This is a genomic window from Chromatocurvus halotolerans (genome assembly GCF_004340525.1).
In the GTDB taxonomy this organism is placed as follows: Bacteria; Pseudomonadota; Gammaproteobacteria; order Pseudomonadales; family Halieaceae; genus Chromatocurvus; species Chromatocurvus halotolerans.
Map to the genome: position 1 here is coordinate 173,015 of NZ_SLWX01000001.1, position 57,671 is coordinate 230,685.

Consider the following 57,671-nt stretch of genomic DNA (forward strand, 5'->3'; position numbering starts at 1 on the left):
TGACCATTTGCTCGAGGACTCCGAATACGCCGTCATCGTATCGGACTTCAGCATGCCAGGCATGGACGGCATTGAGTTTCTGGCCGCGGCGCGCGAGGTAGCCCCGCACGCGGTAAGAATCATGCTCACCGGTTTCGCCAGTGACGAAACCGCCATCAGCGCGGTGAATCGCGGGGATATTTTCAAATTCCTGCGCAAGCCCACACGCATTGCCGAATTCTCCTCGGCCATGCGCGCCGCCGTGCAGCGCCATGAACTGGAAGCTGCAGAACGCGACCTCCTCGAAAAAACCCTGCGCGGCAGTATTGAAATGATGACGGAGGCACTGTCGCTGGCGAGTCCGATTATCTTTGGCCGCAGTACCGGGCTGAAAACCGACATGGCTCAGCTCGCACGCCATCTGCGGGTGGGACCCATCTGGGAAATGGAGGCCGCTGCCATGCTCTGCGAACTCGGCCTGCTGACGCAATCGAGCGCGGTCATGGAAAACATCGTCTACCATCAGCCCACGACCACCGTGGAAGACAACCCGTGGCACAGCCAGGCGGGCATTGCCGCCGATCTCGTGCGCAAAGTGCCGAGACTTGAGCGCGTCGCCGACAGCATTCACTTCCAGTACCGGAATTACGATGGCACTGGCTACCCCGATGACACCCCACTCGCCGGCGACGATATCCCGATCGGCGCGCGGATGCTGCATATCCTCAAGGATCTTCGCAGCTCGGTGGATGCGGGGGTTGAGCGGAACCGCGTGATCGCCAGCATGCGCGGGCAGCCAGGGAGGTACGATCCGCAGATCCTCGACGTGCTGGCGGCGACAAACACCCCGCCGCAGGCCCCGGAAATCCGCGCGGTATCCGTGTTCTCGATCGAGACCGGAGACATCCTCGCACAGGATATCGAAAGTCGCGACGGCACTCTTATCATGCGCCAGGGTCAGGAGATCAGCCCCTACCTGGCACAAAAGCTTCATCACTTCGCCGATGCCGACGAAATCGATCTTGAGGTGAGTCTCTACGACAGTCAACAGAGCGGCATCCTGCACACCGTGCCCGCCGTCGCTGATACACCGGCACAAACGGAGAAAAGTGATGGGTAAGTTTGTTCTCTACCTCGCAGGCGCCACCTTTACGGCCTATGGTCTCGCCTGTCTGTCAAGCCCGGACATTGCGGCCGGCGCGGCGAGTCTGTCGATGCAGAATGCCGACGCTGTCGCCGAAATTGGCGCCATGTACGGCGGCTTTCAGACAGGTTTTGGCTTGTTCTGCCTGCTGGCTGCCTGGCAACCGGACTACCGTCGGGCCGGCCTGTGGGCACTGCTCCTTGGTATCGGTCTGCTGGCGGTGGGGCGCAGTTATCACGCGGTAATGACCAACGGCGAGCTTTCGGCCTATACCTACGGTGCGATCGCCTTTGAATCGCTGATTACCCTTCTGGCGGCGCTCGGCCTGCGAGCCCGCAAGGCTGACACCTCGACGTCCTGACGGACCGCCTGGCCTACTAGCAGTCGACAATATTGACCGGCACCTCAAGTACGTTCACCGCAAGACCGCCGCGGGCGGTTTCCTTGTACTTGTCCTGCATGTCGCGGCCAGTGTCGCGCATGGTCTTTATTACCTGATCGAGAGAGACGTAGTGCTCGCCACTGCCGCGCAGCGCCATGCGCGCCGCGCTGATCGCCTTGATCGCGCCCATGGCATTGCGTTCAATGCAGGGCACCTGAACCAGCCCGCCAACGGGGTCGCAGGTCAGACCCAGGTTGTGTTCCATGGCGATTTCCGCGGCGTTTTCCACCTGCTCCGGCGTGCCACCCAGCGCATCCGCGAGCGCGCCCGCGGCCATCGAGCAGGCGGATCCGACTTCTCCCTGGCAGCCGACCTCGGCGCCGGAAATTGACGCATTGATTTTGTACAGGATGCCGATGGCGCCTGCCGTGAGCAGAAAGCGGCAGACGTCCTCCTGTTTGCTGCCGCAGCAGTGGCTCAGGTAGTACTTGAGCACCGCGGGAATGATGCCGGCAGCGCCGTTGGTGGGAGCTGTGACAATCCGGCCACCGGCGGCGTTTTCTTCGTTCACCGCCAGCGCGTACAGCGTCACCCAATCCATCGTGGTCATCGAGTCGTCGCCCAGGGTGTCGGTCTGGCGCAGCAGCTGGCGATGCAGCTGCGCGGCGCGGCGCCTTACCTTGAGGCCACCCGGCATAATGCCCTCGGTGTCACAGCCGCGGCGAATACAGGCGTCCATGACCTCCCACAGCGTGGCGGTGCGGGCGCGGATTTCCGACTCGGTGCGCCATGCTTTTTCATTCTGCAGCATGAGCGCACTGATGGACAGGCCACTCACCTTGCACTGCGCAAGGAGCTCCGCCCCGGTCGTGAAGGGATAGGGCAGCTCGGTGGGGTCATCGACGATATAGCCGGAATCTGCCGCCTCCTCGTCGACCACGAAGCCACCGCCCACCGAATAGTAAAGCCGTTCAAGCAGGACGTCTCCCGAGCTATCGCGAGCAATGAAGCGCATGCCGTTGGCGTGAAAGGGCAGATTCTCCGTGCGATGCATCTGCATATCGTCGCGGTAGCTGAAAGCAATCTGCTTGCGTCCCAGCAATGACAGGCTTCCGTCATCGCGCACCGCCTGAACACGTCCGGCGATGGTTTCCACGTCAACCGTTTCCGGCGCTTCTCCCTCAAGCCCAAGGATGATGGCCTTCGGCGATCCGTGGCCGGCGCCGGTCGCTGCGAGTGAGCCGTAAAGATGGGCCTGCAGGGACGCGCAGGCATCGAGCTGTCCGGCATCTTCCAGCGCAGCCACGAATCGCCGGGCGGCATTCATGGGGCCAACCGTGTGTGAACTGGACGGGCCGATTCCGATCTTGAACAGGTCAAATATACTGATAGACATAGCGCACCTCAGGTATCCAGCGCAGCGTACTCCTTTTCCAGTCGCTTTGCGGCCTTTTTGGACACGCCGCCAAGGACCTCGATCGCATGGCGGACCCGTGCCCGACTCATGTCAGGGCCGAGGATCGCCATGGCGTCGACCACGGAGAAAGAGGCGCTGGATCCGGAAATGGCGATAAACAGCGGTGCGAGGAAGTCCTTCACCTTCAGGTCCATCGCCTTCGCCAGCCCCTGCATGGACTGCCAGACCGCGTCGCGATCCCAGTGCCGCAGCGCCTCGAGATGCCACAGCGCGAACTGCAGCCGCCTGACCTGCTGTTCCCGCTCCGTGCCAAGCGCGTCGAAGGCCTCCCCCCGCAGCGGTAGCGTTCCCGACACCAGGAAGGCGCACAGGGGCGCGAAGTCGCTGAGTACCTCCATGCGCTTCTGCGCGTGGGGCAGCACCTGCTGCAACATCGACGCATTGAAGGCCCAGTCCATCAGGCGCCGCGCCAGTTCGTCCTGATCCAGGTCCTCGCGCAGCCACAGGCCGTTCAGCCAGCGCAACTTTTCAACGTCAAAGATCGGACCACCGAGGGATACTCGCTGGATATCGAAATGCTTCAGCATGTCGGCTAGGGCAAACTTCTCCCGCTCGTCGGGCATGGACCAGCCCATGCGGCCGAGGTAATTGAGCAGCGCCTCGGGCAGAAAGCCCATACGCTCGTAGTACTGAATGCTGGTCGGGTTCTTGCGCTTGGAAAGCTTGGACTTATCGGGATTGCGCAGCAGCGGCAGGTGGCACAGCACCGGCATGTCCCAGCCAAAATAATCGTAGAGCAGCTGGTGCTTGGGTGCGGAGTTGATCCACTCCTCGCCGCGAATCACGTGGGTGATGCCCATGAGATGGTCATCCACCACGTTGGCAAGGTGGTAGGTCGGCATGCCATCGGATTTCAGCAGGATCTGCGCATCCACCATTGACCAGTCCAGGTCGATAGCGCCGCGCAGTAGATCATCAACCCGACAGCTGCCCGCCTCATCGGGTACATGCATGCGGATGACGTAGGGCATGTTCGCAGACTTGCGGCGATCGACCTCCTCTGCAGGCAGCGCCAGGTCGGCCGGCTTCAGCGCCGTGGCCAGGCCCGCCTCGCGCCGGGATTCGCGCAGTGTCTCCAACTCCTCCGGCGTCCGATAGCAGACGAAGGCCCTGCCCGCCTTGACCAGGTCCCAGGCGTACTCGCCGTAAAGCTCCATGCGCTCGCTTTGCCGGTAGGGCCCGTATTCACCGCCAACATCGGGACCCTCATCCCAATCGAGGCCCAGCCAGCGCAGCGAGTCGAGGATCGCCTGCTCGGACTCCGGCGTGCTGCGTGCACGGTCCGTATCCTCAATGCGCAGGATGAACTGGCCGCCGTGCGCCCGCGCGAAACACAGGTTGAACAGGGCGATGTAGGCAGTCCCGACGTGGGGGTCGCCGGTGGGTGAAGGCGCGATGCGCGTACGAACGGTCATGAGTCACCTGTGGCTGAAACGAGGCGGGATTATATAAGGCTGGCGCCCGGGACGCACTCCGGGAGACGGCTGCCCCCCAGTGAAACCCTTGCGTGGGGGCGATGACAGCGCGCAGCGTGCGGGCAAGGGCTACCGGTCTGAACTGCGCGGCGGCAGATCCTCCGGCAGTACTGTCCACTCCGGCGCATCGAACTCGCCGATCAGTTCAATATCCACGAACGGGGTCTGCCCGGCAATGATGGCCTTTACTTCAGTCGGAGGATCCGCTTCCATGGCGTCCCTCGCGGCCCTGGATTCCCACGTGGCGATAGCCAGCAGGACATTCGGGTCATCCAGGCTGCGGTGCAGGCGGGTGCCCAGTGCTCCCGGCGCGCGCTGAATGAACGCGCTGGCGCGCATCCAGGCCTCGGCATACTGTTCGGCCGAGTAACCGGGGCCGATAGTGACCTTGAAAATGTAGTGCATGCGTTAGACTCCCTGCGCCCGCCTCGCCAGTCGGCGATCAACCCCGCTCAGGTAACCTGCGCCCGCTGGCGGTAGCGCTCATTCGCATAGGCCCCCGCTGACAGCACCGTTGACAGGCACTGCAGCGCGATGGCCGCATCGGTAAAGCTGTTGTAAAGCGGCGCAAACCCGAAGCGTACGATATCCGGATCGCGGAAATCCACGATGACACCCGCGGCAATCAGGCACTGGGCAATCGCGTGGGCCTCCGGGTGGCGCAGGGACACCTGGCTGCCACGCCGGGCCTCTTCGGTCGGTGTCAGCACCTCCATCGCGGCAAGCGCCGGGTCGGCCGCCACACCCTCCATAAAAAATCCGGTCAGCGCCAGGGATTTCCGGCGCAGGCTCGCAGGCTCCAGTCCAGTGAACAGGTCGAGGGCCGCATCCAGCGCCTGCATGCCGATCACCCCGGGTGTGCCAGCCTGGTAGGCGCTGATGCCCGGAGCCGCCCGATAATCGGGATCGAAGGCAAACGGCGCCGCGTGTCCGAACCAGCCGCTGAGTGGCTGCGTTACCTGATTGTGGTGCCGCTGCGCGAGGTACAGGAATGCCGGCGCACCGGGTCCGCCATTGAGGAACTTGTAGCCACAGCCAACGGCCATGTCCACACCGCAATCATCGAGGTCTACCGGAAGCGCCCCGGCGCTGTGCGCCAGGTCCCAGAGTACCAGCGCACCGCAGGCATGCGCGGCCGCCGTCAGCTCGCGCATATCGTGGCGCCGGCCGCTGCGAAAGTCGACTTCGGTCATCATCAGCACGGCCACCGTCTCATCCAGCGCATCCGCCAACTCGCCAACGCCAACGGCTCGCATCTCGCAGCGCTCCGCTCCGAGCAGCGAGTGCAGTCCCTGCCCCATGTAGGCATCGGTCGGAAAATCACCGGCACAGGTGAGAACAACCCGTCGCGAGGGGCGCAATCCCAGCGCCGTCGCCAGCAGCTTGAACAGGTTGACGGAGATGCTGTCACAGCAGACTACCTGCCCCGGCGCTGCACCGATCAGCGGCGCTATCTTCTCACCCACGCTGAGCGGCAGGTTCACCCACCCATGCACATTCCAGCTGGTAATCAGATCCCGTCCCCACTGCTGATCCACCACAGCCCGCACGCGCTCGCTCACGCAGCGCGGCAGAGCCCCCAGCGAATTTCCATCCAGATAGACCCGATCCTGCGGCAACGCAAAGGCATCGCGCATGGCGCGCAGCGGATCGTGGCTGTCGAGCCGGGTGGCCTCGTCCCGACGGTTCATGGTGCCAGCACGGCGACTATCGCGCGCAGCAGCGCCCGGCGGGCAAGTGATTTCAGGCACATATCTGGGGGTCCTCTGGCATGGCCGCTATCCTAGCTTCCACAGCGCGCGTTGCCAATGTCAGCTCGCCCGGCGGACCACCCGGCACAGACTGCGGTGATTGGGTAGACTCGACGCCCCGCTGCATGACGCGATGGCAGATCTCGCGGATACCGACCCTGGCAGGTATTGCAATCGCACAGTTTAATGAGAATAATTAGCGTTATCACTTTTTCACAGCAAGAGGTTCGCATGTTGACCACGCACTCCCCTCGACGCCCCGGGACCCGACTGACTGTGCTGTTTGCAGCCGCCGTCACCACGGCAGTCCTGTCCGCTGGCACTGTCGCAGAAACACTGAACATCTACTCGGCGCGCCAGGAAGCCCTGATCAAGCCTCTGCTGGACCGCTTCAGCGACGAAACCGGTGTCGAGGTCAACCTGGTTACCGGAAGCGGGGACGCACTGATTACCCGGCTGACGACGGAGGGCCGCAATTCCCCCGCGGACGTCCTGCTGACCAGCGACGCGGGTCGCCTGTACCGTGCCAGGCAGGCGGGCGTCCTGCAGCCGGTCTCCTCTGATGTGCTGACAGCAGCAATTCCGGCAAATCTGCGCAGCCCGGACAATCTCTGGTACGGACTATCGGTTCGTGCCCGGGTGCTGATCATCGCGCCGGATCGCGTGAATACCGACGAGCTCCAGGATTACGAAGATCTCGCCGACCCGCAGTGGAAAGGTCGAATCTGCGTGCGCTCGTCGGGCAACATCTACAACCAGTCTCTGGTAGCCGGCATGCTCGCACAGCAGGACAGCGCGCAGACCCAGGCCTGGCTGGACGGCTTCGTGCGCAACTTCGCGCGCCCGCCGCAGGGCGGTGACCGCGACCAGATCAAGGCTGTGGCTGCCGGCCAGTGCGATGTTGCGCTGGTCAACAGCTATTACCTCGGTGCGATGCTGCAGTCCGACAATGACGAGGAACGCCAGGCAGCGGAGCAGGTAGAGCTGCTCTGGCCCAATCAATCCAACCGCGGTGCCCACATCAACATCAGCGGAGCCGGGGTCACCCGCGCGAGCGAGCAACCCGACCTGGCACGCCAGCTGATCGAGTTTCTGGTTCGCGAGGACAGCCAGCGCTGGTACGCGGAGACCAATAATGAATACCCGGTGCGCGACGGTGTCCCGCACAGCCGACTGCTGCAGGCATGGGGTGACTTCAAGGCGGATGCTCTTGATGTCAGCGAGCTGGGCCGGCTGAATGCACAGGCAGTGATGGCAATGGACCGTGCGAATTGGAAATAGCCGCAAGCGCTGACCTTACTGTCCACCGGCCGCGCCGCATTTCCCTGTGGCGCGGCGGCATGCTCGCAACCTCGCTGGTCATTGCCCTGCCGGTTCTGGTGATCATCGGCAGTCTGTTCGGCGGGTACAGTCCAGCGTGGGAGCACCTGATAGACACGGTGCTCGGCGACTACGTCGTCAACTCCGTTCTGCTGATGCTGGGTGTCGGTGCCGGTACACTGCTGCTGGGCGTCAGTGCCGCCTGGCTGACTGCCATGTGCGAGTTTCCCGGTCGACGCTTCTTCAGCTGGGCACTGCTGCTGCCGATGGCGATGCCCGCCTACATCATTGCTTACACCTATACCGGAATGCTGGACTACGCGGGACCGGTGCAAAGCCTGCTTCGCGATACCTTCGGCTGGGGCTATGGCGACTACTGGTTTCCTGAAATCCGCTCGCTGGGCGGCGCCGTCTGCATGCTGTCGCTGGTGCTCTACCCCTACACCTACCTGCTTGTCCGCGTCGCCTTCCAGGAACAATCCACGGCGGTACTGGAGGCCAGCCGAAGCCTGGGAAAAACCCTGCCGGCAACGTTTTTCCGGGTCGCCCTGCCGCTCGCACGACCGGCAATTGCAGCGGGTGTCAGCCTGGCGCTCATGGAGACCCTGGCCGACTACGGGACCGTTTCCTACTTCGGCGTCAGCGCCTTCACCACCGGCATATTCCGCACCTGGTATGGCCTCGGCGAACTGCAGACCGCCGCACAGCTCGCCGCATTCCTGATGCTGTTCGTGTTCATGCTCTTTATTCTGGAGCGCCAGTCGCGCCGACGCCTGCGTTTCTACCGCACCGGGACGCGCCAGCCACCGCGTCGGATCGCCCTGTGCGGCTGGCGCGCAGTCACAGCCGTCGGTCTGGCGTCGGCAATTCTCGTTTCCGGTTTCCTGCTGCCCGCCTCCCAGCTGGCCATCTGGGTCCTACAGGATCCCGCGCGCGCGGCTCAGCCAGCCTTCCTCGCGCTCGCGGGCAACAGCTTCCTGCTCGCCGCGATTGCCGCCGCCTGTTGCCTGCTGCTCGCCCTGTTCCTCGGCTACGGCAAGCGCCTTTTCCCCGGCTTTGCCCAGACCACGGCGAACGGCGTGGTCAGCATGGGTTACGCCGTGCCGGGTACGGTGATCGCGGTGGGCGTGCTGATACCCTTTGCCTGGTTCGACAATGTCGTTGACAGCTGGCTTCGTGAGACGTTGGGGGTATCTTCCGGTTTGCTTCTCAGCGGCACCCTCGGCGCGCTGGTGTTCGCCTACGTGGTGCGCTTTCTTTCGGTTTCCCTGCAGACGGTGGAATCCGGCCTCGCGCGCATACGTCCCAGCATCGACGAATCGGCGCGGTCACTGGGTTATCCGCCTCTGTCCCTGCTGCGTCGCATTCATATTCCCATGCTGCGCGGCAGTCTCCTGACCGCCCTGCTGCTGGTCTTTGTCGACGTGCTCAAGGAGCTGCCAACAACCCTGATACTGCGGCCCTTCAATTTCAACACGCTCGCGGTGCGCGCTCACGAACTGGCGTCGGACGAACGACTGGCAGATGCCGCACTACCGGCGCTGGCAATCGTGCTGATCGGTCTGCTGCCTGTTATCCTTCTCACCCGGAATATGGCCAGTGACAACGCCGCTTCATGACCCAGCAGCTCGATGTAAACCGCGTCAGCGTACGCTTCGGTGATTTTACCGCCGTCGATAGCGCCAGCATCACCCTGAACAAAGGCGAGATCGGCTGCCTGCTCGGGCCCTCGGGCTGCGGCAAGACCACGCTGCTGCGTGCCATCGCCGGCTTCCAGACGATCAACGAAGGCCAGATCAGCGTCCGCGGACGCGTCCTGAGCACGCCGGACATGCAGGTCAGTCCGGAACAGCGCCGGGTCGGTATGGTTTTCCAGGACTTTGCGCTGTTCCCGCATCTGAATGTCAGTGCGAATGTCGGTTTCGGTCTGCGCCACCTGCAGCGACGGGAGCGCGAGTCCCGGGTCAGGCGCCTGCTGAAAATGGTGTCCCTGGACGATTACGCCGGGGCCTGGCCGCATGAACTCTCCGGCGGACAGCAGCAGCGCGTGGCACTGGCCCGGGCGCTTGCACCGGGGCCGGAAATTCTGTTGCTGGACGAGCCCTTCTCCAGCCTCGACAGTGAGTTGCGCACCCAGCTGGCGTCGGAGGTCCGCGACCTGCTCAAGGCCGACGGCGTAACGGCCATACTGGTCACGCACGACCAGCACGAGGCCTTCGCCATGGCGGACCAGGTCAGCCTGCTGCACGACGGCCATATCGACCAGACAGACGTGCCTTACAACCTCTACCACAGGCCGGCAAACGCCTTTGTCGCCCAGTTCATTGGCGGCGGCAGTCTGATCGATGTCACGGTGAACGCTGACGGCGAACTGAACGATCGCCTCGGCGTGCTTGACATGAAATCCCGCTCATTCGCGCCCGGGCAACAGCTGCGACTGCTGATCCGCCCGGATGACATCGAATATGACGAGAGCAGCGCTATCCAGCTGCGTGTGGTAGAACGCGCCTTCCGCGGCGCCAACTTCCTGTATGAGCTGCTGCTGCCCGACGGGCAGCACGTGCCCTGCCTGGCCCCGAGCCACATCGCGGCCGACAAGGGCAGCCTGCTGCCCGTGCGTTTCAACCTGCAGCACGTGGTAATTTTCAACGGTGAGCATCAGGTATTTACCTGAACGGGTATACTGGCGCTATGCGGAAAATTGATCGCACATTCACCACTGCCCCGATGATGGACTGGTCCGACCGGCACTGTCGCTACTTCTGGCGACAGCTGACGCGCCGGGCGCCGCTGTACACCGAGATGGTCACGACCGGCGCATTGATCCACGGCGACCGCGAACGCTTCCTGTGCTTCCGCGCCGAGGAGCACCCGGTGGCACTGCAGCTCGGTGGCAGCGACCCCGCCGATCTTGCGCGCTGCGCGCGCTGGGCCCAGGACTTCGGGTACGACGAGGTCAACCTGAACTGCGGATGCCCGTCCGACCGCGTGCAGTCCGGCGCGTTCGGCGCCTGCCTGATGGCACAGCCGGAGCGCGTCGCCGCAGGCGTTGCGGCGATGCGCGACGCCTGCGATCTGCCGGTCACGGTGAAGCATCGCATCGGCATTGATGACATGCAGCACTACGAGGACATGCTGGCTTTTATCGAGCCGGTTGCCAGAGCCGGCTGCGGAACATTCATCGTGCACGCCCGCAAAGCCTGGCTGCAGGGTCTGTCGCCGAAGGAAAATCGCGACATTCCGCCGCTCAATTATGACTGGGTGTACCGGCTTAAGCGCGACTTCCCCGCACTGGAAATCATCATCAACGGCGGTATTCGTGATTTCGAGGCCTGCAGCACTCACCTCGCCCACGTCGACGGCGTCATGCTTGGCCGTGAGGCCTACCAGAACCCCTGGCTGCTGTCCCGGGTGGACTCGTATTTCTACGGCGACAGCGATCCGGTAACGACGCCGCACGCGGTGGTCGACCGCATGCTGCCCTACATCGACAGTGAACTTGCCTCAGGCACCGCGCTCAAACACATCACGCGACATATGATGGGACTTTTTTCCGGTCGTCCCGGCGCCCGACGCTTCCGCCGCCATCTCAGCGAAAACGCACACAGACCCGGCGCGGAAGGCCGGGTACTTCAGGATGCGGTGCAGGCGATGCATGGCGTAGCGGCCTGAGTGCCGCACTTCCTGCCCCTGCGGTACCCATGGGAGACAGAGCATGACATCCAAACTCGACCAGCTGCGGACCATGACGGAAGTGGTTGCCGATACCGGGGACATAGAGGCGATCCGCCGCTTCAAACCGATTGACGCAACCACCAACCCTTCCCTGCTGCTGAAGGCATCTGCCCTGCCCCACTACGCGGAACTGATGCAGCGCGCGCGGGAGTGGGCAGCCGGGCAAGGCGGCGACGAGGCACAGCAGCTGGCCAACTGCTGTGACCGGTTCGCGGTGGACGTGGGCCGGGAGATTCTGGCACTCATACCGGGACGGGTTTCAACGGAGGTAGATGCGCGCCTGTCCTTTGACAGCAACGCCACCCTGGAGCGCGCGCGGCGACTGATCGGACTGTACGAAGCCTCGGGCATTTCCCGCGACCGTGTACTGATTAAGATCGCCTCCACCTGGGAAGGCATACGCGCCGCCGCCGAACTCGAGCGCGAGGGCATCAACTGCAACCTGACGCTGCTTTTCGGTTTCGACCAGGCGGTCGCCTGTGCCGATGCCGGTGCCTATCTGATATCGCCCTTTGTCGGCCGCATACTGGACTGGCACAAGGCCCACTCTGACCTGACCCTGGCGAGCGCCGAGGACGACCCCGGCGTGCAATCGGTGCGCCGGATCTATGCGTACTACAAGCATTACGGCTACAACACCGTGGTCATGGGCGCCAGTTTCCGCAATACCGGCGAGATTGAGGCGCTGGCCGGCTGTGACAGGCTTTCCATCAGCCCGGCGCTGCTTGAGGACATGGCACAGGATGAGGGCCACCTGCCCCGGCGGCTGAGCCCGGAAACCGCAGGCACCGAAGAGCCACGCATTGTGCCGACAGCGTCGAGCTTTCGCCTCGGGCTCAACGCTGACGCCATGGCCACGGAGAAACTCGCCGAGGGTATCCGCAACTTCATTGCCGATCAGCTCAAATTGGAAAAGGTCATCAGCCAGACATGATAAAAGCACTGTCTACACTGTTTGAAATCAACACGCCAGACAACGACGATGCCAGCCCTGAGCATCGCCGTCATCTTGCCGCCGCAGCGCTGCTGATCGAGACCGCCCGGGCCGACTTCACACAGGACGGCGTTGAAGAGGCGTCGATGATGGCAATGCTGCAAAGCAGCCTGGGGCTGTCAGACAATGAAGTCGGGGAATTGCTGCGCCTGGCGAATGAGGAGGTGGATGCGGCGACGTCTCTCTACCAGTTCACTCGCATCGTTAACGATCACTTCACGCCCACCCAGAAAACCCAGCTGGTCGGCGACATGTGGCGGGTCGCTTACGCCGATGGCAATGTCGACAAGTACGAGGAGCACCTGATCCGCCGCGTCGCCGACCTGGTGTATGTCGCTCATGAAGATTACATCAGGGCCAAGCTTTCCGCGGCCAACGCCGCCGACTGATCAGGAGGCCTCGAGCACGGCCATGAGGTCCCGAAAACGCTCGGCATTTTCGTCGCTGACACCCATCAAGGCACGATGGGCCTCTATTACGCGCTCTTTTACCGCGTCCTCGCTGCCCGGAACCAGGGGAATATCCTCAACTTCGACGGAGCTGTCGTTACAGGCGTTTTCGTGCAGTTCGAACAGTCGCTGGAAGCCCATGCTGTGAAGCAGCCGATTGATACCATCGTCGCAACTGTAGATCGCCGGTCGGAATCCGTGCTGGGAATAGACACGCTGGGCAAGGCGCGCAAGCTGCCCGAGGGTGGTGCTGTCGAGCCCCTCGACGTCACACAGGTCTATCCACACGCTGGCGAAGGCGGGGTCGTCGAGCATCTGTGTAATATACTCGTCGATGGAGGTGCACAGCGTCATGCGCACATCCCCGGTGAGACGCAGAACATAGGCACCCCCCTGCGTGGCTGCCATCACCCGGCCCTGCGTCACCTCACAGTCTCTTGCTCAGGAACAGCGCCGCAATATCGTCCGGCGCGGTTTCCACGGAATCCAGACCCAGGCGCGTGACCAGGGTAGCCGGTGACTCATCCTCGCGGCGAAAAACGTCCAGAAAGAATTGCTCCTTCTCTATCAGATTCTTGGGTGGCAGAATTTCCAGAATGCCATCTGAAAACAGCGCCAGCATAAAGGTGTCGGGCAGATCGATTGACTGCTGGCTGAAGTCGGACTCCGGCATCATGCCGACCGCCGTCCCGCCGCCGCTAAGATACTCCGCGCCACGCCCCGACACCAGGACGGGCAGCGGCAGGTGTCCGGCGATGCTGTAGGTCAACCGGTTTGCCACCATGTCGAGCACCGCGACGATCATCGTAGCGAATTTGTCAGCCCCGAGGTCGAGAAGTTCCTTGTTCGCCAACTCCAGCATTTTTACCGGTGACAGCACCGTGGCATCGCTGCGACGCAGAAAGTCGGAACGCTTGCGCGCAAACAGGTTTTTCAGCAGGACCGTCGCGAAGGCGGATGAGCTGCCATGGCCGGAGACATCGGCCATGAAGAACACCACGTAGTCTGTGCCCACCGTAAAGTAATCCGTGAAATCACCGCTCAGGTAGAGCGAGGGAATCACGGTATGACTGAAGACATAATCCCCCAGAACCAGAGGCGTCGCCGGCAGCATTCGCATCTGCACCTGCCGACCGGCCTGCTGGTCCTGCTCCAGCACCCGGACCGTGCTGTTGAGCTCGCGATTGGCGCGCTCCAGCCTGCGACGCGACTGCCTGAGTTCCCGGCTCATCTGGCGCTGCCGTACGCAGCGATCCATCGACTGAAACAGAGCCTCGGGATTCTCCACGGGGCGATGGAAAAAGTCACTGGCGCCCAGCCTGAGAGCGGCCATCATGTTTTCCGCCGAGGCTTCGTCGCTGAACATGATCACGGGGACCACGACGTTCATCTCAGTGAGTGTGCGTGAGGTATCCCCCCAGCTCACGTCCTCCAGGTCAAGATCGCTGAGAATCACGTCAAGTTCGCTGGCTGCACTGAGCGTGGAAGATGCATTGGCGACGTTGTTCGCAGACTCGACCGTAAAACCGGCATTCTCTACCAGCTGCATCAGTCGACCTGCGCGGTCCGGATCGTTGTCGATGACCAGCACCTTGCCGCTGTGTGTCATCCTGGGGCTCTTTGCTGGAAAACGTATGCGGACACTACGCCGCCATTTTCGCGCAGACAAGTCGAAGGGACGGGTTTGGGCAACAATTCACACTTTTCCGCCACACGACCCCGGGTCCTCAGAACTCTTCTGCCCAGTCATCCTCGTAATCCGAAAAATCGTCCTGGACGTCGCCGCCGCTGATGAATGAGCGACGCTGCTGCAGATAGGCATCACGCACGAAAATGTAGCGATCTCCCGAGATCAGCTGGTCCGCCTCGAGCAACTGGGCGCGCAGGCTCACCAGCTCCAGAAAAAACATGCTGTTGCGTAGCGCCACCTGATCGACCTGTGCGGTGGGTGAGGCCAGCGTGTCGAAGACCGTGCCCGTGCCGCTGCGCAGCGTACGCGGACCCAGGAGTGGAACCATGATGTAGGGCCCCTCGGGCACGCCCCAGACGGCCAGGGTCTGGCCGAAATCTGTGCGCTCGCGCTTGATACCCATATCCGAGGCAACGTCAAACAGGCCGAACATGCCAAGCGTGGAATTTACCGCCACACGACTGGCACTGGTGCCCGCCTCCCCCAGACGCCACTGCAGCAGCGAGTTCAGAGTGTTGGTCACGTCCAGCAGATTGGCAAAGAAATTCGAGACACCGGATTTCGCGGGGCGCGGCACCACACGGTCGTAACTCCGGGCTACCGGCTTCAGGACACCCCGGTCAATGACATCATTCATGACGAAAAGGGGCCGATTAATCGCCTCCAGGGGATCATCATTGCGGGCGTCGACGCTGGCGCTGGCACACGCCAGCAACAACGTTGCCATAACAGCTCTCAACAGCATTTTTTCTGTTTCTATCCTCTTCTTTAGCCGCGAAAGAGTAACACGAGACGCCGGCAGGTGCGCATTCCGGCTTGTGACCAGGTAGACGTCTGGGGCGATGATTAATTCCATCCCCTGAGGGCTTCCTCGACAACCTGCCACTGCCGCCGCAGACGCTTCTCCGACACCGGTTGTGATGTCCCCAGGTGCTGTGCAAACAGCGAGACGCGGAATTCCTGCAGCATCAGCCAGTAGCGGGCCGCTTCCACGCTGCACAGAAGCAGGCCTGAATGCCGCTCACGCGCGTCTTCCAGCGGCTCGCGCAGCCCCTCGAGCAGCGCCTGGCACTGTGCATCCTTCTGCGGCTGGGCGGGCATCCGCTCGACGCGGACCTCAACCGCTTTCAGATAGCGGGGGAACTGTGCAAGAGACGCCGGCGCCGTCTCCACGAGAAACCCGGGGCGCAGCAGGTCCGCGAGCTGCTGCTCCACATCGCTCGCCGCTTCCGTCCAGACGCGCGCCTCCCGGGTCAGGCGCGGTCTCAGGGCCGCCAGCGGTCTCAGAGTGTTGATAATGATCTGCTCGACGTCCTGGGCGACACTCACGAGAAGCCGGTTTCCTTCACTCAAGGCGTCGCGGAACCCGCTTTCACTGCGGCAGTCTCCCCCCCAGAGCCCACTGGCATTCAGCACGATGGCAGACAACATCTCATCCACAAGGACATCGCGCTCCAGACCTGCCGCTGCCAGCATCAGCTGATTCTCGTTCCCGCGCAGGAGCTGTTTGCGCAGCTGCTTTACCGGCCGTGACAGGCCGAGCTGCAGCAGGCGCGCCAGCCCCAGCCGGTGTGACAGCCAGGCTTCATCCGCGTAATCGAACAGCTCGATGGATACACTATCGCCGCGGTCGACCAGCGCGGGATAGGCAACGATTTCCATGCCTGACTGTGTGAAATGCCACTGCGCCGGAAGATCGCCAAACTCCCACCGTAGCAGCCCGCTTCTGCGCGGCCCCGCATCGCCGGTGGCACTGACCTCAAGGGCCGTCTGATCCCGAAAACGATCGACAAGCGCCGCGAGATCCCGCCCCTCACCAAGTACCGCACCCTGCTCGTCGACTACCTTGATATTGGCGGAGTAGAAAGGCTCGAGAGCGTCTGCCGACCAGTCCGCCGCCGATACCCTGGCGCCACCGCGACGGCTGAGCGCCTGTGCCAGCGCCTCACGCAGCGGGACATCGGCCGGCGTGAGCACCGGAAGAACGGCATCGACCACGTCTGGCGCAGGCACGAAATGCTTTCGCGTTGCCTTGGGCAATGCCCGCAGCAGTGCAATGCACTTTTCTCTCAGCAGCCCGGGAACCAGCCAGTCGAAACGATGGCGCGGCACGCGGTTCATCAAGGCAACGGGCACCGTTACCGAGACACCGTCGCGCTCGCCACCGGGATCGAACTCGTAACTCAGCGGATAGGACACACCCTCCCAGTCGATATGATCGGGAAACAGCTCCCCTACCGCGGCACCGGGATCATTTGCCAGCAGCAGATCGCGGGGGGCCTTCAGCTGAGAGTCGACATCGGGGATTCGCTTCACCCAGCGCGCCAGCGCTGCCGCAGTGAAGATGTCCGGCGGAACCCGCTCATCGTAGAAACGGTAGAGGGCCTCTTCATCCACCAGAATATCGCGCCGTCGTGTGCGCGCCTCGAGGTCGGCGATCTCCTCCATCAACGCCAGGTTGTGACGCAGGAACTCCGGCGGCGAACGCCAGCGCCCCGATACCAGTCCTTCGCGCAGCATCAGCTCCCGCGAGACAGCGGGATCAATCGGGCCATAATGCACGGGCTTGCCGTCGCTGATGGTGAGCCCGAAGAGAGTGACCCGCTCCGTCGCGACAGCACGGCCCTGGGCTTTCTGCCAGCGCGGTTCGTAATGATGCCGCTTGAGCAGACGCGGGTTGATATGCAGCAGCCAGGACGGCTCGATAGCGGCGGCCGTGCGCGCATATACCTTGCTGGTCTCGACGATTTCCGCCGCCACCAGCCAGGGGGCGGGTTTGACGTGCAGCACCGAGCCCGGGAATACCTGCACTTTGCGATTCCGGGCAGCGAGATACTCGCGACCCTCGTCGCGCTGGGCGATGTTCGCCAACAGACCCGCGAGCAGGGCCTTGTGTACGCCGGCATAGTCAACGGCGCCATTTGCGGCACGGCTGGTGCGGGTCACGGCGTCCACGCCGTCAGTGCCGGGCTTGTCAGCGGCGTCGCCGGCATCGGTCGACACGGACGCCAGCGGGGGCACCGCAATCCCCTGTTGACGACAGGCAATGCTGAGCTGGCGGTGAATGTCCCGCCATTCGCGCATGCGCATGAATGACAGAAACTCACGCTGGCAGAGCTTGCGCAGCTGGTTCTGGCTGAGGCGCTGACGCTGCTCCTCGTAGTAGCGCCACAGATTCAGCCAGGCGAGAAAATCCGAGCGTGGATGCCGGAAGCGCGCGTGCGCCTGATCGGCCTGCTGCTGCTTGTCTGCAGGTCGCTCCCGCGGATCCTGCACCGCCAGTGCGCTGGCAATCACCAGCACCTCGGCGACGACGCCATCGCTCTGCGCAGCAAGAATCATGCGCCCCAGAAGCGGGTCCACCGGCAGTCGGGCGAGCTGCTTGCCAAGCGCGGTCAGTCGATGGCCCCGGTCCACCGCGCCCAGTTCGTTGAGCAGCCGATATCCCTCGCGCACCATCCGCGGATCGGGCGGCTCGATGAACGGGAAGTCCTGAACCTCACCCAGGCGCAGGTAGAGCATCTGCAGAATGACGGCAGCCAGGTTGGTGCGCAGGATTTCCGGATCGGTATAGGCCGGCCGCTGCAGATAGTCCTGCTCGCTGTACAGACGCAGGCACACGCCCGCGGCCACCCGGCCACAGCGACCCTGGCGCTGATCCGCGCTGGCGCGGGACACAGGCTCCACGGGCAGACGCTGGATGCGTGAGCGCGCGCTGTAGCGACTGATACGCGCGTCCCCGGGGTCGATGACGTAGCGGATACCCGGGACCGTGAGTGAGGTCTCGGCGACGTTTGTCGCCAGAACCACGCGCAGGCCGGCCTGTTTGCCGGGATTGAACACCCGCGCCTGCTCGGCCTGGCTCAGCCTCGCGTAAAGGGGCAGTGTCTCCAGGCCCGGTTCGCCGCGCAGCGCCCGGGCCAGCTCGCGGATTTCCCGCTCTCCTGGAAGAAAAACGAGAATGTCACCACGCGTGCCATAATAGCCATCGCGTATCAGACGCAGCTGTTCGAGGATATCTTCCTGCTGGTCGCGCTCATTGAGCTGGTCGGCGGGCCGCTCGATATAGTGCGTCTCTACAGGGTAGGAGCGCCCGGGCACCTGAATGATCGGCGCGCCCTCGAAATGCTCGGCGAAGCGCTCGACGTCAATGGTTGCCGAGGTAATGATCAGCTTGAGGTCGGGTCGGCGGGGCAGCAGCTGGCGCAGATAGCCGAGAATGAAATCGATATTCAGGCTGCGCTCATGGGCTTCATCGATAATCAGCGTGTCGTACTGGGAGAGCTGGCGGTCGCGCTGCAGCTCCGCCAGCAATATGCCGTCCGTCATCAGCTTGACCGCCGTCGAGTCGCCGATGGTGTCCTGGAAACGCACCTGGTAGCCGACCAGCGCACCCGGAGGCGTACCCAGCTCCTCGCCGATCCGCTGTGCCACATTGCGCGCGGCGAGTCGGCGCGGCTGGGTGTGACCGATGCGCCTGACGCGGCCGCGCCCGAGCTCGAGGCAGATTTTCGGCAGCTGCGTCGTCTTGCCCGAACCGGTCTCCCCTGCCACCACAACCACCTGGTTTGCGGCGATCGCGCGGGCAATCTCTCCCCGCAGCTGCGCAACCGGCAGCTCCTCGGGATACGTGACCGGCGGAACGTCGCGTGGGGCTTTTTCAGCTTCTTGCATGGGGTGTCAAGCGCCTGTCCGGGTGGCCCGCGCCGCCCGGGCTGAGGGTCTAGCGCGTCGCGGTATTGTCGCGAGGAATAAACTGGTCGGGATTGAGGTACATCAGCTGCAGCATGACAGCCGGCTGGCCGTCACTGGCATCCGCACCAAGCACCATCACGTTGGTCCTGCCATCTTCAATCGTGGGCGCTGTAACCCCGAAAATCATGACATTCCTGTCATGCTCCGCATGGAAGACCTTGACCTTTTTCTTCTCCTTGAGAACCTCGACAAGATTGGCAATCAGGGTCGTCAGGCTGGCGCGAAAACTGCCATAATTCAGTCGGCCCTGGAACTCCGAGTTATCGAGACGAACATCAAAACGCACCTGCGACTTGTCTTCCATCTCGATTCGGGTCAACGCGACGCGCGCCCCCTCATTGAGCTGCCGATACAGGTTTTTGGCGTCGGTGCGGCTGGCTTCCAGGAAGGCCCTGCTCAGCAGATTCACCGACAGCGTCAGAAACTTGTCCTGTGGGATGGATCGGGTATAGGTCGCTTCCATCGCTGCCTCTCTCCGGGTTCGAGGCGGCAGTCTAAACGCTGGCTGATGCGAAAACCAGCGGCCTTGCTCCCTGTTAACAGAGGAATTGTGTGATCAATCGGGACAACAGACTCTGGGCACCCTGTGAAGAGGCCGACATCGAGTGGACCGCCGCGGGCGCTCCTCGCTCGCGCATGTATGGCGACATATACTACTCGACCGAGGATGGACTGGCGGAGAGCCGCTACGTTTTTCTCGAGGGTAACCGGATAGCCGAGCGCCTGGATCTGCAGCGAAGTGCGGTGTTCCGGGTCGGTGAACTGGGCTTCGGCAGCGGACTGAACTTTCTGCTGACATGGCTGCTGTTTCGCGAGCGCGCCGCAGGCACCGGGATGCGGCTGCATTACTGGAGCTGCGAACGCCATCCACTGGGTTGCAGTGATCTGCGCAAGGCATTGGCAGCCTGGCCGGAACTTGCGGACCTGGCAACGCAGCTGATGGCACTTTACCCCCTGCCTGTTCCGGGACAGCACCGCTGCCTTTTCGATGGCGGCCGGGTCACGCTCGATCTGTGCTGGGAAGATGCCGGGGACGCGCTGGCCGATCTCGCCGGGAGCGGCCTCGGGGCTATGGACGCGTGGTACCTCGACGGCTTCGCGCCCTCGGGCAATGCCCGCATGTGGGACGCCGAGCTGTGGCAGTCGCTGAGTTGCGCGAGCCGCCCGGGCGCCACGGTATCCACCTTTACCGCCGCCGGTGACGTTCGCCGCGGCCTTGAAGCCGCCGGCTTCGCCATGCACAAGCGGCGCGGATTCGGCCGCAAGCGCGAAAGTCTGCAGGGTACGCTGGTCTCAGCAGTGACACCGATAGCAGATACTGTGACCCCCTGGGACAGGTACGGTCCGCGAGTGCCCGACACATCGTCGGTCATCGTGATCGGCGGCGGGCTCGCGGGCTGCATGACCGCCGCAGCCTTTGCCCGGCGCGATATTCCGGTCACCCTGATGGAGCGCGACACACTCGCCTGTCGCGGCTCCGGCAATCCCCAGGGCGTTATCTACACACGCCTGTCTCATCGCCATTCCGCACTCACAGATCTTTCTGTTCTCAGCTATCTTTACGCCCTGCGTCTGTACGCCGGCATGTTCGATGAGGGGTCGCTGCGTCAGGGGCACGATGGTGACCTGTGCGGCTGCTTCCAGATGGAGACCGAACGGGGACAATTCACCCGCATCCAGGCGGCGTTGCGTGAAGTGCCCGGGCTGGCCGGGATCATCAGTGCTGAAAGCGCGGCCGAACGCTGCGGCTTCTCCCCAGCCCGCGGCGGACTCTGGCTGCCCGCCTCGGGATGGCTTGATCCCCGCGCGGTCTGCGCTGCGGCAATTCAGCACGAACGCATCTCGCTGGTTGACGCCTGTGGCGGTATCTCCCTCGAACGCAGGGACGGACACTGGGTCGCCTCATCGGCGCACGGCAACAGCCACCGCGCTGCCATTGTCGTCATCGCCGCAGGTGTCCAGAGCAATGCCTTCCCGCAGCTGGACTGGCTTCCCCTGCGCTCAGTGCGCGGGCAGACAAGCACCCTGCCCGCCTCATGTCTACCGGAAACACCCCGGGCTGCCTTCTGCCACTCAGGCTACCTCGCTCCGGCCCGCAGTGGCGAACACTGCCTGGGCGCGACCTTTGATCCCGGCGACCCCGACGTGAGCCTGCGCCGGGATGATCATCGCTACAACCTCAACCGGCTTGCCGAGGCCGTACCAGACTGGGAGCAGGCACTGGGTGCTGTCGATATTGCCGCACTGGAGGGTCGCGCGGAGCTGCGCTGCGCGTCGCCGGATTATCTGCCCATGGTCGGAGCCGTACCGGACCCGAAGGACTGGGTTCAGCGTTACGCGGCCCTCGCGGAGAATGCGCGCCGCGTGATTCCGCAAACCGGGAACTATCACCCCGGGCTCTTCGTGAATACCGCGCACGGATCCCGTGGCCTCACCACAACGCCCCTGGCGGCCGAACTGATCGCCAGTCAGGCCTGCCGGGAGCCAGCCCCGGTCAACCGCCAGCTGTCGCGCGCCCTGGCGCCGGGACGGTTTATCATTCGCGATATTATCAGGCAGGGTCGGCAGTCATGAGACGCATTCTTGCAATCCTGGTTTTTCTCGCCATGCCGGTTCTGGCCGTCGATGAAATCGGTTTCTGCGTTCTGGAACAGCGCGAGCACCCCCGGGAGAACTTTGTCCAGGGGCTGGAAATTGTCGATGGCGTTCTGCTGGTCGGCACCGGCAATTATGGTAAGTCCCGACTGCGGCGCTATGACTTTGACAGCATGGTCCTGATCGATGAGCAGGCGCTTCACCCGCGCCTGTTCGGCGAGGGCGTGACCCAGCTCGACGACCGTATCTACCAGCTCACCTGGCGCTCCCGGCTCGGCCTGGTGTATCGCGCGGGTGATCTCCGGCTTCTCGGACGCTTCAGCCTGGCAGGAGAGGGCTGGGGCCTCACGAACAACGGCGAGCAGCTGATTTACAGCGACGGAACGGCTACCCTGCGGTTTCTCGATGCGCAAACCCTCGACGTCAAGAAAAGCGTGACCGTAACGCGACATGGCAGACCGCAAACCCGTCTCAATGAACTGGAGTGGATAAACGGTCGTATCTGGGCCAATGTCTGGCAGACCGACGACGTCGTCATCATCGACCCGGACTCTGGCACAGTGGAGAGCCGCCTAGACCTTGCGGGGCTGCTGCCGGCCAGCGCCCGACGACCTGACACGGATGTTCTCAACGGCATCGCCTACGACAAGGACAACGACGCGCTCTGGGTAACCGGCAAGCACTGGCCCTTTCTCTACCGCATCGGGACGGTAGCATCGGGCAGCGCCCGGGGCTGCGATGACGCCCGGAAGGGCGCAACTGTGCGCGAGTCGCGTTAGAATGCACTTTTCACTGCTGACAGGACTGCCATGACTATCGCCCACACGCCCCCCCCCGCCGTTCACGCCAGCTTCCGGCAACTGCAGGATGTGGCGATTGATGCCCTGAACCTGCGCGTGCAGCACTTCGAGCACCGCGAAACCGGTGCGCAGCACTATCACCTTGCCAGCGACCATAACGAGAACGTCTTTCTTGTCGCACTGCGCACGGTGCCGGAAGATTCCACCGGGGTCGCGCACATTCTCGAGCACACCGCGCTTTGCGGCAGCCAGCGCTACCCCGTCCGCGATCCATTTTTCATGATGCTGCGGCGTTCCCTGAACACCTTCATGAACGCCTTTACCAGCGCCGACTGGACGGCCTATCCCTTTGCCAGCCAGAATCGCAAGGACTTCGATAACCTTCTGGATGTCTACCTCGACGCTGTGTTCTTTTCCACACTGGACCCGCTGGATTTTGCCCAGGAGGGTCACCGCGTTGAGTTTGCCGAGCCGGGCAATGCCGAGAGCGAGCTGGTGTTCAAGGGCGTGGTGTACAACGAGATGAAAGGCGCGATGAGTTCGGTCAGCGCCACCCTCTGGCAAACTCTGTGCGAACATCTTTTTCCCACCAGCACCTACCACTACAACTCCGGCGGCGACCCGGCGCGCATACCCGACCTCAGCTATGAGCAGCTGAAAGCCTTCTACCGCAGTCACTATCATCCCTCGAACGCCATCTTCATGACCTTCGGCGATATCCCTGCCATTGAGCACCAGGCGGTATTCGAGGACCGGGCGCTGCAGCATTTTACTCGCAGCGACGCACGCATAGCGGTAAGCCCGGAGCAGCGACTGAGCGCACCGCAGCGCATTCACAGCAGCTACGCCTTCGATGAGGACAGTTCCTGCGCCGGGAAAACCCACATTGTAGTGGGCTGGATGCTTGGCGAAAGCACCGACCTGGAGCAGCTGCTGGAAGCCCAGCTGTTGACCTCCGTGCTCCTCGAAAACAGTGCCTCACCGCTGCAGCACGCCCTGGAAACCACCACACTCGGCGCTGCTCCCTCACCGCTTTGCGGCCTGGAAGACTCCATGCGGGAAATGGTCTTCTCCTGTGGTATCGAGGGTAGCGAAGCCGACAGGGCCGAGGCACTGGAGACGCTGGTTCTCGACGTGATTGGCCGGGTGGCCCGTGACGGTGTTTCCGAAGCGCATCTGCAGGCCGTGCTGCACCAGCTGGAGCTGCATCAGCGTGAAGTGGGTGGGGACGGCTTCCCCTATGGGCTCAGCCTGATTCTGCAGGCACTCGGCTGCGCTACCCACCATGCCGACCCGATTCCGGTGCTCGACCTTGAGCCCGTGATTCTGTCGCTGCGCGAGAAGATCAGCGATCCAGGCTATATCCGCGGACTCGCCCAGCGCCTTCTTCTCGACAATCCCCACCGGATAACCCTGGTGATGTCGCCCGATCCGGCCCTCTCGGCGCAGCGGGCTGCCAGCGAGCGCCAGCGCCTGGCCGCCATCAAGGCCGGGCTCGATGAAGATGGCAGGCAGGCCATTGTGGAGCGTGCGGCCGCACTGCAGGCACGTCAGCAGGACAGCGTAGATGCCAGCCTGTTGCCGAAGGTCACACTCGCCGACGTACCCGCTGAGCTGCCGCGGATCACCTACCGCGAACACAGCCATGACGAATTCGACATTACCACTTACGAACAGGGAACCAACGGCCTGGTCTATCAGCAGCTGGTGGCGCCGTTGCCGGCACTGGATGACGCAGAACTGCAGCTTCTCGGCCACTACACCGGTATGGCGACAGAGCTCGGGATCGGCGGCGACAGCTACCTGGACACCCAGCACCGTCAGTCGGCCTGTGTCGGCAGTATCCGCCTGTCAGCGACCCTGCGCGGCAGCGTTGACAATGAGCAGGACATAGCGGCAAACCTGGTCCTGTCGAGCAAGGCGCTTCGGCGCCAGACCGGCGATCAGCTGTCGCTCATGCGTGATACGCGCGAGACGTTGGCCTTTGACGAGCTGCCTCGCCTGCGTGAACTGGTCTCGCAGCAGCGTGCAAGACGCGAACAGTCCATCACCGGCAATGGTCACAGTCTGGCGATGGCTGCCGCCTGCGCTGGCATGAGCCCACTGGCGCGACAGCAGCACCGCGCCTCGGGCCTCGAAGGCATCCGTGAACTGCGCGCACTGGATGAGCGCCTGCGCAATGACAGCGAGCTTGAGGTCTTCGCCGGGCAACTGTCTGCGCTGCACGCGAAGCTGAACAGAAACCGACCGGAGCTGCTGAGTATCGGTGAACCGGGCTCGTCCGACGACATGGTTGCGGAGGCTCGCAAGTTGCTCAGCGGTATCGGACAGGAAGGTCCGGAAACGACGCTGGCGATGTCTGCCCTGCGCGATCGGCGTGGCGAGTGCTGGATCACCAATACCCAGGTCAACTTCTGCGCGAAAGCCTACCCGACCGTGCCCGTTGGACATCCCGATGCCGCGGCGCTGACCGTCCTCGGCGCCTTCCTTCGCAACGGTTTCCTGCATCGCGCCATACGTGAGCAGGGCGGGGCCTACGGCGGTGGCGCCAGCCAGGATTCCATTGTTGCGGCCTTCCGATTCTTTTCCTACCGGGATCCGCGCCTGGCGGAGACCCTCACGGACTTCGACGAGTCGGTGGTCTGGCTGCGCAAGGAGCAGCATGACGCCTCAGCGGTCGAGGAGGCGATTCTCGGTGTGATTTCCGGCCTGGACAAACCGGCCTCGCCAGCAGGCGAGGCCAAGCAGGACTTTCACAACCGGCGTTTTGGTCGGGATCACGCGCAGCGGATGCTGTTCCGCCAGCGTGTTCTCGCTGTCACGCTGGAGGATCTGCGTCGGGTGGCGGAGTCCTACCTGGCACCGGAGCGCGCAAGCATTGCCGTGATCACCGGCGCTGCGCAACGCGATGCCAGTGCCGCGCTGCGCCAGGAGCTGGACCTGACGCTCTGCGAGCTGTAACGCCGCTGCAGCCGGAAACTGCGCGGCGCGCTGACTGTGCCGATTGCGGAGTTTCGGGACACATTCGTCTGACGCCGCTTACCGGCCCAGATGCGGGCGCTGAATCAGTGGTTGCGCGCGATCGACAGCGAACCAGTCGCTTAGGACCGCAGCCTCTCCAGCGGGCATTACCAGAAGCAGTCGCCCAGCCGTGCTGCCGTTGAGCGAAAATACCCGCGCAAAGTCGGCAGCGGAGAACAGCCGGTTACCCCAGGATGGATCGGCGACCTGAATATTGCCGTGCCTGTCGACACCCCGAATCAGCGTGAAATGCGGCTCTCCCTCGGGCTCGATATACGCAATGGCGGGAACGCTCAGGCGCGAAAGCGCCTCGGGACGAATGCTCACCCCCTGTGCGCGCAACCCGTACTGGCGCGCCAAGGCCGCGAGCAGCGCCAGAGAAACGCCCCGCTCCTGGAGTCGCTGTCGCCGCGCACGCTCGGCCGGCGCACTATCACCCGCAGGGCGGGTAGCCGTGAGCACATCGGCATCCGGAAGTCCCAATCTCGCAAGCAGATCCGACTCACTGGCAGGTTGATCGAAATAATGCGTCAGCAGTGTCGCCAGCGCGGCCAGACCACAGCTGAAATCCCTCTCCTGTCGCACCACACCCGCATCGCGCAACGCCTTCCAGTCGCGGAACCCGTCGATTGTATTGGCTGTGGCGCTGTGCCCCTCCAGAAAGTTAAGAGCTATCAGCCCGCCGGCCAGCAAGCTCACCGCCCGCAGCGATGGCCGCCGGGGCATTGCCAGTCGGACAGCGCAGCAGGACGTGCTCAGCGGCACCATTTCAGTCAGCCTGCGTACTGGCGCTGACGTCACCGGGCGCGCTCTCCATCTCCTCCAGGGCCCGCTGCCGCGCGAACCACCCTGTCAGCACAACGCCGATAACGAAGAGACTGGCAATCACGCTCACCATGGCGCCGGCAGAATTGCTCTGAGCGGCGTAAACCAGAACCAGCACGGCAAACAAGGCCAGCGTGTACAGGCCCATCCACCGGTACCAGTAGCGGTCCCTTCGCCTGTTGAAGGTGGTCTCCCACTCCCTCTTCTGCAGCTCAGGATGTTTCATGCGCGCTTCTCTCGTTTGCAGAGCCTCGTTTCCAGAGCCTCATTTTCTGAGCCTCGTGTTAAGAGCTTCGTTTGCGACGGCATATCAGGTGTCTTGCTGTGGCCCTTCCATCTCGCAGGGTCTGGCAAACGAAGCGCCCGTCACCTCAAGCGTAGAAGTTCCACCGCCATGAGGCAACGGGCATTATCGTTCAACTACGGCGTTTTCAGCGGATCTGATAGCAGCCGGTACAGCTGCCCGTCCCCCCATAGGTGGGGACATAGATCCCCCAGTAAAGACCCATCAGACCGATATCCACGCCGGCTATCGCCAGCGGAATCGCCAGCAACGGCATACGACCTCGGGTGTCTTCCATGGCCTGCGTATCGAGCCGCTCAAGAACCGGTATATCGCCGCCAAAGGCATTGCCGAGATCAACCGGCTCTTCCGCATTGCCGCTGGCAAACGCGGGCGCGGACACGAGGGCTGCAAGGACTGCAACCTGCGAGGCTTTTGCAAGTTTTTTCATGATGACGCTCCTTGTCATTGTTGAAGAATGTAGACGCGACAGCTGTCGCGCTGACTCACGTCCTGCGGTTATCGAACAGCACAGGGCGTCGATCCCACTCACGGAAACCGGTATAGCCACTCCAGGTCAAATCCTGCGCCGCCATCTGACCCGGATGTGGATATGTGGGTGTTGAGGAAAAACGTGGAGTGACGGCCAGCCGCGTAACCCAGGCCCAGGCGTAACGCCGTGGCGATGCGGGGCTCGACGACGCCGACAGGATCCTCGCCGACCTCGCGGTACTGCATGGAGAAGCCGCCCACCAGCGTGACATTGGCGTTGACCGCGAAGTTTACCTGCGGCGCGAGCACCAGACTGTGCGCTGCAGGCGCTGCAAACGCCACGCTCTCGGGGAAACGCTGATAGCGGTAGCGGCCGGATACAGACAGGACAACGGGATCCAACGACCGATAGCCGGTCACGCCAAGCTCGAAGCCGTCAAACCACTGCGAATCGAGACCGGGCAGGGCCGGACGGGACACCAGATCGGCTCGCGCATCCAGCAACACGGCCGGTGCACCACGCTCCGGCAGGGCGAGCCAGCTTATACCAACATCGGCCGCATAGCCCTCCGCGCGCTGTGCTGCAGCGCCCGGGTCGCGCCAGCGAGTCTGTCGGTGTGTCAGTCGGGCATTCAGCTCCATGCGAGGCGCCACCCCGTAGCGGGCACCGATAGCGGTAAAACCCTGTCCGGCATGACTGTGCGCGACTGAAAGCCGCGCCGCACCCGAGGATGACTCACGCTGGGCAAGCACCGGCTGTCGGCGCTGCTGCCACTGGGTCTGTACCGAGACGGTGAAGGTCGAAGGCGGCATCAACAAGGCATCGATAGACAATGGCAGCTGCGCCTGCGCCGCGACCGGACACATCGCGATCCACAACGGCAGCGAACGGTCCCGACGCAGCGAATGCTTCACGAAAGCTTTCGACTGTCTGCAATGCCGTTCAGACCCAGGCTCGACGCGCATGTGCTGGCTCCTTTACCGTGACATCTCCAGCATCGGCAAAAACACCGGCAAACGGTAGCTCAGAAACGCTCTCTGATACGGCAAATGCGTGCGCTATACTGCGCCAGACACCATTTCCCGGGCAACGGCGGATACCCACATGCGACTCCTGACACGACTCTTCGCTCTCGCTTTTCTCGGCGGTTGCAGCAATCTGCAGCAGCAGGCGCAGGACTCACTCCTCAGCACGCTCCCGGACAAGCGGGGTGTGACCTACGACAATGTACGCACCTACCCGGGTGGCGTGGTTTGTGGCGACTACACGGCGAGCAGCGTGATGGGCTACACCCAGCGCACGCGGCCCTTCATCTACCATGACGGTCGCGTGTTCAACCAGCCCGGCAAAGACGAGGTTGCCATCTACTGCACGAAAGCGCCGGTAAAAGCACTGCATGAGCGCCTTGGCATAGGTCCGATGACGGCTGAAAACGCAACGCTGCAGCAGATCTACCGGGACATGAGCGCGCTGCACGACGCCCTGGAAGCCCATATCAACGCGCGCGGCGATCTGCCCGCTGATGCCGCTGGCCTGAACGCACTGACTCCGCCCGAGGGAGACTATCTCGACAACATACCGCTTGATCCCTGGGGTCGCCCTTATCACTACGAACGCAGCCTCGGCGGTCGCGTACGCGCCACCTATGAGCTATACACGCTGGGCGCGGACAATCAGCCGGGAGGCAGCGGTCCGGATGCCGATATCCGGCGCGAGCATCTCGGCTTCCTGAAGCGAGTTGCCAGCATGCAGAAACCCGACTGACGGGCCACTAGTGGGCCGGTAGGAAGGGAAAGACCCGCGGCAGCAGAAAAAGCACCGTCAGACTGTAGGCAACCGACAGCGGGAATCCATAGCGAAAGTAGTGCGCCAGCGTATACCCGCCAAGGTTCTGGACCATCAGGTTGGTCGTGTAGCCATACGGCGTGAGAAAACTCGCGCTGGCACCGAATGCGACCGCCATGGCGAAAGGCATCGGGTCCACTCCGTAGCTTTGCGCCAGCCCGTAGGCGATGGGAAAAACCAGCGCAGCGGCGGCATTGTTGGTCATCAACTCGGTCATGAGCAGGGTACCCAGGTACACCCCGACCAGCGCAACATAGGGCCCCTGCCCATCCAGGCCGCGGTGTAACAGCTCTGCCAGCTCATTGACCAGCCCGGTATTGGACAGCGCCTGGGACAGGGTCAATGCAGAGGCGATGATCAGCCAAAGACTGAACGGGAAGCGCCGCGCCAGTTCACCGCTGCGCACAATCCCCAGGCCCAGCATGGCCACCAGCAGAATCGCCACGCCCTTGATCAGAGGCACTATGTCAAGCGCTCCGAGTGCCACCACCAGGAGCAGGCCGACGCTGAGAACGATGTCGTGGGCGGTGCTCGTGCGACTGCGGATGCCGCTCTGGTCAACGACCAGGAAATTCTTGTCCACGTTGCGCCGCGTCGCGAAATCCGCGCCGACAGCCAGCATCAGGCTGTCGCCAGCCTGCAGCGTTATGCCGCCGAGTTTGCCAGACAAGCGCTTGCCGCCCCGACGCATGCCGACAACCGCAGCATCGAACAGAGAGCGGAATCCACTTTCCTTGATGGTCCGGCCCTCGACCGTAGCGCCGGGCAGAAGAATCACCTCGGTAAGGTTGCCGCGCAGCAGCCCCTCCTGTGTCGCAAACAGTCTGAGACCGGAAAATCGCTCCAGCAGACTGACCTGGCTGATGTCTCCGGAAAAAATCAGCTTGTCGCCGGCTTCAATCACCTCCTGGGGCGCCACCGGTGAGACAAGGTGCTCGTCGCGCACAATCTCCACGAGGAACAGTGCCTCCAGATCCCTCAACCCGTTGTCGGCGATGCTGCGCCCGACCAGCGGTGAACCTTCACTGACCTCGGCTTCTACCAGGTATTCATTGACGTTAACTTCCTCGGTCGGGTTTTCCGGCAGCCAGCGCGAGAAGACAATCATCACGAGCAGCCCGACCAGCGTGGCGGCGCCACCAACAGGCAGGAACGCGAAGAAGGAGAGCCCCGCACCTGTGGCGTCCTCGTAGAAACTGCTGACAATAAGATTGGTCGACGTGCCGATCAGGGTCATTGTGCCGCCGAGAATAGCCGCGAACGATAGCGGCATGAGCAGTTTGGAGGGCAAATGGTAACGACTGGTGCGCACGCTGTTCGCCAGCGTCGCAACCACTGCCGTATTGTTGACAAAGGCCGAGAAGACGGCGGTCACAATGCCTAGCCTGAGCAGGCTGCGGCGATACCAGGCATTGACCAGACCGGCGGAAAGCCGCTCAAGCCAGCTTAGCTTCTCGAGTCCCACTGATACCAGCAGCAGGAGGATGAGAGTGACCAGCCCCGTATTGGACGCCTTGCCAAGCAGTTCCTGGGTGCTGACGAGGCCGGCGAGGTAACACACGCTCATCGCCAGCGTGAACAGCCAGGCCGGAGACACGCTGCTGAAAATGAGCCCGGAGAAAAGGCAGAGGAAGACTCCTGCAATCAGCAACTGCTCCAGCATAGTCCGGGCTACCCGATGAAAGAGCGCAAAGCATACGCGGTGCCCGCCCCGGGACTCAAGCCAGCGCCGGAATTGCCACCGCAAGCCCGGAGAGCGCGCTCGCAACAAGCACGCCTGCAACACGAACTCCGACCGCCCTGCCGCCGATCACGGCGGCCATAACCGCTTTGGTCAGTGTGTTCGCCGCGGCGGCCGTCACGATACCGAGAACCGCAACGGGCAGCGCGACATCCTTCAGGGACATGCGTGACAGCGACAGGGTGATGGCATCGACATCGGTAATGCCGGAGGCAGCGGCCAGGGCGAGCAGACCGGCATCGCCAAACAGATGTCGCAGCGCTTCACCCAGCAACATGACCAGCGCCAGCAGCGCGCCGAACGCCAGCGCAGGACCGAGTTCGAACGGATTTTTCAGGGGTGATGCCATCGCCACGGCCTCGCGACGGGTTTCCCGCCAGAACCAGAGCGCTGGAAGATAGACCACCACAGCCATCACCAGAGCGGGAAGCAGAAGCGGTTGCAGCAGCGCCGGATTCAGCACCGACGCCACCACCAGCATGCGCGGGAACATGGTGCCACAGGCGAGGAGAATCGCCGTTGCCAGCAGCTTTGCGGTATCAGGCTCCCGCCGGCCCGCGCGCGCAAACTGCAGCGTTACCGCAGTGGATGATGCGAGCCCGCCAAACATGCCGGTAAAGAGCGTACCGTGCCGGGGGCCGCCAATCTGCACCGCAAAGTAGCCGGCCGAGGAAATCGAGGCGATAAGCACCACCATCCACCAGATAGCGTGGGGATTCAGCGCCTGCCACGGACCGTAACCTCGGTCGGGCAGTAACGGAAGCACCACTACGGAAATCAGCAGCAGTTTGAGAACGGCGCGCAGTTCAACCCGCTGCAGGCGGCCCAGCCAACCATGCAGGAGGGTCTTGTAGCTGAGGAGCAGCGCGGCCACCACGGCGGCCGCAGCGGCAAGCCCGGGATCGCCGGCCGCCGACAGCCCGCCGAGCGCAAAAACCAGCAATGCCGCCGCCACACTGGTCACGCCGTGATCGCTGTCCTCATGGCTTTCCAGAAAATGCGCCGCCAGCAACATGACCGCCAGCGCGAGAAACGCCAGTCCGAACACGGTACCGCCGAAGCGCGCGGCGAGGAGTCCGCAAACGCCGCCCAGCAGGCCAATGACACCGAATGTCCGCAGGCCGGCCATTCGGCCGCCTTCCCGGATATCGCGGTGAGTCCAGCCGCGTTCAGCACCGAGCAACAGGCCGATTACCAGGGCAATGGCCAGTCCCATGCTCTCTGTCTGAAAAAATTCCATGGCCATCATCATCGCCTCCAGGGGCAGCGCTGTCCACGGGCTTACCGGCACGTGCGTACAGACCGCCAACCCGCTTTGCGCTAGACTGCTGCGACAACGCGACGAGCCAACTCCGGTCGTTGAACACAACCCGCACAGCAGATACCAGGAGAGACAGCAGATGATCGGATACGTCACCGTTGGCGTTACAGACATGGACAAGGCCAAGGCATTCTACAGCGGTGTGCTCGCCGACCTTGGTGCAAAGGTCCTGATGGAAATGGACCGCATCGCCTTCATCGGCAAGAGCATGAGCGAGCCAATGCTCTCGGTCTGCATTCCCTACAACGGAGAGGCGCCGAACCCCGGCAATGGCAATATGCTGGCAATCACTGCCGGATCCAAGGAAAACGTCGATGCGCTCCATCGCAAGGCGCTGGAACTGGGAGCGAGCGATGATGGCGCGCCGGGCCAACGTATTCCCGACGTATTCTACGGTGCCTACGTGCGTGATCCGGATGGCAACAAGATCGCGTTCTTCCACTTCGGTTGAGCGCCTGCCACCGGCGGCAGCGTGAGTCTGCCTGCGGCCGGTGGCTGACAATATTGACGGTTCTGCGACCCTTGCGTACCGTGTCAACGGATAACAACGGAGAGCCTTCGTGAGCAAACGCATCCCGAGATCGCCCGATAACGACTACAGCCCCGACATCATTGCGGAACGTCAGGCCTTTATCGAGGAAAACACGCCAGCCAGACTCCATCACACCCGTCAGTTTTCTTTTGAAGCCGATGCCATGGCCGGCAACATCGAGAACATGTTCGGTGTCGTACAGGTTCCCATCGGTCTTGCCGGACCGCTGCTGATCGACGGCGAACACGCCAAAGGCGAGTTCTACGTGCCGATGGCGACCGTCGAAGGCACGATGCTGGCCAGCTACAACCGCGGTATGAAGGTGATCCGGGAAAGTGGCGGCGTCATGACAACAGTGGCCGGCGAAGCCATGCAGCGAGCGCCCTGCTTTGTCTTTCGCAATGCCCGGGATGCGAGGGACTTCGAGCACTGGCTGGTGGACAACTTCCAGAAAATAAAGGCCGTTGCAGAGACCACGACATCGGTCGGCAAGCTGATCGAGATCGAGCACTACAACGCCCACAATTTCATTTACACGCGCTTTGACTACACCACCGGCGATGCTGCGGGCCAGAACATGACCAGTCGCGCCACGTTCGTCGCCTGCGAATGGATTCGGGAAAACTACCCTGCACTGAAGAACTACCTGCTTTCCGGTAACTTTGATACGGAGAAACGCACCTCTGCGGTCAACTCGCTGAAGGGCCGTGGTCGCCGCGTGACCGCGGAAATCACCGTCCCCCGGGACGTGCTCGAACGCAATCTGCGCATCACGCCGGAGGCCATGCATTATGGCCAGGGCATTACCACCCTGGCGTCATTTCTCAGCCATTCCTCGAACAATGCAGCACACCCTGCGAACGGACTGGCCGCGCTGTACCTGGCTACCGGGCAGGACATCGCCAATATCGGCGAGTCCAATCAGTGCACGGTCTACAACCGGGTCACCCGCGAAGGCGACTACTTTTTTTCTGTCACGCTGCCGGCACTGATACTGGCAACCTACGGCGGTGGCACCAATCTGCCGACCCAGCGTGAATGCCTGGAAATCATGGATTGTCATGGCAAAGGCAAGGCCTACAAGCTGGCAGAGATTGCCGCGGGCCTGGTCGTAGCCGGAGAGCTGTCTCTTGGCGCCGCGACGCGGGTCGACAAGAAAACGCGCCAGAACGAGTGGGTGGATGCCCATGAGCGTCTGGGGCGCAATCGCTGAAGCGGCGGTATAGGACGCGTGTTCTGGCTGGCTTTTTCGATCCTCGCTCTGCTGGCGGCGGCGCTTGTGGTTTACGCTGCCAAGCCCAAAAAAAAGTCGGTTTATCCGGCCCGGCCGAAAAAGCCTGTCAGGAAGCCCGGGCCAGCAACCTCGCGCGCGGTCACCCGGCGCACAGCGGTGCCCAGCGGCGAGCCTTTCGAGGCAGTATCGATCGTGCCCGGTCTGGTGCCCTGTCCCGAGGCGCGGGAACTTCGGGACCACCGCTTCCTGATCGGTCAGGAACCCACCCTGCCCCTGGCCGGGTGCAGCTCGAAGCGCTGTACCTGCCGCCTGCGGCAACATCAGGATCGCCGCAATGGTGGCGATCATGCAGACCGCCGCCTCGGTCTTGGACTACCGACAGCCATTCACCGGGCAGAGGATCGCCCCGAAAGACGTCGACATCGTGAGCGACGCCGATAACCCACGGCAACAACCCCATAACCACACGCCAGCGTGTAGCAAAGGAAACAGAAAATGAGTCACACAGCCCGACAGAAAATGCATCGTACTCCCATGATTGCCGCAGTGCGCCGCGCGCTGTCACTGTCCTGTGTCGCAGCGGCAGTCCTGGCAGCGCCGATGACCGGCCTTGCCCAGAATACCGGGAGCCCCTACAAACCGGGCTTCGTTATACCCATGGAATCCGCGTTTGTCCCCGAAGAGCGGGTGCTCACACATCGCGAGCAGGCTAAGCTGGTGCGCGGCTGGCTGGAGAAGCGCTTCGAGACGATCCTCCCGGAGATCATGCGCCGCGAGGGCATCGACATGTGGATCATCATCTCGCGCGAATACAACGACGATCCCGTGTTCCGCTCGCTGGCGCCGTTTGAGACCTACTCCTCGCGTCGCCGAACCATACTGGTCTTCCACGACCGCGGCGAGGAAGAGGGCGTCGAGGCACTCTCCGTGGGTCGCTTTGACTACCAGAACCTGTATACAGTGGTGCCGACGCACAATGAGAAGCAGTTCGAGGGGCTGCGCGAACTGGTGAAGGAACGCAACCCCGAGAGGATCGGCATCAACATGTCGGAGCGCTGGAACCATGCTGACGGGCTGACGGCCACGCAGCGCGACGCCCTTTTCGCGTCGCTGGAGGACTACAGCGACCGCATTGTCAGCGCGGAAATGCTGGCCGTCGGCTGGCTGGAAAAGCGACTTCCCGAGGAGACCGATGCCTACCGCCACATCATGCGCGTGGCACACTCCGTCATCGGCCGTGCCTTTTCCAATGAAGTCATCGTCCCCGGCGTGACGACCGCCGATGACGTGCGCTGGTGGATGCGCCAGCAGGTTGCCGAGTACGGCCTGGAAGGCTGGTTCCACCCCTCGGTCGGCATTCAGCGCAAGGGTGTTGACGGCAAGTTCAGCGGCGATGCGGTCATCCAGCGCGGCGACATGCTGTGGACGGACTTCGGTATACAGTATCTCGGCTTTGCCACGGATACCCAGCATAACGCCTACGTGCTGCGCCCCGGCGAGGTTGAGCCACCAAAAGGCCTGAGAGACGGTCTGCGCGCCTCCATGCGCCTGCAGGACATCACCCTGGCAGAATCCCGCGTGGGACGCAGCGGCAACGACGCCCTCGCTGCGTCACTCGCGACAGCACGCGACGAGAACCTGGATGCCACCATTTACTGGCACTCCATTGGCTACCACGGTCACGCGGCCGGCGTACCCCTGGGCATGACCGACTACCAGGGCGGCGTTCCCGTGCGTGGCGAGCTGCCCTTCCGCGCCAACACCTGGCATTCGGTGGAGCTGAACGTGACCCACCCGGTACCCGAGTGGGACAACCAGCCAGTCCGGTTTTCCATGGAGGAAGACGCGGTGCTGACCGATGACGGCTGGGAATGGGTGCTTGGCCGGCAGGAATCGTTCTACCTGATCCGCTGAGACGCGGGTGTCATTGTGGGGGTGAATCCGGCCCTTAGAAGGAGTACGCGGCATGACGCACCCCGGCACTGATACCCGGTCGCTCAGCGACCTGACCACACCCTGCCTGCTGCTCGACCTGCAGCGTATGCGAAAAAATATCGACAGACTCGCCAGTCATATGGCGAGCCTGAGCGGCACCTTGAGACCGCACGTAAAGACCAACAAATGTATTCAGGTGACCCAGGAAATCATCGCCGCGGGTCAAGTCAACGGCATCACCGTCTCGACCCTGCAGGAAGCGGAATACTTTTTTGCGCACGGCTGCAGCGACATCCTGTACGCGGTAGGCATTGTCCCCGCAAAGCTGCCCGCGGTTGCGGACCTGACCCGACGCGGTTGCCATCTGAAAATTGTGCTGGATAGCGTGGAGATCGCCGAAGCCGTTGTCGCCGATGCCGAGAAGCGCCAGGTCACCCACCGGGTAATGATAGAGCTGGACAGTGACGGGCACCGCTCGGGCGTCCGCTTTGACGACGACCGCCTGCTGGACATCGCGCGAATCATTGCTGACAGCCCCGACTGCGAACTGGTGGGCGTGATGACCCACGCCGGCGAATCCTATCACTGCCGGGACGCGCAGTCCCTGCTGGCGCTGGCCCGCCAGGAGCGCGATACGAGCATTGCTGCCGCGGAACGCATACGCGCGGCGGGTATTGCCTGCCCTGTGGTGTCGATCGGATCCACCCCGACCGCGCTGGCCATCGATCACCTCAACGGCGTGACAGAAGTCCGCGCCGGCGTGTATGTGTTCTTCGACCTGGTCATGGCGGGCATTGGCGTGTGCGATACGTCCGAGATTGCGCTGTCGGTCCTGGTCAGCGTGTCAGGCCACCAGAAAGAAAGAAACCTGACGATCACTGACGGCGGCTGGATGGCCCTGTCCCGCGACCGCGGCACCCGGGGCCAGGCTGTGGATTACGGCTACGGCGCCGTGCTGGACAGTGAGAGCCGACCGGTGGAAGACCTGGTGGTCTCAGGTGCCAGTCAGGAGCATGGCATGATCAGCCGGCGCGCAAGCGTTTCTCCCCTTCCCTACGAGCAGCTGCCGCTGGGTGGCCTGCTGCGCATCCTGCCCAACCACGCCTGCGCCACCGCCGCCCAGTTTGATGAATTCGTCGTTGTCGATGACAACAACCGCGTTATCGACCGCTGGTCGCGCACTCGCGGCTGGTAAGGGTCGAATCTGCGTTCCTGCCGCAGCCGTTGCAAGCGCGGTGCAGGGCGTTCAATGCACCAGCACGACCCGACACTTTGCACTGTGCAGCACCTTGTTCGATACGCTGCCGATGATCAGACCTTTCAGGCTGCCCAGGCCGCGACTGCCGAGAACTATGGCCTCGACCTTGAGATCCTCTGCTGCCGTCACGATCGCCATGGCAGGCGGCGTCCAGAACAGGTGGTGCCGGAACTGGATGCCCGGTTTCTTCACCGACGCCTCGGCCTCCGCCAGAATCCGGCGTGCATCCGCCTCGACCGTTTCCCGGATCTGCCCGCCTGCCCCGCCCTGGGTCCAGAGCCCCACATGTCCCTCGAAGGGCGGCACTTCGGGAACATTGAGGAGGTGGAGAGTCGGTGACTCGCCCGAGATCAGTTCACTGGCAAGATCCAGCGCTGCCCGGGAATGGTCGGAACCGTCTACCGGAACCAGAATCGTGTTGTACATCAGGCCTCTCCTGTCCTTGCCGTGGCAGGTTTGCCCGGCGCGGCCTCCGGAGAGGCCTCCTGTCCCTTTCTGGCACATAGCCTAACCGCGCCGCAGCGCGGCGTCGATACCGGTCGCCGGGGCAGACCGGGGTCAGAGCCGCAGGCCACCGCGTGAAAAGAGACGATGCACGAAAGCGACGGAGCGCTTGTCAGGCATGGGCGCTTTCATTAGACTGCGCAGCCGGTGTCGCCGGCATAGCTCAGTTCGGTAGAGCAACGCATTCGTAATGCGTGGGTCGGGTGTTCGAATCACCCTGTCGGCACCATATCCGGTACCCTCACCGCTCAAACTTCGTCGACAGGACCACGCTGGTCAGCGTGCTCTCAACCCCATCCAGTTCACGAACCCGGTCGAGAACCTCGTCCAGGTCCTCGGTGGAATCCGCCTCCGCCACCACAATCAGGTCGTAGATACCGCTCACCGCGTATGCACGCAGAATGCTGGACATGCGGCGCAGTTCCCGGATCAGGCTGCTCGACTGTCCGGTAGAGACGTTTACCATAATGTGGGCCCGCACGCGACGGCGTGTCGCTTCCTCCCCGAGCACCACCGTATAGCCTCGGATGATCCCGCGCTGTTCGAGGCGCTCAATGCGATCGGTCACCGTGCTGCGGGACACCGCAAGCCGTCGCGATAGCTGGGCGATGGTCACCCGGGCGTTCTGCTGCAGATGCTGCAGCAGCGCATCATCAAGATCCTTGCCTGGCATAATGAGGGTGTTTCCGGCGTTCTGATGGTTTTGTCTACGCAAATTAGCAGCTTTGCGTCTGTTTTTCGACGTTGGCCACCGATAGTCTGGGGCCAGACATCGAATCCGGGAGAGTGGACATGAAAAAAATCATACTGGTAGGCGCGGGAAAAATCGGCGCCGTGATCAGCGAATTCCTCGCCGCGAGCGGGGACTACAGCGTCACCGTCGCGGATGTCAGCGCGGATAACCTGGCGACCCTGCCGCCACACGACGCCATCACCAGCCTTGAGGTCGATGTCTGCGATCACGCCGCGCTGACCGATGCCATGCGGGGCCACTTTGCCGTGATCAACGCGCTGCCCTACCAGCTGACCGCTGCTGTTGCCCGGGCCGCCGCCGATGCCGGCATTCACTACCTTGACCTCACCGAGGACGTGGCCTCGACGCGTATTGTGCGTGAGCTGGCGGAATCCGACGACCGCGCGTTCATCCCCCAGAGCGGTCTCGCCCCGGGTTTCATCACCATGGTCACCTACGACCTGACGCGAACCTTTGACAGCCTGCAGAATGTGCACATGCGTGTCGGCGCACTGCCCCGCTATCCGTCGAATGCCCTGAAATACAACATCACCTGGTCCGTGGAGGGCCTGATCAACGAGTACTGCGAACCCTGCGAGGCCATTGTCGAAGGTGAGCTGGTCAGCGTACCCCCGCTGGAGGAACTGGAAACCTTTTCACTGGATGGCATGGACTACGAAGCCTTCAACACCTCGGGAGGTCTGGGCACCCTGTGCGAGACCCTTGCGGGCAAGGTGCGCAATCTCAACTACCGCAGCGTTCGCTATGTCGGGCATCGTGACATGATGAAGATGCTGCTCAACGATCTGCGCCTGAAGGACAGGCAGGACCTGCTGAAGGAGTTGATGGAACAGGCGCTGCCCATGACCCTGCAGGACGTGGTGCTGATCTTTGTCACGGTGAGCGGCACGCGCAATGGCGTCTTCGAGCAGCAGTCCTATGTCAACAAGGTCTACGGGCGTGAGATCAACGGCCGCCAGCGCAGTGCGATTCAGATCACCACCGCCTCGGGCGTCTGTGCGGTGCTGGACCTGCTGGCGGATGGCACGCTGCCGCAGCGCGGCCTCATACGACAGGAAGATATTCCCTTCGATGCATTTATCCGCAACCGCTTTGGCTGTAACTTTGCACAGGAAACGTTCACGGAGATTGCGGCATGACCTATCACGGCAACACCAGCGAAGACCTTCGCGCTACGCTCGACAGGCTCGGTGTCAGCGCAGAGAGCCTGAATGATGGCGACCTTGTCGTGACGTCGCCGATCGATGGCCATGAGCTCGCGCGGCTGCCCCGCAGCAGCGAGAAGGACGTCGATGCCGCCATTGCCAATGCAGTTACCGCATTCGACCACTGGCGCCAGGTGCCGCCGCCGCGGCGCGGTGAGCTGGTAAGGCTGCTGGGCAACGAACTACGGGCACACAAGGAAGACCTTGGCCGACTGGTCACGCTGGAGTGCGGCAAGATACTGCAGGAGGGTCTGGGCGAAGTGCAGGAAATGATCGATATCTGCGACTTCGCGGTCGGCCTGTCCCGGCAGCTGTACGGTCTGAACATCGCCTCGGAGCGACCCGGCCACCGCATGCAGGAACTGTGGCACCCGCTCGGGCCCGTCGGCGTGATCAGCGCCTTCAACTTTCCGGTGGCCGTGTGGTCGTGGAATACCGCCCTGGCGCTGGTCTGCGGCGATCCCGTTATCTGGAAGCCCTCGGAAAAAAGCCCGCTGACAGCGCTGGCCTGCCAGCAGCTGCTGGAGAATGCCTGCGCCGGGTTCGGCGACGCGCCAGAGCACCTGGTCCAGGTCCTGATCGGTGAGGAAGCGGTCGGGAGTCAGCTGGTGAATGACGGGCGTGTACCCTTGATAAGCGCCACCGGCAGCACGGCAATGGGACGCGAGGTGGCTCCGGCGGTGGCTGCGCGCTTTGGCCGCAGTATTCTGGAGCTGGGGGGCAACAATGCCATTGTTGTCGCACCGTCTGCCGACCTCGATCTGGCCGTGCGTGCCACGGCCTTCGGCGCCGTCGGTACAGCCGGACAGCGCTGCACCAGCACGCGACGGGTGTTCCTGCACCAGAGCATTCATCAACGCGCTGTCGATGCGCTGACAGCGGCCTACGCCCGGGTTCGGGTCGGCGATCCGCGGGATGCCGAAACGCTGGTGGGCCCCCTCATTGACAGCGCGTCACTCGACGCCATGCAGCGCGCCCTGACCGCGGTCAGGGACGCCGGCGGTGACGTCATCGGCGGCGACAGGGTCGAGGTTGCCGATTGCGAGGACGCCTGCTACGTCACCCCGGCACTGGCGCTGATGCCGGCCAGTCTGACCAGCGTGCAGGAGGAGACATTTGCCCCCATACTCTATGTCTACGCCTACGAGACCCTTGAGGAAGCGATAAACCGGCAGAACGATGTGCCCCAGGGTCTCTCGGCCGCCATCTTTACCACGGATATCCGTGAAGCCGAGCTGTTCACCTCGGCGGTGGGCGCCGACTGCGGCATCGTCAACGTCAACATCGGCACCAGCGGTGCGGAGGTCGGCGGAGCATTTGGCGGCGAGAAAGCCACCGGCGGCGGGCGCGAGTCCGGCTCGGACGCCTGGAAGGGCTACATGCGCCGCATGACCTCGACGGTGAACTACTCCCGGGAACTGCCGCTGGCCCAGGGTATCCGCTTCGATATCTGATGCGCATGATCCGCTACCCTTTCGAAAGATGGCGGGCATGACGCCCTCTGAACGCCTGCATCAGGCCTTCATCGCCTGCGTCAGCGAGGGTCGCCTGCCAGCACCATCCCGGCTGGATACCGTCCTTGGCGATGACGCACTGCTGGGGCTGTTTCAGGACCAGACAAGCAGTCGCCTGCTGGATATTGTGTCACGCCGCATGGCGCGCAATCGCGAGAGCTTCTACACGATCGGCAGCGCGGGACACGAGGGCAATGCGGCGGTAGCGGCAGCGCTACGCATCGACGACCCGGCGTTTCTGCACTACCGGAGCTGTGCGTTCGCACTCGCGCGGCATCGCCAGCAGCCCGTCGGCGACGCTGTGCGAGACGCCCTCCTTGCCTTCACCGCCAGCGCTGAGGATCCCGTCTCCGGTGGCCGCCACAAGGTCATCGGATCACGGGCGCACTGGATTCCACCGCAGACCAGCACCATCGCCTCGCACCTGCCAAAAGCCATGGGCACGGCGCACGCCCTGGGGCTGTACCGACGCGTGGCACACCGCGATGTGGGCCTGGCCGCGGACAGCCTGGCGATCTGCAGTTTTGGCGACGCCTCCCTCAATCACTCCACGACCCAGGGCGCACTCAATACGGCCGCCTGGGCGGCGTTCCAGGGCTCGCCCATGCCCCTGCTGCTGGTCTGCGAGGATAATGGCATCGGCATATCGACGCCGACGCCAGTGGGCTGGGTCGAGGCCAGCGTGCGGGCGCGTCCCGGTATCCACTACATCAGCTGTGATGGGCGGGATCTGCTGGATACTTACCGCGCGGCCTGCCTCGCACGCGATCATGTGCGTCTGCATCGCCGCCCCGCCTTCCTGCATTTCCGCACCGTGCGTCTGCTGGGTCACGCCGGCACGGACGCCGAGACCGGCTATCGCAGCGCCGCGCAGATCGCTGAGGACGAGGCGCAGGACCCACTGCTCATGACCGCGAGCACGCTGATTGACCGCGGGCTGATGACGGCGGCCGCTATCGTCGACAGCTACCGGCGCGAGGAGCATCGCATCGAGACGCTGGCAAAGGAGGTTGCCACCCGGCCAAAACTGACGACCAGCGCAGACGTCATGGCGAGTCTGCTGCCGATGCCGCACAATGCCCCGGCGCCGCCACTGCCGGATGAACCGCTTCGCGCCGCACTGTTCGGCCGCGACGCCCGCCAGTTCGACCGACCGCTGAGCCTGTCGCGGCACATCAACCTCGCCCTTGCGGACCTGATGCTGCAATACTCCGATACCCTCGTCTTCGGCGAGGACGTCGCGAAAAAGGGCGGCGTCTACGGTGTCACCCGCGGACTCCTCGACAAGTTCGGCCCGGCGCGGGTTACCAACACACTGCTCGACGAGCAGAGCATTCTGGGGCTCGCCATCGGCCTCGCCCAGTGTGGCTATCTGCCGATCGCGGAAATCCAGTATCTTGCCTACCTTCACAACGCCGAAGACCAGCTGCGCGGTGAAGCGGCCACCCTGTCCTTCTTCTCCAACCGTCAGTTCAGCAACGGCATGGTGGTGCGCATCGCCGGGCTCGCCTACCAGAAGGGTTTCGGTGGCCATTTCCACAACGACAACTCCATCGCGGTCCTGCGCGACATTCCCGGTCTTGTCGTGGCGACACCCAGCTGCGGACGCGACGCCGCGGGGCTGCTGCGCACCTGCGTCGATCTCGCCCATCGCGAGCAGCGGGTTGTCGTCTTTCTCGAACCGATCGCCCTGTACATGACCACCGATCTGTTCAGCCCCGGAGACAATCTCTGGGCCGCGCCCTACCCGTCGCCCGCCGCACAGGAGCACATTGCACCGGGCAGCGTACACGCCACCGACGGTGGCAGCGCGCTCGCCATTGTGAGCTACGCCAACGGCTACTACCTGTCGACGCAGGCGGCACAGACACTCCGGGAGGAGGACGGCATTGATGCCACGCTGGTAGATCTGCGATGGCTGCAGCCGCTACCGGAGGCGTCGTTGCTCGAGGCGCTGCGCGACTGCGAGTGCGTTCTCATCGTCGACGAGTGCCGGCGATCCGGATCGGTCAGCGAAGCGCTCATGACCCTGCTGCAGGAATCGCTGCCCGGGGTGCGCGCGGCGAGAATTACGGCGCTGGACAGCTTTATTCCTCTGGGCGATGCCGCCTACACAGTGCTCCCCGATCGCGAGGGAATCGTCAGCGCGGCACGCCAGCTGCTGAGCGGCAGCCCCTGAATGGTATGATGGCCGCTTCCCCCGTCGCGTGGGACAGCTGCTGACAACACCAACAAAAAAGGAACGCATGATGGACGTCACTCCCGCAGATCTGCGGCTTGCACGGGATCGCCTGCGCGATCATGCCGTGGTCACACCGCTGATAGAGAACAATGAGCTGAATGCCAGGGTCGGCGGGCGCGTCTTTCTCAAGGCCGAAAACCTGCAGCGCACCGGATCCTTCAAATTCCGCGGTGCCTATAATCGACTGTCCCAGATCACGGCGGACCGGCGCGGCGCCGGCGTTGTCGCCTGGTCCTCCGGCAACCACGCCCAGGGTGTGGCGGCGGCTGCACAGATCCTCGGCATTCCCGCCACCATCGTCATGCCGATGGATGCACCCGCCATCAAGGCCGACAATACCCGGCGCTACGGCGCAACCGTGGTCGAATATGATCGCTACCGGGAAAGTCGCGAAGACATTGCACGCGGGATAGCGGCGAAGAGCGGCGCCGCACTGGTGCCCTCCTACGATGACCCCGACATCATTGCCGGGCAGGGCACTGCGGGGCTCGAGATTCTCGACCAGGCGACGGAGCGCGGCGTTCAGCTGGCACAGCTTCTGGTGTGCTGCAGCGGCGGCGGACTGGTAAGCGGCATCGCCACGGCTTTCTCGGAGGCGTCCCCGGACACCGCCATCTATGCCGTGGAGCCGGAGGCCTTCGATGACACCGCCCGATCTCTCGCCAGCGGGCGGCGGGAGGAAAATGCGGCGCAGGCCAGATCCATCTGCGACGCACTGCAGACGCCGACACCGGGCGAACTGACCTTCAGCATCAACAGACGACTGCTGGCCGGTGGTCTGTCAGTGTCGGATGCCGAGGTGCGCGAGGCCATGCGTTTTGCCTTCCATCACCTGAAACTGGTGGTGGAACCCGGCGGAGCCGTTGCCCTCGCGGCGCTGCTGCACGGCAGGGTCGACGCGACAGACCGGGTCACCGGTATCGTGATTTCCGGTGGCAACGTGGATCCGTCGCTGTTTGCCCAGATCCTCACAGAGCGATGACCGCTCAGGCCGTGGATGCCTCGCCAGCACGCGTGGCCGCAAGATCCCGACCCAGGTAGAGGTAAACGGCCGGCAACACATACAGCGTGAACAGCGTGCCGATGGTCATCCCGGATGCAATCACCATGCCCATAGAGAAACGGGCCGCGGCTCCGGGCCCGTCGGCCATCAGCAGCGGCAGCATCGCCAGCACCAGCGCCGCGGTTGTCATCAGCACCGGACGCAGACGCACGGAGGCCGCCTCCTCAATCGCCTCACGCTTCGCCATGCCCTCTTCCTGCAGACGGTTGGCGAACTCCACAATGAGAATGCCGTGCTTGGAGATCACGCCGATCAGCGTCACCAGGCCCACCTGCGTGTAGATGTTGAGCGTGGCGCCATTCACCTGGAACAGCGCCAGCACGTTGAGACACAGCAGTGCACCGGCGATGGACATGGGCACCGTGACCAGCATGATGAGCGGATCGCGGAAGGACTCGAACTGGGCCGACAGCACCAGGTAGATGATGACCAGGGCGAAGAAAAGCGTGACAACCAGGGCGCTGCCCTCGGTCTTGAACTGCCGGCTTTGACCAGAGTAATCCAGACTGTATTCCCGGGTAAGAACATCGCCGGCGATGCCTTCCAGAGTCGCCAGGGCATCACCCAGCGGTACCCCCGGCCGGGGCACGCCCTCCAGCGTGACAGAATTCAGCTGCTGGAAGCTCTTCAGGGATCGCGGCACCACATCGCCCTCCAGGGTCACCAGCGTGCTGAGGGGAATCAGGTCACCGCTGCCGGTCCGGGTATAGTAGTCGTAGAGATCCTCCGGATTCAGGCGCTGGTCCCGACGTATCTGCGGAATGACCTTGTAGGAGCGGTCCTGCAGGGAAAAGCGCCCGATAAACGCGCCGGATAACAGGGAGCTGACATCATCGCTCAGGGTCTGCATGTCGACACCGAGAAGCGCCGCCTTCTCGCGATCAATGCGGACACGCTGCCGCGGCTGGTCCAGCTGCAGGTTCTGGTCGATAAAAATGAACTTGCCGCTGTCGCGGGCGCGCTTGAGTACCTCCGAGGCACTGTCATACAGCACCGAATAATCCAGCGTGCTCTTAATGACAAACTCCACCGGCAGTACCCCGGGCGACGGCAGCGGCGGCGGATTGACCGCGGTTACCTGGAGTCCGGCAATGCTGCTGGCCGCGGGCTGTATCGATTCATTCAGGACTTGGGTCGCGCTGCGCTCGCGCTGCGCCCAGGGTGTGAAAATGAAGCCACCGAACGCCCCGTTACTGGATCCAGGGCCATCGGTACTCTGTCCGTTGAACAGGAAGTTCAGCGCGATCTCAGGCGTATCGCGGCTGATCTCGCCCAGCGCTGCCGTGTACTTCTCCATGTAGTCGAGGGTTACATAGGGGTCGGCGTCCGCGAGATAGAAAATCAGCCCCAGGTCCTCCTCCGGCGCCAGCTCGGCGGGCGATCTGACAAACAGAAAGTAGCAGGACGCCAGGATGATGGCGCCGAATACCATGATGCCGGCGCGATCATCGAGCACACGGTCAAGGTCGCGCTGGTACACGCGCCGCAGCGCCTCGAAACGCGCATCGAGCCAGCGCTCAAGCCGGTTATCGTTCTCACCCGCATCCGCCGGCAGCAGCTTCGCGCACATCATCGGTGACAGCGTCAGCGCCACCACGCCGGAGATCAGTACTGCCCCGGCCAGCGTGAACGCAAACTCCGTGAACAGTGTGCCCGTGAGTCCCCCGATAAACCCGATCGGCAGATAGACGGCAATCAGCGTGGTCGTCATCGCGACAACCGGCCACGCCAGCTCGCGCGCACCCTTCAGTGCCGCATCCAGCGGCGTCATCCCGTGCTCCACGTGCCGATGTATGTTCTCCAGCACGATAATTGCGTCGTCAACCACAATGCCGATGGCAAGCACAATGGCGAGCAGCGTCAAAAGGTTGATGCTGAAGCCCATGAGCAGCATGAGGAACAAGCCGCCAATCAGTGACAGCGGCACGGCGATGGCAGGTATCAGCACCGATCGCAGCGAACCGAGAAACAGGAAGATGACCACGATGACAATAATCATCGCCTCGATAATGGTGGCCTGAACATCACTGATGGCATTCTCGATGTAGACCGTCGCATCGTAATTGATGGAGGCCTGCATACCCTCCGGCAGACGCGGCTTGATGTCGTTTTCAAACACCTCACGCACGCCGGCGATGACCTCCAGCGCGTTGGCGTCCGTGGCCACGTTGATCGGCACGAACACCGCCTCCTGGTCGATCACCATGCTGGACGTATCGTAGCCTTCAGTACCAAGCTCGACCTCGGCGACGTCGCCAAGTCGTACGATAGCGCCATCCTTTTCACGCAACACCAGCTTGTGGAAAGCATCAACGGTGCTCAGATCGGTCTCGGCCTTGAAATTGATCCGCACCATCGAACCCTTGGTCGACCCCACCGCGGAAAGTACATTGTTTTCCAGCAGTGCCGCCCGGACATCGCTGGCGGTGACCCCCAGCGCGGTCATCTGCTCCTGATCGAGCCAGATGCGCATGGCAAAGATGGCAGTAGTATCGGCGCTGGCCCGCTGCACGCCAGGCAGCGTCGACAGCTTGGGCTCCACCTCGCGAATGACATAGTCTGCCACGCGATTGACCGGCAGCACATCGCTGAAGAACGACAGATACATCGTTCCCACCTGCTCTCCGACGGCAAGGTTCAGAACCGGATCTTCGGAATTCTCGGGTAGCTCATTGCGCAGCTTATTGACCTTGGTGACTATCTGGGTGAGCACCTGGTCAGGGTTTGCGCCCGTGCGCACGTGCGCCGTGATCGTGCTGATGCCGGGACTGCTGTTGGAGGTCAGGTAATCGATGTCTTCCGCCGTTGCAATCTCACGCTCGAGCGGTGTTGTGATGAAGCCTTTGACGAGCTCGGCATCCGCGCCCGTGTAAGTCGTCGATACGGTGATGATGGCATTCTCGATAAGCGGATATTCGCGCACATTGAGATCAAACGCGGCACGCAACCCAAGAAGAAGCAGGAACAGGCTGACCACGCTCGCCAAAACCGGCTTGCGAATAAAAATATCGGTAAATGCCATGTCAGCCGTTATCCGGTTCGGGACGTTCACTCGCGTCCGGCTCGATCGAGTTATCGATCTTCACCGGCACGCCGGATCCCAGCTTCAGGAGCCCGCTGGTGGCAACAGTTTCGCCCGCCTGCAGACCCTCGACAACGGCAATCATGTCGCCGCGTCTATCACCCAGCGTGACAAAGCGCTGCGACACAGTTTGCGTATCCTCGGCGTCTTCCACAACAAACACCGAGTTGCCGTAGGGTCGATAGGAAATCGCGGTTCCCGGCACCACAACCTGCTCCGTCGGTTCACCCAGCGGCAGGGTGAGACGGGCAAACATGCCCGACCGGAGGACTCCGTCGACGTTCTCCACGATGGCCTGCAGTGCGAAGTTTCGCGTTTCGGTTGCGACGGTCGGCGCCACCGCATTGATGGTCGCGGTATAAGAAGTATCAACAATAGCGGGCACCAGCAGATCGATTTGCATGCCCGGCTCAACGCGGCCGCTATAGCGGTCCGGGAGCGTCAGGTCCACATACAGTCGCTCCAGAGACTGCAGCTCGATAACGGTGTCGCCGGCAACAACGTAGTCACCGACGTTGTAACGCCGGATGCCCAGGCGCCCGTCGAAAGGAGCACGCAGGCGCTTCTGCTCGATGCGCGCCTCTTGCGCGCTCACCTGTGCCAGCGCCTGATCGAGTTCAGTCGCGCGCCTGTCAAGTTCAGACCGGGAGATGTTGCGTTCATCGACCAGCGACCTCGCGCGTTCGGACTCAAGCCTGGCAAGTTCGGCGGCAGCCTCCAGCGCTTTCAGCTCGGCCCGATCCGGGGCAGTGCGCAGCTCCATGATCACGTCGCCAGCGGCTACCGAGTCACCGTTATCAAAGAAAATGCGCTCGACGATGCCCGAAACCTCGGTTGCCAGCGCGGCACCGTTAATAGGCGACAGGGTGCCGACCGCGGCTAACGTTGACTGCCAGCTCACGCTTTTCGCTGCCGCCGCGCTGATCGTCACAGTTTGCCGTGGACGATTATCCATGGACTCGTTCATCATTTTGCTGCCATACCACTGCATGGCAAACAGGCCACCGAATACCAGCAGCGTTGCCAGCAGGATGACCCACAGACGGGGACCGAACAGGAGCTTTTTCATGAGTTACCGGCGACTCGTGGTATCGCGTGAATGGGGAACAGTGCCAAAAACGCACCGCAGTCACTCTATGATACGCGGACCCGGGGAATGAACCAATGTTGAAAAACCGTGACGACTCTGCGCAAAACGCACAGGCGCGAGACGCAGATTCACCCCGAGCCGCGCGTTGCTCCTCTCACGGGTGGGACGATACCCCTGCGTGCCATTAATGGAGCATTAATTCCAGTGGATGGTCACTGTCTGCCTGCCCCACTGCCGGGCACGCCGCCTGTCGTTGCCCATGAAGATATCGATTTTCTTCGTCCAGCGTTTGTTCATCTTGTCTCGCACGACGTAGTCGCCATCAAGACCTTCGATGCGCACCCGTGTCCCGTTGCTGAGACCGCGCTCTATGAGATCCCGCGAGACCGCAATCGCCTTCATGCCAGGTTCGAGACGGTCGCCCCAGGCGGCCAGTCCGACATTGCCCTGCTTGGTTTCCTCTTCCGCGAGCGTGTAGGCGGTTGCAACGACCTCCATGGACCGGGATCCCTCCCCTCCGGAGCATGCGCCGAGCCCGAGACCAACGCCGAGAACGAGAACCCGCAGAGTGGCAGCAGGGATTTTTTTCATGGTTTGCGCTTCCTTTTCCGGTTTTTCCCCAGAATACCTGCAGGATTCAGGTGATGACAGGGCATGAGGCGAGCCGTGATAATGACCGAAGGCAGGGTGATCTGTAACGCCTGCCATCTGCGGGCATCTCTATATCCGTATCAGGACATGAACCCCACCGATCACAAGGACGCCCTCTCTTGCAACCGACCCTCAAGAAACTGCTTATCGCCAGCGTCATCGCAGCGGCCATCGCGGCATACATCATCCTCGACCTCGGACGTTATCTGAGCCTTGATTATCTGCAGCAGCAGTTAGGAACCATTCACGCCTACTACGCGGATAATACGCTGCTCAGCTGGGCGATTTTCCTGGTGATCTATATCGGCGTTGTCGCCCTCTCCATTCCCGGTGCGGCCATCATGACGCTGGCGGCCGGCGCCATCTTCGGCTTCACCGCAGGTCTAGTGCTGGTGTCATTTGCGTCGGCCATCGGCGCAACCCTGGCGTTTCTGGTAGCGCGCCTCCTCTTTCGCGACACAGTTCAGCGCCGTTTCGGCGCGCAACTGAAAACCGTCAATGATGGCGTGGAGAAGGATGGGGCCTTCTACCTGTTTACGCTGCGCCTCATCCCGGTGTTTCCGTTCTTCCTCATCAACGTGGTGATGGCGCTGACGCCGCTACGCACCTGGACGTTTTACTGGGTCAGCCAGCTCGGCATGCTCGCTGGTACAGCAGTCTACATCAATGCGGGGACACAGGTTGCCCAGCTGGAGAGCACCAGCGATATCCTCTCTGTCGATCTCCTCATCGCCTTTGCCCTGCTCGGCCTGCTGCCCTGGATTGCCCGCGCCATCGTGCAGCCGCTCCAGCGCGCGCGACTTTACCGCGGCTGGAAGAAACCGTCGCACTTTGACCGCAATCTCATCGTGATCGGCGCCGGATCCGGCGGCCTGGTCAGCGCCTATATTGCAGCCACCGTCAAGGCCAGCGTCACGCTGGTGGAGAAGGATCGCATGGGCGGAGACTGCCTGAATACCGGCTGCGTGCCCTCCAAGGCGCTGATCAGGAGCGCCGAGGTGGCATCCCTGGCGCGGCACAGTCCACGCTACGGCCTGCATCAGCTGCAGCCCGAGGTTGACTTTGCGGCGACCATGGAGCGTATTCAGGCTGTCATCGGAAAAATCGAGCCGCATGATTCCATCGAGCGCTACACGGCGCTGGGCGTGGACTGCCGCCAGGGCACCGCCCGCCTGCTCTCCCCCTGGGAGGTAGAAATCAACGGTGCTGACGGCGTGCAGACGCTCACCAGCCGCAACATTGTCATCGCTTCCGGTGCGGGCCCGCTGGTGCCGACGCTTCCCGGGCTTGAGCAGATTGACTACCTGACCACCGAAACCCTGTGGACGCTGCGCGAAAACCCTGGCCGACTGCTCATCCTCGGCGGCGGGCCGATTGGCTGTGAACTGGCCCAGGCCTTTTCCCGCCTTGGCGCTGCCGTCACGCAGATCGAAATGCTGCCACGCATACTGCCGCGAGAGGATAAGGATGCGGCGGACCTTGTCGCAGATGCGCTGCGACGCGACGGGGTCAACCTGATGCTGGGGCATAAGGCCGTGCGCTTCGCGGTTGAGGATGACAGCACGGTTCTGTACGCGGAATACAACGACAGCGCTGTTCGTATTGAATTCGACAGAGTGCTTGTTGCCATTGGCCGCAGGCCCCACACCGAGGGCATGGGCCTGGAAGCCCTGGGTATCGAAACCGAGGCCAACGGCACACTCAAGCTGAACGAATACCTGCAGACGCGCCTGCCGAACATCTATGCGGTCGGTGACGTCGCCGGCCCTTTCCAGTTCACGCATACCGCGGCACACCAGGCCTGGTACGCCGCGGTGAACGCCCTGTTCGGGCGACTGAAAAAGTTCAAGGTCGATTACTCAGTCATTCCATGGGCAACGTTCACCAGTCCGGAAGTCGCACGGGTGGGGCTTAACGAGCAGGACGCCAACGAGCGCGGTGTCGCGCATGAAGTAACGGTTTACGGCATCGACGATCTCGATCGCGCCATTGCCGACGGCAACGCCGAGGGCTTCGTGAAAGTGCTGACGGCGCCCGGTTCCGACAGGATTCTCGGCGTTACCATTGTCGGCAGCCACGCCGGCGACCTGCTTGCCGAGTACGTACTGGCAATGAAGCACGGGCTCGGGCTGAACAAGATTCTTGGCACGATACACATCTACCCGACCATGGCCGAGGCCAACAAGTTCGCCGCCGGCGAGTGGAAGAAAGCTCATGCACCTCAGGGGCTGCTCAGGCTGGTGGAACGCTTCCACCGCTGGCAGCGCTGAGCAGGGCGCCTTTACCGCCGGCCCCACGCATCGGCGCCGCTCCAGGCATCATGCCGGGGCCAGGGCATCCAGCGGGTTATCGGCATGGCAGTCCAGGTGCCGGTCCACTGGCGGCAGGGGGTACTTCAGCCCGGTGGCACAGTTCCATAGCACGACACTGTCGGCGTCGCTGATCAGGCCCTCCTTGAGCGCCCGCGCACAGGCCGCGGCCGTTGCGGCGCCCTCCGGGCACAGTAGCAGGCCCTCTTCCTGCGCAATGCGATCGCGGGTTGCCATGATGACGTCGTCATCCAGCGCCATGCAGAAGCCGCCGGACTCACGGACTGCCCGAATAATGAGAAAGTCGCCGACGGCGACGGGCACGCGAATCCCGGCGGCGACCGTGTGCGCGTCCTGCCATACCGGCGCGTGCTCGTCGCCGGCCTCCCAGGCTTTGACAATCGGCGCGCAGCCGCTGGCCTGCACCGCTACCATGCGTGGCATCGGGCCGTCGATCCAGCCCATGGCCTTCAGTTCGGCGAACGCCTTCCACATGCCGATGAGACCCGTGCCACCCCCCGTGGGATAGAAAATCACGTCCGGCAGTTTCCAGCCCAGTTGCTCGGCGAGTTCGTAACCCATGGTCTTTTTGCCTTCAATGCGGTACGGCTCCTTGAGCGTGGACACATCAAACCAGTGGAAGCGTGCCTTGCCCTCGCCCACCAGGCGACCACAGTCGTTGATCAGTCCATTGACCATCCAGGTCTCCCCGCCCTGCGCCTGTATCTCGCGGATATTGATATCGGGGGTGTCGTCCGGGCACAGAACCGTTGAGCGCAGACCGGCCCGGGACGCATAAGCGGCCATCGCGGCACCGGCATTGCCATTGGTGGGGATTGCCAGGTGCTGCAGCCCGAGTTCCTTCGCCATGGACACGGCCAGGCACAGACCCCGGGCCTTGAAGGACCCCGTTGGCAGCCGCCCCTCGTCCTTGACCAGCACCCTGTCCGGGAGCGCGCCCAATCCCGCGGCGGACCGTCTCAGTGGCAGGAGCGGCGTCATGACCTCGCCAAGCGATATGCGGTTCTCGGCATGACGCACGGGCAAAAACGGGGCATAGCGCCAGAAACCGGGGGCGGTGGACGCGGCAACGCTGTCGCGCGATACCTCTCTTGCCAGCGCATCAAGATCGTAGCGCACCAGCAGCGGGCGTCCGGCGTCGGAAAGGCCATGGATCTCACCGGCAGCGTAGCGCTTTCCGGTGAGTGAGCATTCAAGGTGTGTAACGTAAGACTCCAGCATAAGCGTCATGTCCGTGTTCTTCGGGGGTCGGCAAATGCTGGATCATACAGGAAGCCTGTGGGCGACTGACTAGCGGTCGGTCTCTTCTTCAACCGTGTCGGCGGCGTCCTTCATCTTGTCACCCGCCTCTTCCACTGCGTCATCGAGCTTCTCGCCCGCTTCCTCTGCGGGACCCTGCTGCTCACAGGCAACAAGGGCCAGCGATCCCGCAGCCAGCACCAGGCCCAGCAGCATTGCGCGCAGCGTGGATACACCTTCATTCATGTCATGCATTTTCATGTTTACCGTTCTCCTTCGTTTCGTTGAGTCATTCGACACTTGGGAGTCTATGCAGGCAAGTCCCCCACCGCATTAACCTGTGTTATCGACGGTGCGAAGGACAGGTTTCACTGTAAAGCCAGCAATCAAAGGATGACGCAAGGAGGATCGCATGATCGGTTGGGCATTGACGTTTCTGGTGGTGGCAATCATCGCAGGTGCGCTGGGACTGAAGTAGCGGGTGTAGCGACCAACATCGCCTGGATACTGTTTGTGGTGGGGCTCGCTCTGGCAATTATCTTCGCCATTCGTGGGCGTTGACCCGGGGATATGACATCCGCCATCTATCATGGGCAAGCGGCGAGAAACCTGTCACCCGGCGAGGTTACGCGGTGATCTGCCGCGCCCAGTCTGAACGGATCTCCAGATAAGCGCGGTCGAAACCGCTGAAGGTGATGAGTTCGTCCAGGTCGACGATTCGAACCGTACCATTGTCAGTCTCGACCAGACTCAGCTCCCGCAGGTTCTGGAAAGTACGACTCACGTGAACGGAGGACAGGCTGAGAGCATCGCCAATCACTGTCTGGGTCAGTGGCAGCTCAAGCGCGTCGGTGGACTGCCGGCTTCTCACACTGATTTCCACGAGAAAATGGGCAAGTCTCTGTGCCGCGGAGCGGCGACCAATATTGATGACCCGTTCAACGAGCATTGACTGTTCGCGAGCGAGTATGAGGAAAAAGAGGTCAGCCAGCCGCGGCGCCTCATCGAAAATGTCCGTCAGGTGCCTGCGTGGGAAGGGACAGGCGGTGACAGTGGTAAGTGCACGGAAATCGCACAGGTTGCGGTGAAAACTGACCTCGCGAAGTCCCAGAATCTGTCCCGGCATGAACAGGTCCAGGACCTGCCGCGTGCCGTCAGCGAGAACCCGCTCGGCGCAGGCCCAACCCTCTGTCACGGTAAAAAAGGCATCAGAGCGCTGCCCGGCTTCTGACAACAGCTCTCCGGCGGCGTATTCCCGGGGGTTTTGCTCCAGCCTGGCGAGCAAGGCCGCCTCGTCGCTTCCAAGGCTTGAAAAATCCTCAAACTGGCGCAGTATGCAGCCCCGATATGGCGTATTCACCGCTGTTATTTCCGAAAACACGAGTTTTTGATGGTGCCTCAAGTGCGCTAGTGAAACAACTCATCCAGCAGGAAGGCATCATCGAAGTGGCGCCTGCCGATAAACGCCGTGGCGCGTCGTCCGCGCTCACGCATGGCGCCGGGAGAACGCACGCCGGTAGGCCAGAGAAACCAGCGTTCTCCGCGCTGGGTACCGTCGATGAGCCCGTCTTCACGGAACAGACTGCGGTAGCCGCCGCCGGCGACGGGTGTCTGGTACAGCGCCTCTCTGTCGGCAAAGCGGTATTGCGTCATTCCGGCATCGGGCACGGCGTGGGTCACGCCTTCCAGGTAGTGGGCGCCAGCACTCAGATACAGGTGCACCCGGGTACCGATTGCCGGTTCTTCCAGGGTAAGCGGCACCAGTGGTGGCTCCGGCAGTTGCACTGCCGCGGACCGCAATGCCACATCACCCACCGGAAACAGCAGATGATAGCAGCCGCAGGCATGCACACTGTCGTAGACCAGCGGCACGCCGGCATCATCCACAGTGACACGCCATATGACACCATCGAGACGGCCCGCGAGCATATCCAGCGGCCCGCTGGCGGGGCGCTCGTCAAACCAGGCCAGATAGTTGAGCTGCAGCCGCGGTGAGCCCCGGAAACGGGTGATACTGGTATAGCGGTAGACTACCGCCGCCGCAGTATCGACCCCTGGCCCGGCGTCACCGTCCCGCCAGACTGGCGTGCCGGGGATATCCGCCGCGCTGGCGGTATCGATTTCCCAGACGGGGGCATGCCGACGAAACAGTGCGTCCAGCTGTGCCGCCTCGGGACGTGGAATCCCCAGCACATCACGTGCGATCGGGACCGGATCCCCGGCGTCAGCGGGCATTGCAGGGCCGTAGCGCCGACGCTCCCCCGCAATGGCGGTCGCCCTGGCGGGCCCCGCATAACGCTCTCGCACCTCCTCATGCCATTGCGCCACCCCAGCCCTGACGCCGAGAGACGTCAGGGGATACAGGCCGCCGATACGCTGCACAAGGCTGTAGTCGTCGTCGGGAAGAATGATCTTTTTCAGCCGCTCAATGCGTGCCACGTCAGCGCTATCCTGCGCGACAAGTACCGCGCGACATTCATCGAGCGTGGTTGCGGTTTCCGCACCGATGGTAAGTCCTGACCGACGGGCGGTCTCTGCCGCGAGCAGCAACAGCTCCCGATTGCCGATGCCGTCCAGCTGCGCCAGCTCAGACCGACTGGCCGCCGCATCTGCTGCCGCGAGATGTTCCAGCCACGCGTTGACCGCAGCATCGGTGGCAACGTCTTTACGGAAGCTGGCCAGCGTGCGCGTCGTGCGCAGATAGGGGAACCCGCTGATGCGGTGCGGAAAGGATCGCGCGACACCCGCGGTCTTTACGCGATCTTCCACAGACTCGAAAAGGCGGGTGCATGCCTCCACGGGCGCGGCAGTCGGTCCCGATAGCGGTTGCCGTGTGGTGCCCGCGCAGGCCGACAGCAGTACGACCAGAGAGCAGGCCTGCATAAGCGGTTGACAGCGCCACAGCAGCGAGACAATGCCTTCACCGGCAGGCCACGTGGCGGATACCGTCCCGCGCAAAGTCGATGTGTCCAGCATACGGCCTTGCTATCTCCCTGCGATTTTCAGCATCTTCACCTTTGTACGTTGCAGGTACGACGCAAGGTACGAATGAGCCCATTGTCGCCGAACAGGAGCTGCAGAAAAAGGTCAACGGCCGGCAGAGGGCAATTGCCCATCCCTGATTTCGGGTCCTGCCGAACCCAGGGCGGTAACCGCCACTTCGCTCGTTTCACTACGTCTGCATGGATGCCCGAGTGACTTCCTTGTTACGCTAACCGTGGCACCAGGCGTTGCGGAGACAGCATGAACATGACTTTCTTTCACTCATCGGCAGAGCGGTCATGTGCCTGATTCTTGTTGCGCATCAGGTGCACCCGGTGTACCCCCTGGTGATCGCGGCCAATCGCGACGAGTTCCACGCCCGTCCTACGGCGAGCTCGCACTTCTGGCAGGTGCCGGATGGCATTCTCGCAGGACGGGACCTCGAGGCAGGAGGGACCTGGCTGGGACTTGGCAGACGTGGGCAGTTTGCCGCCGTTACCAACGTCAGCGAAGCGCACGAGGACGGCCAGTGGCTGTCACGCGGCGATCTGGTTCAGCAGTTCCTCACACAGGAAGGCTCTGCCGTCGCCTTCGCGGCAGGCATACAGGGGCAAAAGTACCGGGGCTTCAATCTGCTGCTCTGGGATGGCAAATCGCTGACCTACACATCGAACCGCGGCAGCGCACCAGAGACGCTCCCTCCCGGCATTTATGGACTGGCCAATAACAGCCTCGGTGAAAGCCGCTTCAAGGTGCAGCGCGGCACTGAAGCGCTTGCAGCGGCAGTGACCAGCGCGAGGGATGACGATGCCCTGGTCGACGCCCTGTTTACCCTGCTGTCGGACAGGACAGTTCCGACCACAGCGGAGCGCCGGCGAGTGTCGGGCATGTCCGCTGACATGCTGCGGGCGCTAGGCGCCTGTTTCATCGTTGGCGAGGCATACGGCACGCGGGCTTCGACCCTTGTTCTACTCACTGCCGGCGGGGGCTCGATGATCGAGCGGGTTTATGCACCGGCAGGCATTGCTGCAGGCACAAGCCACCACCGGGTGGCCTTTACGCCCGAAACCGCCGACTCAACCGGCGCGTGATTCAGGGACCGACCTGAGTCGCACCGTGCGGGGGTGCATTCGGATCATGTCCCTCGATGAATTCAACCGCATCACGCAGTCCCGCCTCCGGGAAGGACTGCGCATCGTGGTCATCCAGCAGGCGCAGCAGGCGTTCCCGAATCAGGGCTTCATGCAGCTCCCGCTGTCGTCGCTCGTCGCGCAGTGACTTCAGCAGCGAACTGGCCATGAACACCATCAATATCATAAAGGGGAATGCCGCCAGAATCGAAATCGTCTGCAGCGCATCCAGTCCGCCACTCAGCAGCAGCACGCCGGCCACCATGGTCTGCACAAGCCCCCAGATCAGGCGAAGGCTCCGGCTGGGCTCGAGCACTCCTCTCCCGGTAAACATGCCGAGCACGAAGGTGGCGGAGTTGGCCGAGGTCACGACAAAAAGAATGATCAGCACCAGCGTCAGCGGCGCCACCCAGCCACTGAACGGCAGCAGGTCAAGCATGGCAAACAGCCCGGCGCTCATCTCCTCGGCGACGCGGGCGCTCAGCCCGGCCGATTCAAACATCTCGAAGTACAGGGCCGAGCCGCCGAAAGTGGCGAACCAGAGCGCACTCAGAAGCACCGGCATGCCGATCACCCCGACAATGAACTCGCGAATGGTGCGCCCCCGGGAAATCCGCGCGATGAAACTGCCGACGAACGGCGCCCAGGACAGCCCCCAGGCCCAGTAGAAAATCGTCCAGCGTTCAACCCAGTCCTCCCCGGTGTAAGGCGTCATGACCAGACTCATCCCGATGACGTTGGCAAAGTACTCGCCTATCGCATTGGTCATTGCCGCCGTGATGAAGTCTGTTGGCCCGGCAAAGAAGACGAAGACGAGAAGACACCCGGCAAGCAGCATGTTGGCGTCACTC

Annotated in this window: 48 protein-coding genes and 1 tRNA gene (2 of these 49 running past the window's edge); 24 read left to right on the forward strand and 25 right to left on the reverse strand. The window is 62.8% G+C overall.

Annotation, left to right across the window (positions count from 1 at the left end; all coding sequences use genetic code 11):
• Positions 1 to 1,099: the 3' portion of an HD domain-containing phosphohydrolase gene (locus tag EV688_RS00810; protein WP_117316407.1), read on the forward strand. It extends 116 nt beyond the left edge of the window; only the last 1,099 of its 1,215 coding nucleotides appear in the window; its start codon lies beyond the left edge, outside the window; the stop codon is at positions 1,097 to 1,099.
• Positions 1,092 to 1,484 (forward strand): DUF4345 family protein, encoded by a 393-nt coding sequence (locus EV688_RS00815; RefSeq protein ID WP_117316409.1) that lies wholly within the window; start codon positions 1,092 to 1,094, stop codon positions 1,482 to 1,484. The genes EV688_RS00810 and EV688_RS00815 overlap by 8 nt, the downstream gene beginning before the upstream one ends.
• A 16-nt stretch (positions 1,485 to 1,500) precedes the next feature.
• On the opposite strand, the gene EV688_RS00820 is transcribed toward EV688_RS00815, so the two are convergent.
• From EV688_RS00820 to kynU, 4 genes are all read right to left on the reverse strand, one after another.
• On the reverse strand, positions 1,501 to 2,901 hold the full coding sequence (locus EV688_RS00820) for an L-serine ammonia-lyase (protein WP_117316411.1): 1,401 nt from the start codon (positions 2,899 to 2,901) through the stop codon (positions 1,501 to 1,503).
• Positions 2,902 to 2,909: 8 nt separating this feature from the next.
• Complete coding sequence (gltX, locus tag EV688_RS00825; RefSeq protein WP_117316413.1) at positions 2,910 to 4,397, reverse strand: glutamate--tRNA ligase; 1,488 nt, start codon at positions 4,395 to 4,397, stop codon at positions 2,910 to 2,912.
• Between the two features lie 129 nt (positions 4,398 to 4,526).
• Positions 4,527 to 4,862 (reverse strand): antibiotic biosynthesis monooxygenase family protein, encoded by a 336-nt coding sequence (locus EV688_RS00830; RefSeq protein WP_117316415.1) that lies wholly within the window; start codon positions 4,860 to 4,862, stop codon positions 4,527 to 4,529.
• Between the two features lie 47 nt (positions 4,863 to 4,909).
• Positions 4,910 to 6,148, reverse strand: a complete 1,239-nt coding sequence (gene kynU, locus EV688_RS00835; protein ID WP_117316417.1) for a kynureninase — start codon at positions 6,146 to 6,148, stop codon at positions 4,910 to 4,912.
• Positions 6,149 to 6,439: 291 nt separating this feature from the next.
• Here kynU and EV688_RS00840 point away from each other — a divergent pair, with 291 nt between their 5' ends.
• The 6 genes from EV688_RS00840 to EV688_RS00865 are packed head-to-tail and all read left to right on the forward strand — an operon-like array spanning position 6,440 to position 12,646.
• On the forward strand, positions 6,440 to 7,489 hold the full coding sequence (locus EV688_RS00840) for a Fe(3+) ABC transporter substrate-binding protein (protein ID WP_117316418.1): 1,050 nt from the start codon (positions 6,440 to 6,442) through the stop codon (positions 7,487 to 7,489).
• A complete protein-coding gene (locus tag EV688_RS00845; RefSeq protein ID WP_205686566.1) occupies positions 7,480 to 9,147 on the forward strand; it encodes an ABC transporter permease in 1,668 nt (555 codons plus the stop codon). The genes EV688_RS00840 and EV688_RS00845 overlap by 10 nt, the downstream gene beginning before the upstream one ends.
• A complete protein-coding gene (locus EV688_RS00850; protein WP_117316422.1) occupies positions 9,144 to 10,202 on the forward strand; it encodes an ABC transporter ATP-binding protein in 1,059 nt (352 codons plus the stop codon). The genes EV688_RS00845 and EV688_RS00850 overlap by 4 nt, the downstream gene beginning before the upstream one ends.
• Before the next feature lie 17 nt (positions 10,203 to 10,219).
• Positions 10,220 to 11,200 carry a tRNA dihydrouridine(20/20a) synthase DusA gene (dusA, locus tag EV688_RS00855; RefSeq protein WP_117316423.1) on the forward strand — a complete coding sequence of 327 codons (981 nt, stop codon included), beginning with the start codon at positions 10,220 to 10,222 and terminating at the stop codon, positions 11,198 to 11,200.
• Between the two features lie 43 nt (positions 11,201 to 11,243).
• Positions 11,244 to 12,197, forward strand: a complete 954-nt coding sequence (gene tal / locus EV688_RS00860) for a transaldolase (RefSeq protein WP_117316425.1) — start codon at positions 11,244 to 11,246, stop codon at positions 12,195 to 12,197.
• Positions 12,194 to 12,646, forward strand: coding sequence for a tellurite resistance TerB family protein (locus tag EV688_RS00865; protein ID WP_117316427.1), 453 nt, complete (start codon positions 12,194 to 12,196; stop codon positions 12,644 to 12,646). The genes tal and EV688_RS00865 overlap by 4 nt, the downstream gene beginning before the upstream one ends.
• Here the strand turns inward: EV688_RS00865 and EV688_RS00870 are convergent, their stop codons facing one another.
• The 5 genes from EV688_RS00870 to EV688_RS00890 form a co-directional block, all read right to left on the reverse strand.
• The gene (locus EV688_RS00870; protein ID WP_117316429.1) at positions 12,647 to 13,132 is read right to left on the reverse strand and encodes an STAS domain-containing protein; all 486 of its coding nucleotides are present in this window, start codon (positions 13,130 to 13,132) and stop codon (positions 12,647 to 12,649) included.
• Between the two features lies 1 nt (position 13,133).
• The gene (locus EV688_RS00875) at positions 13,134 to 14,315 is read right to left on the reverse strand and encodes a PP2C family protein-serine/threonine phosphatase (protein ID WP_117316430.1); all 1,182 of its coding nucleotides are present in this window, start codon (positions 14,313 to 14,315) and stop codon (positions 13,134 to 13,136) included.
• Between the two features lie 118 nt (positions 14,316 to 14,433).
• Positions 14,434 to 15,123: an MlaA family lipoprotein gene (locus EV688_RS00880; RefSeq protein ID WP_117316432.1), complete on the reverse strand. Its 690-nt coding sequence runs from the start codon at positions 15,121 to 15,123 to the stop codon at positions 14,434 to 14,436.
• Positions 15,124 to 15,242: 119 nt separating this feature from the next.
• A complete protein-coding gene (hrpA, locus tag EV688_RS00885) occupies positions 15,243 to 19,070 on the reverse strand; it encodes an ATP-dependent RNA helicase HrpA (protein ID WP_117316434.1) in 3,828 nt (1,275 codons plus the stop codon).
• A 49-nt stretch (positions 19,071 to 19,119) separates the two neighbouring features.
• Positions 19,120 to 19,614 carry a hypothetical protein gene (locus EV688_RS00890; RefSeq protein WP_117316435.1) on the reverse strand — a complete coding sequence of 165 codons (495 nt, stop codon included), beginning with the start codon at positions 19,612 to 19,614 and terminating at the stop codon, positions 19,120 to 19,122.
• Between the two features lie 89 nt (positions 19,615 to 19,703).
• On the opposite strand from EV688_RS00890, the gene mnmC reads away from it, so the two are divergent.
• Genes mnmC through EV688_RS00905 form a run of 3 tightly spaced genes read left to right on the forward strand, consistent with a single transcriptional unit; the run spans position 19,704 to position 25,507 of the window.
• Positions 19,704 to 21,725, forward strand: coding sequence for a bifunctional tRNA (5-methylaminomethyl-2-thiouridine)(34)-methyltransferase MnmC2/FAD-dependent 5-carboxymethylaminomethyl-2-thiouridine(34) oxidoreductase MnmC1 (gene mnmC, locus EV688_RS00895; protein ID WP_117316437.1), 2,022 nt, complete (start codon positions 19,704 to 19,706; stop codon positions 21,723 to 21,725).
• Positions 21,722 to 22,525, forward strand: a complete 804-nt coding sequence (locus EV688_RS00900; protein WP_117316439.1) for a glutaminyl-peptide cyclotransferase — start codon at positions 21,722 to 21,724, stop codon at positions 22,523 to 22,525. The genes mnmC and EV688_RS00900 overlap by 4 nt, the downstream gene beginning before the upstream one ends.
• Before the next feature lie 30 nt (positions 22,526 to 22,555).
• A complete protein-coding gene (locus tag EV688_RS00905; protein ID WP_117316441.1) occupies positions 22,556 to 25,507 on the forward strand; it encodes an insulinase family protein in 2,952 nt (983 codons plus the stop codon).
• 78 nt (positions 25,508 to 25,585) lie between these two features.
• Here the strand turns inward: EV688_RS00905 and EV688_RS00910 are convergent, their stop codons facing one another.
• The 4 genes from EV688_RS00910 to EV688_RS00925 all read right to left on the reverse strand — a co-directional run bounded on the left by EV688_RS00910 (position 25,586) and on the right by EV688_RS00925 (position 28,082).
• Positions 25,586 to 26,368 (reverse strand): C39 family peptidase, encoded by a 783-nt coding sequence (locus EV688_RS00910; protein ID WP_131917522.1) that lies wholly within the window; start codon positions 26,366 to 26,368, stop codon positions 25,586 to 25,588.
• Positions 26,337 to 26,618, reverse strand: coding sequence for a hypothetical protein (locus tag EV688_RS00915; protein ID WP_117316445.1), 282 nt, complete (start codon positions 26,616 to 26,618; stop codon positions 26,337 to 26,339). The genes EV688_RS00910 and EV688_RS00915 overlap by 32 nt, the downstream gene beginning before the upstream one ends.
• 205 nt (positions 26,619 to 26,823) lie before the next feature.
• On the reverse strand, positions 26,824 to 27,126 hold the full coding sequence (locus tag EV688_RS00920; RefSeq protein WP_117316446.1) for a hypothetical protein: 303 nt from the start codon (positions 27,124 to 27,126) through the stop codon (positions 26,824 to 26,826).
• 98 nt (positions 27,127 to 27,224) lie between these two features.
• Entirely contained in the window at positions 27,225 to 28,082 is an 858-nt protein-coding gene (locus EV688_RS00925; RefSeq protein ID WP_117316448.1) for a hypothetical protein, read from the reverse strand.
• A gap of 190 nt (positions 28,083 to 28,272) precedes the next feature.
• Here EV688_RS00925 and EV688_RS17330 point away from each other — a divergent pair, with 190 nt between their 5' ends.
• Positions 28,273 to 28,932: a type II secretion system protein GspG gene (locus tag EV688_RS17330; RefSeq protein WP_162883853.1), complete on the forward strand. Its 660-nt coding sequence runs from the start codon at positions 28,273 to 28,275 to the stop codon at positions 28,930 to 28,932.
• Between the two features lie 7 nt (positions 28,933 to 28,939).
• Here EV688_RS17330 and EV688_RS00935 read toward each other — a convergent pair whose 3' ends face one another.
• Positions 28,940 to 30,676, reverse strand: coding sequence for an SLC13 family permease (locus tag EV688_RS00935; RefSeq protein WP_117316450.1), 1,737 nt, complete (start codon positions 30,674 to 30,676; stop codon positions 28,940 to 28,942).
• A gap of 55 nt (positions 30,677 to 30,731) precedes the next feature.
• Positions 30,732 to 32,063, reverse strand: coding sequence for an MgtC/SapB family protein (locus EV688_RS00940; RefSeq protein WP_207895400.1), 1,332 nt, complete (start codon positions 32,061 to 32,063; stop codon positions 30,732 to 30,734).
• 91 nt (positions 32,064 to 32,154) lie between these two features.
• Between EV688_RS00940 and EV688_RS00945 the strand changes: the two genes are divergently transcribed.
• The 5 genes from EV688_RS00945 (at position 32,155) to EV688_RS00965 (ending at position 36,971) form a co-directional block, all read left to right on the forward strand.
• Complete coding sequence (locus EV688_RS00945) at positions 32,155 to 32,526, forward strand: VOC family protein (protein WP_117316454.1); 372 nt, start codon at positions 32,155 to 32,157, stop codon at positions 32,524 to 32,526.
• Between the two features lie 109 nt (positions 32,527 to 32,635).
• A complete protein-coding gene (locus EV688_RS00950) occupies positions 32,636 to 33,820 on the forward strand; it encodes a hydroxymethylglutaryl-CoA reductase (RefSeq protein ID WP_117316456.1) in 1,185 nt (394 codons plus the stop codon).
• 18 nt (positions 33,821 to 33,838) lie between these two features.
• Positions 33,839 to 34,282, forward strand: a complete 444-nt coding sequence (locus EV688_RS00955) for a hypothetical protein (RefSeq protein ID WP_117316458.1) — start codon at positions 33,839 to 33,841, stop codon at positions 34,280 to 34,282.
• Positions 34,283 to 34,336: 54 nt separating this feature from the next.
• Positions 34,337 to 35,755, forward strand: a complete 1,419-nt coding sequence (locus tag EV688_RS00960) for a M24 family metallopeptidase (protein ID WP_117316460.1) — start codon at positions 34,337 to 34,339, stop codon at positions 35,753 to 35,755.
• 52 nt (positions 35,756 to 35,807) lie between these two features.
• Positions 35,808 to 36,971, forward strand: coding sequence for an alanine racemase (locus EV688_RS00965; protein WP_117316461.1), 1,164 nt, complete (start codon positions 35,808 to 35,810; stop codon positions 36,969 to 36,971).
• Between the two features lie 51 nt (positions 36,972 to 37,022).
• On the opposite strand, the gene EV688_RS00970 is transcribed toward EV688_RS00965, so the two are convergent.
• Positions 37,023 to 37,460 carry a universal stress protein gene (locus tag EV688_RS00970; protein WP_162883854.1) on the reverse strand — a complete coding sequence of 146 codons (438 nt, stop codon included), beginning with the start codon at positions 37,458 to 37,460 and terminating at the stop codon, positions 37,023 to 37,025.
• Between the two features lie 230 nt (positions 37,461 to 37,690).
• Here EV688_RS00970 and EV688_RS00975 point away from each other — a divergent pair.
• Positions 37,691 to 37,767, forward strand: a tRNA-Thr gene (locus tag EV688_RS00975).
• A gap of 12 nt (positions 37,768 to 37,779) precedes the next feature.
• Here the strand turns inward: EV688_RS00975 and EV688_RS00980 are convergent.
• On the reverse strand, positions 37,780 to 38,211 hold the full coding sequence (locus EV688_RS00980) for an Lrp/AsnC family transcriptional regulator (protein WP_117316464.1): 432 nt from the start codon (positions 38,209 to 38,211) through the stop codon (positions 37,780 to 37,782).
• A gap of 119 nt (positions 38,212 to 38,330) precedes the next feature.
• On the opposite strand from EV688_RS00980, the gene EV688_RS00985 reads away from it, so the two are divergent.
• From EV688_RS00985 to EV688_RS01000, 4 genes are all read left to right on the forward strand, one after another.
• Positions 38,331 to 39,431 carry a saccharopine dehydrogenase family protein gene (locus tag EV688_RS00985; RefSeq protein WP_117316466.1) on the forward strand — a complete coding sequence of 367 codons (1,101 nt, stop codon included), beginning with the start codon at positions 38,331 to 38,333 and terminating at the stop codon, positions 39,429 to 39,431.
• Positions 39,428 to 40,951: an L-piperidine-6-carboxylate dehydrogenase gene (gene amaB / locus EV688_RS00990; RefSeq protein ID WP_117316468.1), complete on the forward strand. Its 1,524-nt coding sequence runs from the start codon at positions 39,428 to 39,430 to the stop codon at positions 40,949 to 40,951. The genes EV688_RS00985 and amaB overlap by 4 nt, the downstream gene beginning before the upstream one ends.
• 37 nt (positions 40,952 to 40,988) lie before the next feature.
• Complete coding sequence (locus EV688_RS00995; protein ID WP_117316470.1) at positions 40,989 to 43,190, forward strand: thiamine pyrophosphate-dependent enzyme; 2,202 nt, start codon at positions 40,989 to 40,991, stop codon at positions 43,188 to 43,190.
• A 67-nt stretch (positions 43,191 to 43,257) separates the two neighbouring features.
• Positions 43,258 to 44,235 (forward strand): threonine ammonia-lyase, encoded by a 978-nt coding sequence (locus EV688_RS01000; RefSeq protein WP_117316472.1) that lies wholly within the window; start codon positions 43,258 to 43,260, stop codon positions 44,233 to 44,235.
• 4 nt (positions 44,236 to 44,239) lie between these two features.
• Here EV688_RS01000 and EV688_RS01005 read toward each other — a convergent pair whose 3' ends face one another.
• The 3 genes from EV688_RS01005 to EV688_RS01015 form a co-directional block, all read right to left on the reverse strand.
• Positions 44,240 to 47,338 carry an efflux RND transporter permease subunit gene (locus tag EV688_RS01005; protein ID WP_117316474.1) on the reverse strand — a complete coding sequence of 1,033 codons (3,099 nt, stop codon included), beginning with the start codon at positions 47,336 to 47,338 and terminating at the stop codon, positions 44,240 to 44,242.
• Position 47,339: 1 nt separating this feature from the next.
• Positions 47,340 to 48,467: an efflux RND transporter periplasmic adaptor subunit gene (locus EV688_RS01010; protein ID WP_117316476.1), complete on the reverse strand. Its 1,128-nt coding sequence runs from the start codon at positions 48,465 to 48,467 to the stop codon at positions 47,340 to 47,342.
• A 216-nt stretch (positions 48,468 to 48,683) separates the two neighbouring features.
• The gene (locus EV688_RS01015; protein ID WP_205686568.1) at positions 48,684 to 49,079 is read right to left on the reverse strand and encodes a 3D domain-containing protein; all 396 of its coding nucleotides are present in this window, start codon (positions 49,077 to 49,079) and stop codon (positions 48,684 to 48,686) included.
• Positions 49,080 to 49,258: 179 nt separating this feature from the next.
• Here EV688_RS01015 and EV688_RS01020 point away from each other — a divergent pair, with 179 nt between their 5' ends.
• Positions 49,259 to 51,409 (forward strand): FAD-dependent oxidoreductase, encoded by a 2,151-nt coding sequence (locus EV688_RS01020; protein ID WP_117316478.1) that lies wholly within the window; start codon positions 49,259 to 49,261, stop codon positions 51,407 to 51,409.
• A gap of 48 nt (positions 51,410 to 51,457) precedes the next feature.
• On the opposite strand, the gene EV688_RS01025 is transcribed toward EV688_RS01020, so the two are convergent.
• The 4 genes from EV688_RS01025 to EV688_RS01045 form a co-directional block, all read right to left on the reverse strand.
• A complete protein-coding gene (locus EV688_RS01025; RefSeq protein ID WP_205686569.1) occupies positions 51,458 to 52,699 on the reverse strand; it encodes a threonine synthase in 1,242 nt (413 codons plus the stop codon).
• Between the two features lie 60 nt (positions 52,700 to 52,759).
• Positions 52,760 to 52,969 (reverse strand): hypothetical protein, encoded by a 210-nt coding sequence (locus tag EV688_RS01030; protein WP_117316481.1) that lies wholly within the window; start codon positions 52,967 to 52,969, stop codon positions 52,760 to 52,762.
• Between the two features lie 364 nt (positions 52,970 to 53,333).
• Positions 53,334 to 54,068 (reverse strand): Crp/Fnr family transcriptional regulator, encoded by a 735-nt coding sequence (locus tag EV688_RS01040; RefSeq protein WP_117316483.1) that lies wholly within the window; start codon positions 54,066 to 54,068, stop codon positions 53,334 to 53,336.
• Positions 54,069 to 54,115: 47 nt separating this feature from the next.
• A complete protein-coding gene (locus tag EV688_RS01045) occupies positions 54,116 to 55,684 on the reverse strand; it encodes a hypothetical protein (RefSeq protein WP_117316485.1) in 1,569 nt (522 codons plus the stop codon).
• A gap of 305 nt (positions 55,685 to 55,989) precedes the next feature.
• Between EV688_RS01045 and EV688_RS01050 the strand changes: the two genes are divergently transcribed.
• Entirely contained in the window at positions 55,990 to 56,781 is a 792-nt protein-coding gene (locus EV688_RS01050; protein WP_117316486.1) for an NRDE family protein, read from the forward strand.
• A 1-nt stretch (position 56,782) separates the two neighbouring features.
• Here the strand turns inward: EV688_RS01050 and EV688_RS01055 are convergent, their stop codons facing one another.
• Positions 56,783 to 57,671, reverse strand: partial view of a BCCT family transporter gene (locus EV688_RS01055; RefSeq protein WP_205686570.1) — the 3' portion only. It continues 761 nt past the right edge of the window; only the last 889 of its 1,650 coding nucleotides appear in the window; its start codon lies off the right edge, out of view — the gene reads right to left on this strand; it ends in the stop codon at positions 56,783 to 56,785.

Bases quoted from the DNA above. Each gene is read 5' to 3' on its own strand.
- kynU (WP_117316417.1), bottom strand. From the start codon at position 6,148: ATGAACCGTCGGGACGAGGCCACCCGGCTCGACAGCCACGATCCGCTG.
- EV688_RS00965 (WP_117316461.1), top strand. From the start codon at position 35,808: ATGACGCACCCCGGCACTGATACCCGGTCGCTCAGCGACCTGACCACA.
- EV688_RS00960 (WP_117316460.1), top strand. From the start codon at position 34,337: ATGAGTCACACAGCCCGACAGAAAATGCATCGTACTCCCATGATTGCC.
- amaB (WP_117316468.1), top strand. From the start codon at position 39,428: ATGACCTATCACGGCAACACCAGCGAAGACCTTCGCGCTACGCTCGAC.
- EV688_RS00880 (WP_117316432.1), bottom strand. From the start codon at position 15,123: ATGGCAACGTTGTTGCTGGCGTGTGCCAGCGCCAGCGTCGACGCCCGC.
- EV688_RS00985 (WP_117316466.1), top strand. From the start codon at position 38,331: ATGAAAAAAATCATACTGGTAGGCGCGGGAAAAATCGGCGCCGTGATC.
- EV688_RS01005 (WP_117316474.1), bottom strand. From the start codon at position 47,338: ATGGCATTTACCGATATTTTTATTCGCAAGCCGGTTTTGGCGAGCGTG.
- EV688_RS01015 (WP_205686568.1), bottom strand. From the start codon at position 49,079: ATGAAAAAAATCCCTGCTGCCACTCTGCGGGTTCTCGTTCTCGGCGTT.
- EV688_RS00945 (WP_117316454.1), top strand. From the start codon at position 32,155: ATGATCGGATACGTCACCGTTGGCGTTACAGACATGGACAAGGCCAAG.
- EV688_RS00820 (WP_117316411.1), bottom strand. From the start codon at position 2,901: ATGTCTATCAGTATATTTGACCTGTTCAAGATCGGAATCGGCCCGTCC.
- EV688_RS01000 (WP_117316472.1), top strand. From the start codon at position 43,258: ATGATGGACGTCACTCCCGCAGATCTGCGGCTTGCACGGGATCGCCTG.
- EV688_RS00850 (WP_117316422.1), top strand. From the start codon at position 9,144: ATGACCCAGCAGCTCGATGTAAACCGCGTCAGCGTACGCTTCGGTGAT.
- EV688_RS17330 (WP_162883853.1), top strand. From the start codon at position 28,273: ATGCGACTCCTGACACGACTCTTCGCTCTCGCTTTTCTCGGCGGTTGC.
- EV688_RS00915 (WP_117316445.1), bottom strand. From the start codon at position 26,618: ATGAAACATCCTGAGCTGCAGAAGAGGGAGTGGGAGACCACCTTCAAC.
- EV688_RS00995 (WP_117316470.1), top strand. From the start codon at position 40,989: ATGACGCCCTCTGAACGCCTGCATCAGGCCTTCATCGCCTGCGTCAGC.
- EV688_RS01045 (WP_117316485.1), bottom strand. From the start codon at position 55,684: ATGCTGGACACATCGACTTTGCGCGGGACGGTATCCGCCACGTGGCCT.
- EV688_RS00970 (WP_162883854.1), bottom strand. From the start codon at position 37,460: ATGTACAACACGATTCTGGTTCCGGTAGACGGTTCCGACCATTCCCGG.
- EV688_RS01050 (WP_117316486.1), top strand. From the start codon at position 55,990: ATGTGCCTGATTCTTGTTGCGCATCAGGTGCACCCGGTGTACCCCCTG.
- tal (WP_117316425.1), top strand. From the start codon at position 11,244: ATGACATCCAAACTCGACCAGCTGCGGACCATGACGGAAGTGGTTGCC.
- EV688_RS00830 (WP_117316415.1), bottom strand. From the start codon at position 4,862: ATGCACTACATTTTCAAGGTCACTATCGGCCCCGGTTACTCGGCCGAA.
- EV688_RS00920 (WP_117316446.1), bottom strand. From the start codon at position 27,126: ATGAAAAAACTTGCAAAAGCCTCGCAGGTTGCAGTCCTTGCAGCCCTC.
- EV688_RS01010 (WP_117316476.1), bottom strand. From the start codon at position 48,467: ATGAAAAAGCTCCTGTTCGGTCCCCGTCTGTGGGTCATCCTGCTGGCA.
- dusA (WP_117316423.1), top strand. From the start codon at position 10,220: ATGCGGAAAATTGATCGCACATTCACCACTGCCCCGATGATGGACTGG.
- EV688_RS00935 (WP_117316450.1), bottom strand. From the start codon at position 30,676: ATGCTGGAGCAGTTGCTGATTGCAGGAGTCTTCCTCTGCCTTTTCTCC.
- EV688_RS00865 (WP_117316427.1), top strand. From the start codon at position 12,194: ATGATAAAAGCACTGTCTACACTGTTTGAAATCAACACGCCAGACAAC.
- EV688_RS01030 (WP_117316481.1), bottom strand. From the start codon at position 52,969: ATGAAAATGCATGACATGAATGAAGGTGTATCCACGCTGCGCGCAATG.
- EV688_RS00980 (WP_117316464.1), bottom strand. From the start codon at position 38,211: ATGCCAGGCAAGGATCTTGATGATGCGCTGCTGCAGCATCTGCAGCAG.
- gltX (WP_117316413.1), bottom strand. From the start codon at position 4,397: ATGACCGTTCGTACGCGCATCGCGCCTTCACCCACCGGCGACCCCCAC.
- EV688_RS00905 (WP_117316441.1), top strand. From the start codon at position 22,556: ATGACTATCGCCCACACGCCCCCCCCCGCCGTTCACGCCAGCTTCCGG.
- hrpA (WP_117316434.1), bottom strand. From the start codon at position 19,070: ATGCAAGAAGCTGAAAAAGCCCCACGCGACGTTCCGCCGGTCACGTAT.
- EV688_RS00815 (WP_117316409.1), top strand. From the start codon at position 1,092: ATGGGTAAGTTTGTTCTCTACCTCGCAGGCGCCACCTTTACGGCCTAT.
- EV688_RS01025 (WP_205686569.1), bottom strand. From the start codon at position 52,699: ATGACGCTTATGCTGGAGTCTTACGTTACACACCTTGAATGCTCACTC.
- EV688_RS00900 (WP_117316439.1), top strand. From the start codon at position 21,722: ATGAGACGCATTCTTGCAATCCTGGTTTTTCTCGCCATGCCGGTTCTG.
- EV688_RS00875 (WP_117316430.1), bottom strand. From the start codon at position 14,315: ATGACACACAGCGGCAAGGTGCTGGTCATCGACAACGATCCGGACCGC.
- EV688_RS00890 (WP_117316435.1), bottom strand. From the start codon at position 19,614: ATGGAAGCGACCTATACCCGATCCATCCCACAGGACAAGTTTCTGACG.
- EV688_RS00840 (WP_117316418.1), top strand. From the start codon at position 6,440: ATGTTGACCACGCACTCCCCTCGACGCCCCGGGACCCGACTGACTGTG.